Origin of the sequence: Ralstonia sp. 1138 (assembly GCF_040544795.1) — a bacterium.
Taxonomy (GTDB): Bacteria; Pseudomonadota; Gammaproteobacteria; order Burkholderiales; family Burkholderiaceae; genus Ralstonia; species Ralstonia flatus.
On the sequence record NZ_JBEPKQ010000001.1, the window covers coordinates 911,662 to 968,859 of the forward strand.

51 protein-coding genes and 1 pseudogene (1 of these 52 only partly in view) are annotated in these 57,198 nt (G+C 62.1%); 20 read left to right on the top strand and 32 right to left on the bottom strand.

The window, feature by feature from the left end:
- Positions 1–34: 34 nt before the first annotated feature.
- From ABIC76_RS03950 to ABIC76_RS03960, 3 genes are all read right to left on the bottom strand, one after another.
- Positions 35–319 (bottom strand): hypothetical protein, encoded by a 285-nt coding sequence (locus ABIC76_RS03950; RefSeq protein WP_354533050.1) that lies wholly within the window; start codon positions 317–319, stop codon positions 35–37.
- A 400-nt stretch (positions 320–719) separates the two neighbouring features.
- A complete protein-coding gene (locus ABIC76_RS03955; protein ID WP_354533051.1) occupies positions 720–3,344 on the bottom strand; it encodes an AAA family ATPase in 2,625 nt (874 codons plus the stop codon).
- 44 nt (positions 3,345–3,388) lie between these two features.
- On the bottom strand, positions 3,389–5,233 hold the full coding sequence (locus tag ABIC76_RS03960; protein WP_354533052.1) for a DEAD/DEAH box helicase: 1,845 nt from the start codon (positions 5,231–5,233) through the stop codon (positions 3,389–3,391).
- 231 nt (positions 5,234–5,464) lie between these two features.
- Here ABIC76_RS03960 and ABIC76_RS03965 point away from each other — a divergent pair, with 231 nt between their 5' ends.
- From ABIC76_RS03965 to ABIC76_RS03980, 4 genes are read left to right on the top strand one after another with little or no spacing between them, the layout of a single operon-like run.
- Complete coding sequence (locus ABIC76_RS03965; protein ID WP_354533053.1) at positions 5,465–5,863, top strand: hypothetical protein; 399 nt, start codon at positions 5,465–5,467, stop codon at positions 5,861–5,863.
- Between the two features lie 22 nt (positions 5,864–5,885).
- Positions 5,886–6,833 carry a hypothetical protein gene (locus ABIC76_RS03970; RefSeq protein WP_354533054.1) on the top strand — a complete coding sequence of 316 codons (948 nt, stop codon included), beginning with the start codon at positions 5,886–5,888 and terminating at the stop codon, positions 6,831–6,833.
- 45 nt (positions 6,834–6,878) lie between these two features.
- Positions 6,879–7,136: a hypothetical protein gene (locus ABIC76_RS03975; protein WP_354533055.1), complete on the top strand. Its 258-nt coding sequence runs from the start codon at positions 6,879–6,881 to the stop codon at positions 7,134–7,136.
- A 56-nt stretch (positions 7,137–7,192) separates the two neighbouring features.
- Entirely contained in the window at positions 7,193–7,771 is a 579-nt protein-coding gene (locus ABIC76_RS03980) for a hypothetical protein (RefSeq protein WP_354533056.1), read from the top strand.
- Positions 7,772–7,851: 80 nt separating this feature from the next.
- On the opposite strand, the gene ABIC76_RS03985 is transcribed toward ABIC76_RS03980, so the two are convergent.
- From ABIC76_RS03985 to ABIC76_RS04010, 6 genes are all read right to left on the bottom strand, one after another.
- Positions 7,852–8,283 carry a hypothetical protein gene (locus tag ABIC76_RS03985; protein ID WP_354533057.1) on the bottom strand — a complete coding sequence of 144 codons (432 nt, stop codon included), beginning with the start codon at positions 8,281–8,283 and terminating at the stop codon, positions 7,852–7,854.
- A 26-nt stretch (positions 8,284–8,309) separates the two neighbouring features.
- Positions 8,310–9,086, bottom strand: a complete 777-nt coding sequence (locus ABIC76_RS03990; RefSeq protein ID WP_354533058.1) for a LamB/YcsF family protein — start codon at positions 9,084–9,086, stop codon at positions 8,310–8,312.
- Positions 9,087–9,128: 42 nt separating this feature from the next.
- Positions 9,129–10,106, bottom strand: coding sequence for a 5-oxoprolinase subunit C family protein (locus ABIC76_RS03995; protein ID WP_354533059.1), 978 nt, complete (start codon positions 10,104–10,106; stop codon positions 9,129–9,131).
- Positions 10,103–10,804 carry a 5-oxoprolinase subunit PxpB gene (gene pxpB, locus ABIC76_RS04000; protein WP_354533060.1) on the bottom strand — a complete coding sequence of 234 codons (702 nt, stop codon included), beginning with the start codon at positions 10,802–10,804 and terminating at the stop codon, positions 10,103–10,105. The genes ABIC76_RS03995 and pxpB overlap by 4 nt, the downstream gene beginning before the upstream one ends.
- A gap of 55 nt (positions 10,805–10,859) precedes the next feature.
- Positions 10,860–11,219 (bottom strand): hypothetical protein, encoded by a 360-nt coding sequence (locus ABIC76_RS04005; RefSeq protein WP_354533061.1) that lies wholly within the window; start codon positions 11,217–11,219, stop codon positions 10,860–10,862.
- Positions 11,220–11,304: 85 nt separating this feature from the next.
- Positions 11,305–12,681, bottom strand: coding sequence for an MFS transporter (locus ABIC76_RS04010; RefSeq protein ID WP_354533062.1), 1,377 nt, complete (start codon positions 12,679–12,681; stop codon positions 11,305–11,307).
- Between the two features lie 369 nt (positions 12,682–13,050).
- Between ABIC76_RS04010 and ABIC76_RS04015 the strand changes: the two genes are divergently transcribed.
- Positions 13,051–13,959, top strand: coding sequence for a LysR family transcriptional regulator (locus ABIC76_RS04015; protein ID WP_354533063.1), 909 nt, complete (start codon positions 13,051–13,053; stop codon positions 13,957–13,959).
- Between the two features lie 124 nt (positions 13,960–14,083).
- On the opposite strand, the gene ABIC76_RS04020 is transcribed toward ABIC76_RS04015, so the two are convergent.
- Genes ABIC76_RS04020 through ABIC76_RS04040 form a run of 5 tightly spaced genes read right to left on the bottom strand, consistent with a single transcriptional unit; the run spans position 14,084 to position 18,152 of the window.
- Positions 14,084–14,890 (bottom strand): alpha/beta fold hydrolase, encoded by an 807-nt coding sequence (locus tag ABIC76_RS04020; RefSeq protein WP_354533064.1) that lies wholly within the window; start codon positions 14,888–14,890, stop codon positions 14,084–14,086.
- Positions 14,891–14,913: 23 nt separating this feature from the next.
- The gene (locus ABIC76_RS04025; protein ID WP_354533065.1) at positions 14,914–16,131 is read right to left on the bottom strand and encodes a pyridoxal phosphate-dependent aminotransferase; all 1,218 of its coding nucleotides are present in this window, start codon (positions 16,129–16,131) and stop codon (positions 14,914–14,916) included.
- Positions 16,128–16,772 (bottom strand): RraA family protein, encoded by a 645-nt coding sequence (locus tag ABIC76_RS04030; RefSeq protein WP_354533066.1) that lies wholly within the window; start codon positions 16,770–16,772, stop codon positions 16,128–16,130. Before ABIC76_RS04030 ends, ABIC76_RS04025 begins: the two co-directional genes overlap by 4 nt.
- A 3-nt stretch (positions 16,773–16,775) precedes the next feature.
- Positions 16,776–17,456 carry an RraA family protein gene (locus tag ABIC76_RS04035; RefSeq protein WP_354533067.1) on the bottom strand — a complete coding sequence of 227 codons (681 nt, stop codon included), beginning with the start codon at positions 17,454–17,456 and terminating at the stop codon, positions 16,776–16,778.
- 36 nt (positions 17,457–17,492) lie between these two features.
- Complete coding sequence (locus ABIC76_RS04040; RefSeq protein WP_354533068.1) at positions 17,493–18,152, bottom strand: RraA family protein; 660 nt, start codon at positions 18,150–18,152, stop codon at positions 17,493–17,495.
- 139 nt (positions 18,153–18,291) lie between these two features.
- Between ABIC76_RS04040 and ABIC76_RS04045 the strand changes: the two genes are divergently transcribed.
- Positions 18,292–19,236, top strand: coding sequence for a LysR substrate-binding domain-containing protein (locus tag ABIC76_RS04045; protein WP_354533069.1), 945 nt, complete (start codon positions 18,292–18,294; stop codon positions 19,234–19,236).
- 209 nt (positions 19,237–19,445) lie between these two features.
- Complete coding sequence (locus ABIC76_RS04050) at positions 19,446–20,294, top strand: DUF2242 domain-containing protein (RefSeq protein ID WP_354533070.1); 849 nt, start codon at positions 19,446–19,448, stop codon at positions 20,292–20,294.
- A 70-nt stretch (positions 20,295–20,364) separates the two neighbouring features.
- Here ABIC76_RS04050 and ABIC76_RS04055 read toward each other — a convergent pair whose 3' ends face one another.
- On the bottom strand, positions 20,365–21,279 hold the full coding sequence (locus ABIC76_RS04055; RefSeq protein WP_354533071.1) for a LysR family transcriptional regulator: 915 nt from the start codon (positions 21,277–21,279) through the stop codon (positions 20,365–20,367).
- Between the two features lie 146 nt (positions 21,280–21,425).
- On the opposite strand from ABIC76_RS04055, the gene ABIC76_RS04060 reads away from it, so the two are divergent.
- Together ABIC76_RS04060 and ABIC76_RS04065 are read left to right on the top strand one after the other, a co-directional pair.
- Complete coding sequence (locus ABIC76_RS04060) at positions 21,426–21,824, top strand: RidA family protein (protein ID WP_354533072.1); 399 nt, start codon at positions 21,426–21,428, stop codon at positions 21,822–21,824.
- Between the two features lie 170 nt (positions 21,825–21,994).
- Entirely contained in the window at positions 21,995–22,474 is a 480-nt protein-coding gene (locus ABIC76_RS04065; RefSeq protein WP_354533073.1) for a VOC family protein, read from the top strand.
- A 29-nt stretch (positions 22,475–22,503) separates the two neighbouring features.
- On the opposite strand, the gene ABIC76_RS04070 is transcribed toward ABIC76_RS04065, so the two are convergent.
- The 8 genes from ABIC76_RS04070 to ABIC76_RS04105 form a co-directional block, all read right to left on the bottom strand.
- Positions 22,504–22,977, bottom strand: coding sequence for a DUF4019 domain-containing protein (locus ABIC76_RS04070; RefSeq protein WP_354533074.1), 474 nt, complete (start codon positions 22,975–22,977; stop codon positions 22,504–22,506).
- A gap of 37 nt (positions 22,978–23,014) precedes the next feature.
- Complete coding sequence (locus tag ABIC76_RS04075; protein WP_354533075.1) at positions 23,015–23,404, bottom strand: outer membrane protein assembly factor BamE; 390 nt, start codon at positions 23,402–23,404, stop codon at positions 23,015–23,017.
- Between the two features lie 53 nt (positions 23,405–23,457).
- Positions 23,458–28,770, bottom strand: coding sequence for a YadA-like family protein (locus tag ABIC76_RS04080; RefSeq protein WP_354533076.1), 5,313 nt, complete (start codon positions 28,768–28,770; stop codon positions 23,458–23,460).
- A gap of 888 nt (positions 28,771–29,658) precedes the next feature.
- A complete protein-coding gene (locus ABIC76_RS04085; RefSeq protein WP_354533077.1) occupies positions 29,659–30,969 on the bottom strand; it encodes a chloride channel protein in 1,311 nt (436 codons plus the stop codon).
- A 261-nt stretch (positions 30,970–31,230) separates the two neighbouring features.
- The gene (gene nosR, locus ABIC76_RS04090) at positions 31,231–32,619 is read right to left on the bottom strand and encodes a response regulator c-di-GMP phosphodiesterase, NosR family (RefSeq protein ID WP_102065783.1); all 1,389 of its coding nucleotides are present in this window, start codon (positions 32,617–32,619) and stop codon (positions 31,231–31,233) included.
- 41 nt (positions 32,620–32,660) lie between these two features.
- Positions 32,661–33,272, bottom strand: a complete 612-nt coding sequence (locus ABIC76_RS04095) for a chemotaxis protein CheC (protein WP_102065782.1) — start codon at positions 33,270–33,272, stop codon at positions 32,661–32,663.
- On the bottom strand, positions 33,265–33,633 hold the full coding sequence (locus tag ABIC76_RS04100; RefSeq protein ID WP_102065781.1) for a response regulator: 369 nt from the start codon (positions 33,631–33,633) through the stop codon (positions 33,265–33,267). The genes ABIC76_RS04095 and ABIC76_RS04100 overlap by 8 nt, the downstream gene beginning before the upstream one ends.
- Positions 33,634–33,665: 32 nt before the next feature.
- Positions 33,666–35,051 (bottom strand): ATP-binding protein, encoded by a 1,386-nt coding sequence (locus tag ABIC76_RS04105; protein WP_102066134.1) that lies wholly within the window; start codon positions 35,049–35,051, stop codon positions 33,666–33,668.
- 240 nt (positions 35,052–35,291) lie between these two features.
- On the opposite strand from ABIC76_RS04105, the gene ABIC76_RS04110 reads away from it, so the two are divergent.
- Positions 35,292–36,530 (top strand): sensor domain-containing phosphodiesterase, encoded by a 1,239-nt coding sequence (locus ABIC76_RS04110; RefSeq protein WP_354533078.1) that lies wholly within the window; start codon positions 35,292–35,294, stop codon positions 36,528–36,530.
- Positions 36,531–36,761: 231 nt separating this feature from the next.
- Positions 36,762–37,058: a hypothetical protein gene (locus tag ABIC76_RS04115; RefSeq protein ID WP_102065779.1), complete on the top strand. Its 297-nt coding sequence runs from the start codon at positions 36,762–36,764 to the stop codon at positions 37,056–37,058.
- Positions 37,059–37,144: 86 nt separating this feature from the next.
- On the opposite strand, the gene ABIC76_RS04120 is transcribed toward ABIC76_RS04115, so the two are convergent.
- The 3 genes from ABIC76_RS04120 to ABIC76_RS04130 form a co-directional block, all read right to left on the bottom strand.
- A complete protein-coding gene (locus tag ABIC76_RS04120; RefSeq protein WP_102065778.1) occupies positions 37,145–37,570 on the bottom strand; it encodes a hypothetical protein in 426 nt (141 codons plus the stop codon).
- A gap of 60 nt (positions 37,571–37,630) precedes the next feature.
- Positions 37,631–37,945 carry a hypothetical protein gene (locus ABIC76_RS04125; protein ID WP_102065777.1) on the bottom strand — a complete coding sequence of 105 codons (315 nt, stop codon included), beginning with the start codon at positions 37,943–37,945 and terminating at the stop codon, positions 37,631–37,633.
- 224 nt (positions 37,946–38,169) lie between these two features.
- A complete protein-coding gene (locus tag ABIC76_RS04130) occupies positions 38,170–41,112 on the bottom strand; it encodes an HD domain-containing phosphohydrolase (RefSeq protein WP_102065776.1) in 2,943 nt (980 codons plus the stop codon).
- A 204-nt stretch (positions 41,113–41,316) separates the two neighbouring features.
- Between ABIC76_RS04130 and ABIC76_RS04135 the strand changes: the two genes are divergently transcribed.
- Positions 41,317–41,886 carry a cysteine hydrolase family protein gene (locus ABIC76_RS04135; RefSeq protein WP_102065775.1) on the top strand — a complete coding sequence of 190 codons (570 nt, stop codon included), beginning with the start codon at positions 41,317–41,319 and terminating at the stop codon, positions 41,884–41,886.
- Between the two features lie 23 nt (positions 41,887–41,909).
- On the opposite strand, the gene ABIC76_RS04140 is transcribed toward ABIC76_RS04135, so the two are convergent.
- The 3 genes and pseudogenes from ABIC76_RS04140 to ABIC76_RS25570 all read right to left on the bottom strand — a co-directional run.
- Positions 41,910–43,256 carry a GGDEF domain-containing protein gene (locus ABIC76_RS04140; protein WP_102065774.1) on the bottom strand — a complete coding sequence of 449 codons (1,347 nt, stop codon included), beginning with the start codon at positions 43,254–43,256 and terminating at the stop codon, positions 41,910–41,912.
- Positions 43,257–43,505: 249 nt separating this feature from the next.
- Complete coding sequence (locus tag ABIC76_RS04145; protein ID WP_257878137.1) at positions 43,506–44,294, bottom strand: HD-GYP domain-containing protein; 789 nt, start codon at positions 44,292–44,294, stop codon at positions 43,506–43,508.
- 20 nt (positions 44,295–44,314) lie between these two features.
- Positions 44,315–44,410, bottom strand: a pseudogene (locus tag ABIC76_RS25570) (helix-turn-helix domain-containing protein); the annotation flags it as partial.
- A gap of 213 nt (positions 44,411–44,623) precedes the next feature.
- On the opposite strand from ABIC76_RS25570, the gene ABIC76_RS04155 reads away from it, so the two are divergent.
- From ABIC76_RS04155 to ABIC76_RS04170, 4 genes are all read left to right on the top strand, one after another.
- On the top strand, positions 44,624–45,820 hold the full coding sequence (locus ABIC76_RS04155) for a fatty acid desaturase (protein WP_102065772.1): 1,197 nt from the start codon (positions 44,624–44,626) through the stop codon (positions 45,818–45,820).
- Position 45,821: 1 nt separating this feature from the next.
- Complete coding sequence (locus ABIC76_RS04160) at positions 45,822–46,280, top strand: DUF2000 domain-containing protein (protein WP_102065771.1); 459 nt, start codon at positions 45,822–45,824, stop codon at positions 46,278–46,280.
- A 64-nt stretch (positions 46,281–46,344) separates the two neighbouring features.
- Positions 46,345–46,977 carry an AzlC family ABC transporter permease gene (locus ABIC76_RS04165; RefSeq protein WP_257878136.1) on the top strand — a complete coding sequence of 211 codons (633 nt, stop codon included), beginning with the start codon at positions 46,345–46,347 and terminating at the stop codon, positions 46,975–46,977.
- Between the two features lie 14 nt (positions 46,978–46,991).
- Positions 46,992–47,306, top strand: coding sequence for an AzlD domain-containing protein (locus ABIC76_RS04170; protein ID WP_102065769.1), 315 nt, complete (start codon positions 46,992–46,994; stop codon positions 47,304–47,306).
- A gap of 55 nt (positions 47,307–47,361) precedes the next feature.
- On the opposite strand, the gene prpR is transcribed toward ABIC76_RS04170, so the two are convergent.
- Complete coding sequence (gene prpR, locus ABIC76_RS04175) at positions 47,362–49,320, bottom strand: propionate catabolism operon regulatory protein PrpR (RefSeq protein ID WP_102065768.1); 1,959 nt, start codon at positions 49,318–49,320, stop codon at positions 47,362–47,364.
- A gap of 195 nt (positions 49,321–49,515) precedes the next feature.
- On the opposite strand from prpR, the gene prpB reads away from it, so the two are divergent.
- The 4 genes from prpB to prpF all read left to right on the top strand — a co-directional run bounded on the left by prpB (position 49,516) and on the right by prpF (position 55,667).
- The gene (gene prpB / locus ABIC76_RS04180; protein ID WP_027679535.1) at positions 49,516–50,412 is read left to right on the top strand and encodes a methylisocitrate lyase; all 897 of its coding nucleotides are present in this window, start codon (positions 49,516–49,518) and stop codon (positions 50,410–50,412) included.
- Between the two features lie 46 nt (positions 50,413–50,458).
- A complete protein-coding gene (gene prpC, locus ABIC76_RS04185; protein ID WP_027679536.1) occupies positions 50,459–51,628 on the top strand; it encodes a bifunctional 2-methylcitrate synthase/citrate synthase in 1,170 nt (389 codons plus the stop codon).
- 260 nt (positions 51,629–51,888) lie between these two features.
- Positions 51,889–54,486, top strand: a complete 2,598-nt coding sequence (gene acnD, locus ABIC76_RS04190; protein ID WP_102065767.1) for a Fe/S-dependent 2-methylisocitrate dehydratase AcnD — start codon at positions 51,889–51,891, stop codon at positions 54,484–54,486.
- Complete coding sequence (gene prpF, locus ABIC76_RS04195) at positions 54,483–55,667, top strand: 2-methylaconitate cis-trans isomerase PrpF (protein ID WP_102065766.1); 1,185 nt, start codon at positions 54,483–54,485, stop codon at positions 55,665–55,667. Before acnD ends, prpF begins: the two co-directional genes overlap by 4 nt.
- An 82-nt stretch (positions 55,668–55,749) precedes the next feature.
- Here the strand turns inward: prpF and ABIC76_RS04200 are convergent, their stop codons facing one another.
- Both ABIC76_RS04200 and ABIC76_RS04205 read right to left on the bottom strand, forming a co-directional pair.
- A complete protein-coding gene (locus tag ABIC76_RS04200; protein ID WP_102065765.1) occupies positions 55,750–56,058 on the bottom strand; it encodes a putative quinol monooxygenase in 309 nt (102 codons plus the stop codon).
- A 165-nt stretch (positions 56,059–56,223) separates the two neighbouring features.
- Positions 56,224–57,198, bottom strand: the 3' portion of a protein-coding gene (locus ABIC76_RS04205; protein WP_354533079.1) for a collagen-like triple helix repeat-containing protein. The gene runs 171 nt beyond the window's last position; 975 of the gene's 1,146 nt are visible here — the last part of the coding sequence; the start codon falls outside the window, past its right edge; its stop codon occupies positions 56,224–56,226.

The following is a 57,198-nucleotide window of genomic DNA, read 5'->3' on the forward strand; positions in this document are numbered from 1 at the left end:
CGCCCGTCTCGGGGTCGCGTTACTGCTGTTTTAGTTATTTCTTACGGTTTGCGCGCTGAAGCACGCTCAAAACATCCCACCGGAACAAGTCCACCGTCACACCATCCAGGGCGCTCAGCATGAACGCCCCGATCGCGTCCATAAAGCCGGCCTGAAATTCGAGGGCCTTGTCCTTGAGGAAGAACTGCTGGTGAAAGCGCAACGTCTGTGGCTGGAAGTTGCGGTGCATCTTCATGTCCATCCGCGCCTTGTGCAGATATTCCTTGGCCGCCAAGGCGCCCTGTGCGTACAGGAGGTTCTCCGTGACATTGACGGTCATCGGGCACCTCCGGACGGTGGCCGTTGCGCGATGCTGGTGAACTGATGGTTTGCGGGGCGATGCCCGCGTGGGATGGGTACGGCTTGGGTCGGTTGATCCATTGTCTTGCCCTCTGGTTTGAGTGAGGAGCCACCCACCGGTGAGGGTGGGCGGGCACACGACAAGGTCTGCAATACCGACGATCCATCAAGACGGCAGGGCCTAAGCCCTCCCTGCCGAGGCCCGCCCGTAGGGGCGAACGACAGCAGCGGTAGAAACTTGATGTTTCTTCCGGACGGATCGATCGAGATTGCAGTCTCGGCTGCGGTTGTTGCCGCAGCGCGGGGAGTTTAGCCGGTATGGAACAGGCCAAGCAAGGCGGCATGCCTAGTGCAACCTGAAAGCGCACTGAACTGGATTACTAAGTCGCAGCTCGAGCCCCAAAGTCTTTGATCCATTGTGCCAACATATCTGCATCTTTCTCGAGCACTTCCAAGCTCGGGCTCTGCGCAGGTAATTCGCTCGATTGTGAATGCTCAAATACGGAATATCGAGTCATCAAATCATCAATCATTGAGCAGTCTGCTGCCTCAATCTTCGAAAGCGCGCCGATTCTTCCTTGCGTCGTGATACTCCGGCGGAACCGCACCAGCACGTCATTCAGAAGGACGGTTTCGACGCAGCGCTCCACCAATATACGAAAATCGCTACAAAAACTCTTAACTCGCTCCTCATAACCCTCTACGTCAGCGGCGTCATGTAATTTACGCAACTGCTTTAGAGTCTCCTCACGAAGCCGGTTCAGAGCTTTTTCAGGCTTAGCCTCGCGAATACTAACGTCGGCCACGAGCCCGACAGCGTCACCTAGACGCCTTAGTGACGTTGTATGCAATTCAACTGGCGCGTCTTTCTTCTCCAGTAAAGCCTGTTCGCGCAATTTCTTCACAGCCGACTCGACTAAAGCGAGCAACGACAGCCTGTGCGTAAAAATAATTACCTGGCGCTCTTCGGCAAGTCTAACCAAACGCTCGACAACATGCTCTTCGAAGTCCTGATCAAGAGACGATATTGGATCGTCAAAAACGAATGGCGTAGGCTGACCTGATCCTGATATATCGGCAAGAAATGCTGCGAGCGAAATAATACGCCTCTCGCCTTCGCTAAGAATCAGATCGGCCTTCACCTCATCTCCCGCGTTCTTGAGACAAAGTGAAAAAGTTACCTTTCCTTTCCCCTGCTGCCTACTCCTAGGCTCGACTGGCAATCTATCCCCATTTAAATCTTTCAGTTCTTTAAAAAATCGCTCTTGATATCCGCTCTTTAGCTCTTGCTCAGAAAGCTCGTTATTTTTCTTCGTCAGAATTGCCGTGGACGTCAACGAAATTGCCCTATCAATAGCAGCGACTGCGTTGAGCCTACCAATCTCTTCGCGAATGGACTCTAATTCTCGATTTATCCATTGCGAACCCAGCAATTCATTTACACGCGCCGCTAGCTGCTTCCTCTTTCCATCCTCCTGCATCTCCAAAAGAGCTTTCTTTTCTGCAGCAAGCATTGCAGATACCGTTCCGATAGGCTTATCCACAATCGACCAATCAATAGAAGGCAAGCCTTCTTTCACGACCACAACCCCCGCTTCCTCGCGACAAAATTCAAGGGACTTAAACCAGTCTATTGCCGTCGCCTCATCTATCTTGATAGAACTAGCACTGGCGATCCATGCCGTTTGATCAGGAAGTGCCGGCAATTTTTTCGACAAATCCTTCAATAAATTTTCAGCTTTCTCGGCGTCCTTTTCCAAACTGCTTTTCACAAACTCCTCAAAGTGCTGCATGCGCTTCTTTGCGTCTGGCTCCAATATTTGCTGACACAGTACACATTTAGCTTGATCGTCGGTCTGAGGGTAGTCTCTCCCCTTGTAAGCGTGCGCCGTGGAAAATTCACGTGCTTTCTCCCAAAGCTGTCGCCACAGATCTTGGCCTACTCCCTCCAAAGGAGCGTCTGCAAAAACCTTGGAAGCGTCCTCCGTTGCCAACTTACGCTTGTGCAACGCGTCAGCCCGAGCGGCAACAAGTTTTCCCAGCGCTTCGTCGCCCAGCGAGGTTTTCCACCCCTCGACCATCTCCCGGACACTGTTCAGTGCACGCGTTTCACGTTCGATCGCTCTAAGACGTCCTGGGATGTCTTTCTCAGCAAGAGCGGCCTCTCCTGCGATACGTTCGCTGTCCATCTCGGGCGTATATTTGCAGGCAACCTCGACTTCTTCCTGTTTAATTCCCGCCTTTAAACCATTTAACCACTTTACCGCGGAGGTACTTTCTAACCCCTGGGGAGGTTTTGGAAGTTTTGATAAAAGCTTATTTTTCCTTTCACTCAACTCCGATGAAACCTCATCGCATATCTTTATGAGCGAGGACACAAACCTCATTCTCGAAGGCTCGTACGTCGCCTCATTTTTTTGGCCGAAATATAACGACGCTACGCTTGAGTCAAACAAGTGAACATGACGTAACTTAGGAACAGCCCCACTCGATGGACTCCACTCAACGCTCTCTTCGGACTCACCAATACGCAAATGAACCCGCGCTGACAGCTTTGATTGTTGCTTACGGAAGACATTACCCAATAAATCTTCCTTTGCGCGCGAGCCGCAGATTTGCTTTATGAGTCTGGAATAACCAGTTTTTCCTGATCCATTGGTACCGTAAACCACAGTTAAACCGGTTACGCCAAAATCTAGAGTTGCGCCTTCCTTGATCGCATTGACACCAGTCACATCGCTAAGCTTGCGTAAATGGATTTTTGGTTGAGCCGCCGCCTGCGCCAATGAACCCGGTGCCACAACTTCAAACTTCGTGCCCTCTGTCCTTGCGGCCTCAGCCAAGCACAGGTCTGCTAAAGCGTGTATGGCGGCAGAATCAGGTCGCACTTTTGTGCTGATCATTCTGGAGGCCGCGGTCTGCAACCATTTATGCCTTTCGGATAGCCATTTCTCAAAGGAATTTTGTATGTTCACAGATGCGATGCTTTTTTCTTGACCCTTCATTTCAGCCTCCCCAAATATTGGTCTCGTACGCTACTGTCGTCGCCCTACGCCACCAACGCACCCCCACAAGCCTCCTCCACCCTGACAGCGAACTCAGAATCCCGATCCGCCGTCATCACCAACTCATTCATCGCTCGCGTCATCCCCACGTACAACACGCGCGCTTGTTCATTGGCGTCATGCTTCGCAAGCGGCAATTGCCCCAACCCGGGAATCGCCACAAACGGAAACTCCAACCCCTTGCTGCCATGTAGCGTGAGCACGTTCACGCTGTCCTTGTCGTGCTTGCTCAAGCCTTTGCTCACAGGAATGTTGGCCGCCTGCAGGTGGCTAATCACATCGGCGCGCTGCGTCTTGAGGTAGGTGAGCACGGCCATGTCGCGCCAACGCGTGCCCGCCTCATTTGCCGCGCGCAGACGGTCAGCCACGTAGTCCAGTTCTGCCTTGAATGTCGGCAAGCGAATGAACTCCGGCGCGTTGCCGTGGCGCCCCGCTGTTTCCGGGGGGATAAGCGGTGCGCCGTCTTCTTCGGCGTCTTCAGCGGTCAGCAAGTCATTCGCAAAGGCGTGGGCCACCCCCAGCACTTCGGCGCTATTGCGGTAGTTGAGCTTGAGGATGGTGGTGCGCCCACGCGCCTGAATGCCGACGCTGGAAAAGCTGAACTTGAGCTTGCGAGACTTTTGATAGATGTCTTGCGCGCTGTCGTACATGACCAGCACGGAATTGGTCTCCGGGTCGACCATCTGCACAACCAGCCGTAGCCATGCAGGGTCGAAGTCATGACCCTCGTCGAGCAATAACGCGCTGTATTGCCCTGCCGGCACTTGACCGCGATTCACGCCCTCGATCACGTTCTGAACGAGCACGGCATAGTCTTCGTCGCGCCACAGGGCGGCCGGCTTGTCGAGCTGGTACGTCGTTGCCATGTCCACGCACCAACTGTGGAAGGTACGCACATGCACCTTTTGTGACAGCCCCTTGTGCTCCATCCATCCCGTCAGCTTCTGCGCAAGCGCACGGTTGAAACACAGCACAAGCACAGGCTTGCCAGACGCTTGCGCAAGGTACTCCGCGCGATAGCCGAGGATCATTGTCTTGCCGGAGCCAGCCACGCCATGAATAACGCGATGCCCATCCCCCAAGCTGCGGGCAAGTTGCTCTTGCTGCAAATCCATGACGCGGATGAGATCGGGAATGGCGGGGCGAGCAGCCCGCGTGGCCGGTTCGTCATCAGCCTCGAACAGGCTGCCTTGCCGGCTGACGATGCGCACATCGGGGAAGAGGTGCCAGCGGATACGGTCGATCTGCGGCAGTTCAAGCAGGCAGCGGAACGGCTGCGTGAACATGTTCCACAACCGCTGCTGGAAGGCTTCAGGGTCAACGGATTCGGTCATCTCGTCTTTGCAGATGACTAGGCGACCGGGCATCACGTCTTGCATGCCGGACGTCTCGAACTCTTGCCGCGAGATATTGGGCAACACCAACCCGTGGCCGTAGGGCATACAGAGCTTGCCTGCGTACTTGCTGGTAGCAGGCTCAACCAACAGAGGGTCACGCTTGAGCATGTCCACCGTGGCCGTCATGAACTCGCGCGATTTGAGCAGCGGGTTCACGTCCTTGACCAACTTGCCGTCAAAATCGGCTTCTACGAGTTGAGGGTCGAGCCGAATAATGCTGCCGATTTTCCAGTCCTTGACCTCCAGCGCCAGCAAACCCCGGTGCGGATTCAAGATCAGGAAGTCCGGCCGCCTGCGCTTAATGCCGACCGTCACGTCGTACCAGCACAGATAATCGTTCTCAAGAAACGCCTCGAGCCGTCGAGCAAAACGCTTCTCGCCCGAGGTCATGCGCCCCAGGCAGCTATTGAGACTGGGGATGAGTGTTGCCATACCGCCCCTTTAGATATTTTTGATTAGGCGCTTTTTTATAATCCGTTTTGGTTATTAGCGCTTTGCTTTTATTGGCGAACAGCATAACCCACGGATTGCCGCTTGGCAGCCCCAAATCAACAGGTTTATTCCGATTGAGATTACCCCTCTGGAGGGAGGCGAGATGTCGCATCTGTGCAGTAGGATGCCCAAACCACGCAGAACAACATAACGCGGCCGGCAGTTCATATATTGCGCAGCAATATCACCGACCCATTACCTACCGCCACCCGTATGCCCCTGCGAATACTGGCGTTTTCGGCTGCAGCGGTGATGAGCTTGACGGTTTGCGGCTGCACAGTTGTACAGGTATCCGGCCCGGCGCAAACAGCGGTGTCGTATCACGCGGGCACGGTGCGCATTGAGTCTGGCGACGCGCGCGGAACGCTGGTTGTAAAAACAGAGGGCATTGGCGTCATTCCGCTGCAGGACGGTGTGGCGATCGGCCTGGCAAAAGAGGAGCGGGTGGTCATTGCGGGCGACGCGCCTTGCAAGGTCGTGCTGGTTGTCCGAAACCCATCCGACCTGCAGAAAGCGAAAGAACTACTAGAAACCATCTCCGCGGGCAAAAACATCTGCACCGTGGATTGATAGGCAACCGAGGGAGGGGGTCATGTACGCAAAAACCGCAACGGCGGCAGCCATCGCCTATGCGCTGTCCGGATGCACCGCACTGCCGCAATCGGCACTGATTTACTCATCACGCAGCACGGTGGGGATTTCATTGACGTCAAACCCGGCGAGTTCTTCGGGCATTACGGTCAGTGCGGGTGTCGATATCGTGGATGCGGCGTACGTACCGGTTGCGGTTACGCCAAAAGTCCCCGCGGGGAGTCCGGTCGTTCCGACGGTAACAACCATCCAGGCAAGTAACGGTTCACTCGATGGCAAGAAGGATCAAAACACGGCCACAAGCGACAACAACGCGCGGAAGATCGATGACTACGTCAAAGCGTTGAACGAGGTGCAAACACTCTCCAGCCAACTGAGCGCCTTGAAGGAAAAAGATCGCCTCACCACTGCATATCGCAACGCGTCAGACATCAGTACGAAGCTGTCAGAGAAGAAAACCCCAGCGGCCGATGCAAACGAATTGGTGAATGCCAACGCTGCAACAGATAACGCCAAGAAGGCGCTCGACTCCTTTACTCAAAGCCATTCCGAGTTGACTGGCGACGTTCCAACCGTCACCGCCCAGCTAGAAAGAGCGCAAGCCGACGCTAGCCAGAAACGTGCTGCGGCGGCTGAAGCGGCCGGTCTTATCCAACAAACCAAGACGGATGCTTTCTCGGTCTACGGTCGGTTTGACGGCAACGTGTCCGGTGGTGCGGCCGCAACCGTAACCGATGGAAAGAGTGCGCCCACCACGTCGGTCGCCTTGCTCGCTGGCAAGGTTTTCTCAACGGGCGTGGCTTCACAAAACCTGACCGAAGCCGCCAAGGTCAGTGCCTCCAAGGACGCCATTGCGCAGTGCATATCTACCGTAAATGCCGCAGTGGCAAACATGACTACGGGGCAGGAGGACTACAGGAAGAAGTTGCTGGATGCCTGCGCGCACTGATCGGCCACCTATCAACTAGGCCAATTGCCCATGCTCGAAGCCCAAATGAAACGGTTGCCCCAGACGTCCAAGATGACACGCGAGCAATACACGGCGTATCGATGGCGCCGCGTGTGGATGCTGGTGGCGTGGATCGTCTTGGCGTTCGTGTTCTACATGATCTGGCAACACACTGGCACTGTCGGCCGATGCATCTTGGCCGTGATGGGGTATTTCTTCGCACCGGACATTTCCATGATCGAAGACGTTTTTACGTCGTATGAGAAATACGTCGCACCGTACGAGAAATACGAGAAGAAATAAGCCATCAACAGCGGCCCACACACGCCACCCCAATCCCCAACGCCATGCCCGAGCACATGAATGTCGCCATCGTGCTGGAGCGCGCGACATCGCCCGCTGATCGGCTGACGACCATTTCCGCACTGGCAGCGGCCTTTGCCCGGTTCTTTGGTGAGCCGCAGGAGGTATTTCGCATCAACTACGTGACGGGGATGTCGGAATGCGAAGCGTGGTCCGCAGCCCCGCGCCTGCTTGAAGAGCAGACCGGCAAGCACGAACTGCTCTTCGTGTATGGCGACCGTGTGGCGCCGCTTGATGGCACGCGCAGCAGCATCCATACGGAAAGCAATGCCCTGCGGGTCAGCTTTTTGGTGTCGCTGCCTGTGCCGCTGAATATGCCGCTCGCGCAACTGGAGCCTCACCTGCTGGACGCGGCCGAAGCCATCAGCCGTGCGGCAGACACATTCGCCATTGCCGCGGGCTGGGAGCTTGAGCTGGACGTGGATTTGGAGCCGCAAGACGTGGTGCGCGGCAGCTTCACAGGCTTTCCGCTGTGCCGGTGGCTGGCCGGGCCGACTCGGTTGTTGTCTAGAGGGCCAGTGGGTTTTGCGGGGGTGAGCCGGTTGGAGGGGATGACGTTGCTGCGGCGTGTTTGAGGAACGACATACGCTCCAGCCATTGCTTGCATACGACTGTCTGGATGCCGACCGATTGGCTAGCCGGAAGCAGTAGACAACTACGCCATGCCGACGGTGTCCTCGATTTCGACGAGCGGATCACCGTACCCGACAATGCATCCGTCTTTTGCGATGCGGCGGAGAAGACTGCCCTGGCAAGGCGCATGCACCGCGCTGACCACCGAAGCAACGCTGATATAGCCCAGGTGCTGGCCTACGGCTACAAGGTCACCTTCCACCGCAGGCGGCACTTCGCTCAGCGGGTGGCACCACGTATAGACGCCTACGGCCTGCGCACGCACGACTGATGTCTGCCGAGCGACATGCGCGTCAACAACGAGTGCTGCAACCGTGCCGTTGTGGGGGTGTGCGGTTGCCGACGGTCTGGAGAAGACGATGTGAAGTCCTTCTGCCCCGCGCCGATATTCGAACTCTCCGATCGGTGCAGCGTCCAGACGCTGGATCAGAGCCTTGATGTCTTCGATGTGCATTGCAATGTCGTTAAGTGAGAGGCCGCTTAGCTGAACGACTTGACGCTGATACCCGCTTGCTCGAGCGTGCGACGAACCTTGGCGGCCATCTCGATCGCGCCAGGGGTGTCGCTGTGCACGCAGATCGTGTCGATCTGCACTGGCAGCATGCGTCCGGAGATGGTTTCAATGCCGCCAGCCTGCACCATTCGCAGCATCCGGCTCGCAACTTGATCCGTGTCATGCAGCACGGCGCCGGGTGTCTTGCGATGCACGAGGTGCCCTTCTTCGTCATAGGCGCGATCGGCAAACACCTCCCGGCGCACCTGGAGCCCAAGCTCACCGCTGATCTGCTCCATCACCGAACCTGCAAACGTCATGCAGATCAATTCAGGATTGACAGCCTTGATCGCGCGGGCGATGGCGGTTGCGATCTCCACATCGGTTTGCGTCAGGTTTCCCAAGGCGCCATGGGCTTTTACGTAGGTGATGCGATGGCCGGCATACCTCGCAAGTGCCTCGGCGGCGCCGATCTGATACGCAACCAGACGCTCGATCTCGCCCGGCGTATAGGGAAGGACCCTGCGCCCGAAGCCCCAGAGGTCTGGGAAGCCGGGGTGCGCGCCAATTGCCACGCCGCGCTCTTTCGCCAGCCTGTAGGTTTTCACCATGATCTCTGGATCGCCGGCGTGCATGCCACATGCGACGTTGGCCGAGGTGACGATGTCGAGGATTGCCTCATCGTCTCCCATGCGATATGCGCCGTAGCCCTCCCCCATATCGGAGTTGAGATCGACTTCAAGGATGTTGCCGCGTGCGTTCATGGGTGAGTTCTCTTTGATTTGCAGTGTTTGGATTGGGCGGAGTCAACCACGCTGCGCCATGAGCGCGAGGCTGCCGCGAAGCTTGGCGTGTTCTTCCATCTGTGCCCGCAGCGCAGACAGTGCGGAGTCGATATCGGTCATGGCAAACCGGATTCGGCACCCAATGGGCGCTTGCGCCAGTCGCCATAGGTCGGCCTCGATGATGGTCGCGATCTTTGGGTAGCCGCCGCAGGTGTTTGCATCGGCAAGTTGCACGATCGGTTGCCCGGATGGAGGAACCTGCACCGTTCCAGGAACAATGCCGTGCGAAAGCAACTCCACCGGCGCTGCAACTGACAGGCATGGGCCAGCTAGCCGATAGCCGACCCGGTTGGCCTCAGGTGTGACTTCATAGTCGGCGTGTTGGAATGCGTGTCGCGCTTCGGCGGTAAAGAGCCCGTACTCGGCGGCAGGCAACGTCCGCACCGTCACGTATCCCGACGCCAGCTCCCGCCACAACGCGGGAACATCGCGGGGAACAATGCCAAGGCCGGTATTGCGATGGTCGCGTCTTTGCACGACGTTTGACTTTAGTGTGTCCCCTCGTCGCAAGCCTCGCCCTTCCAGGCCACCGAAGCCGGCTTTCAGATCGGTTGACCTGGACCCAAGCACGGGCTCGACATCGATGCCCCCGCGCAGCGCGACGTAAGCCCGCGCCCCACGCTTTGGCCGTTCGATCGAAAGGGACTGCCCTGCCCGAGCGCTGCGCCCCCACCACGGGGCGACGCGTTCATCATCCAGCCGGACCGCACAATCGGCACCCGTCACGGCAAATTCCGTATCCGCTTCGAACCGTGCGCGGAAGGGAAACAGGCAGATCTCAATGGCGGCGGCGCTGGCTTCGTTGCCCACCAGTGCGTTGGCAAGTGACATGGCCACCGTGTCCATTGCTCCGTTACGGCTGACGCCCAATGCCATGGTCCCCGGACGCCCCAAATCCTGGATGAGGTTGGGTGCTCCGTTTGTAAGAATCTCAATCACGGCTCGATTCCTTTCACCAGAAACCGGACGCGGTCGCCGGGTGACAACAAGCACGCGGGCTTTCGATGCGGGTTGAACATTTCGATCTGCGTCGCCCCCACGATGTGCCAACCCGAGGGCGCCGTACACGGCATCACACCCGCCTGATTGCCACCCACAATGACGGCCCCCGCCGCTACTTTCATGCGCGGCACCGTTCGCCTTGGGACGGTCAACTCCGGTGGCAAGCCGGTCATGTAGGCGAAGCCCGGCATCGATCCCACGCACGCAACGGTATAGAGAGCGGCACTGTGGCGGTCCACATACTCCTCAACCGACAGCGATGCGCCGTTAGCAAGGGCGGTCAAGTCCTCTCCTGTCGCACCGCCATAGACAACCGGTATCTCAATGTCGCGGCCCGTGCTGGCAAGCGGCTCGGTTGTCTCCCACAACTGCCTGAGCCATTGCTCGGCTTGGGCCGGATGCAACGCGAGCGGATTGAAGATAAACAGCAGGTTGTTGACGCCGGGCACAAGCTCGCAGGCAGGATCGTTTCCAAGCTCGGTGCGCATGCGATGGACAAGAGCGATCAAGCGCTGCTGGATCGCGGCATCGAACGCGCCCGTCGACGGATCGAACAGAATCGCCCCCGACCCCGCGGCATGCACGCGTGCGTGTCGCGTCGATGCGGGAGTGCCATTTGCCGTATCAAGCGCCAAGTCGCCCCGGGAGGCCCAATGTGGGACGCTTTCTCTCACGCGAACCCTGGCCATTTCAATCATTCTTCGCTAGGCAGGCGTAGACAGCATGGTGACGATTGCGCGTGTGCGGACGAACCTGTGCAGCCCATCGACCCTCTTCAACGGCACGTGCCCATTCGGGGCTGGTGAGTACGCTCGGGTCATCTATTTCATAGACAGCTGTGTAGATGGGAGCGGGGGCCTCCTTGTCCATCACGCCGGAGCCGATGGCCATCGAGAATGGTTCGCCCTTGAAGCGCTGAATACTGCGTACGCCGGGCACCGCGAGCAGCGAGGGCGTGTGCTCTGTGTCGTAGACCTCGTTAAACAGCGCCTCGTACTCCGGGGCGACGTCCATGGAAGAAATCAGGATGTAGTCGGTTTGAATGGGCATGCTTGCCGTACCTCATGTGGTGGTGTCTCGCTCTCGGACGCTGTGGCTTGCGCGATAGGCACATCCGAGAAATGCGTCGTCTTATTCAGTACCGTGCCGGCTCCTGGCTCAGTGCTGCGGCAGCAAGCGGCTCAGGGCGAAACTCTGCGCCGTGCGAACTACTTGCAAGCGCAATGTCTTCCTCGTAGTCGGGGTCACGGCACAGTACTAGGCCAATGCCCGTCACGACGGCGGTGAGCACGATGTAAGCAGCCAGTGCTTGCCAGTTCCCGTAGGTTCCGAGCAGGTACGTGAAGAGCCATGGCGCGATGGCAGCGCCGATGACGCCGCCAAGCGTGTATGCGAGCGAGCTGCCGGCGTAGCGAAGGCGGGGACTGAACTGCTCCGACACGAGCGCCGCCTGCGGCCCATACATCAATGAATTGGTGAAGAGGCCGCCAATCACTGCGAGCACGATCCCTGTGTACCCCATGCTTTCCATCAAGGGGAAGAAGATGAACGGCCACGCAACAGCACACAGCGCGCCCACCGCATAGATGGAGCGTCGTCTGACCCGATCGGACAGATAGCCGAATGCCGGAATCATGAACGTCTGGAACAAGGAGCCGATCACGACGGCAACCATGGCTTCGCTGGGCTTGAGACCATGAACGCGCGTCGCATAGGTAAGTACGAAAACGGTGGACATCGCGTACATGACATCGGGGCACATCCGAATCATCGTGGCCGCAAGGAGCCGTTTCGGCTCGTACTTCAATACGTCGAGCATGGGCGACTGAGAGACCTTGCCCTGCTGCTTGATGGCTTCGAAGACGGGCGTTTCTTCCACCTTGATTCGAATCCAGATGCCCACACCAACAAGCACGGCCGACATCAGAAAAGCAACGCGCCAACCCCAAGTGAGAAACGCCTCGCGAGACATCAATGCCGCAAGAAGGGCCAGCACACCGTTGGCCATCAGGTTGCCAAGCGGCGGCCCCATCTGTGCAGCGGAGCCCGCGAAGCCGCGACGGCGTGGATCGCTGTGCTCGCTCGAGATGAGGACGGCGCCAGCCCATTCACCGCCGACGCCAACCCCTTGCGCCATGCGCAGCAGAACAAGGATGACTGGGGCGGCGATACCAATCGACGCGTACGACGGAATCAATCCGACAAGGACGGTGGCAATGCCGATCAGCAAAAGCGTCCAGACAAGAATGTTCTTACGCCCAATGACATCGCCAAGCCTACCAAACAGGATGCCCCCAAGCGGTCTGGCGACATAACCCACCGCATAGGTTCCGAACGCCAGCAAGGTGCTGGACAGCGGATCACCAGATGGGAAGAAGACGCTTCCGAAAATGAGGGCTGATGCCGACGAGTAAATAGCGAAGTCGTACCACTCCAGGCTTGTGCCTGACAGCGATACGATGAAGGCGCGCGCACTCTGTTTTTTTGTGCGTCCAGTTTGTTCCGTGTTCATGACTCTCCTCCGGTTCGGTGTCATTGATGCTACGCAGCGCGTCGTGTCGGCTCAAACGGGTTTTCTTTGGGCAACCTGATAGATTTTTCTTTTGCAAAGAGCCATTCGTATGCACCGTTCTGCAGCGTGCCGGCTTCAGCCTGGGGCGTGCACCCCTGCAACTGCGCCATGGAAGCGGCGACTCCAGGGGTGAACTCCGATGCGGTGATCTGCCGGTGCAATCGGAAAGTGAGTGACGCTGCAAAGAGGCCCCGCGCCAGCGGGTTAGGGAAAATCCGGGGTCTTCGATTTGCCTAGGCTTGGTCTGCACAGGTTGTCCAAGCCGCGTGCGCCGCGCACACTAGACGCTTTATCAAAGCAGAGTTGGCGATGAACACGCGCTTTCTTCAGAGCTTCATCCTTGTCGTGAAACTCGGGAGTTTCCGTGCGGCCGCGGAGCGGCTGCATATCACTCAAGCGGCAATTTCGAACCGAATTGCTTCGCTCGAAGAGGAGATCGGGGCGCGTGTGTTTGACCGCGATGCCCGAGACCTCCGACTCACGCCCGCGGGCTTACGGCTGATTGGCTATGGCGAGCGCATGCTCGAACTGCAGGAATACATCATGCAGCTGGGCCGTACAGATCAGCCAATACTTGGCAATGTCCGCATCGGCGCGATCGACAGCGTCGTCCACACATGGCTCGTTGGTTTCATCGAGCATCTGCGAACTTCAAACCCTGCCATCGAAGTGCAACTTAGTTCCGAGTCAACCGAGCGGTTGCACAAGAGCTTGCGCGACGAAGAGATTGATATCGCCCTCCAGACGGATCAACTGGTGGGCGATGGCATTGTGAGCATCACGTGTCTGCCGATGGCCTTGGGTTGGGTCGGGCGTCCGGAAGTGGGTGCACCCGCTCCGGATATCCGTGTGTTGCTGTCCCAACCCGTTGTGACAATGAGTCGAGGTTCGCAACCGTATCTTGTGCTGAAGGATGTCTACCGTCGGGTGGGGCTGCCAATGGGGACGGTCCACTGCGTCAATTCGATCGCCGCCATCGCCAGATTTGTGAAGTGCGGGTTCGGCAACGCGTTTGTGCCACTGCCGCCGATGAGAGACGAGGTCGAGCGAGGCGAGCTGAGAGTCCTCCCTACGGATTTGCCGTTGCCACCGCAGGGGCTCGTGGTGAGCTATCTCGAAAGCCGGGCATCTGACGCAATCCGCCTAGTGGCCGAACTGGCCTGTCAGGAGGCGGATCGGTTCATGCGCTCGATGCCGCCACCCTTCGCGCCAACCTGACGGGAATCAAGAAGTCTGCGCTGCGTCGCTAGCGGGTCAGGTCGTGTGACGATGAAACGCCCGCCGGGTTTATCCGTGATCTCGCACCCTCGCCTGGCTTCGGCGGAAGCCCGACCAACGCCCGTTACTCAGCGCGCGCCTGAAACTCGGCGATCGCGCGCCACATCAACACCGGATTCGAATACATAGGAAAGTGCCCGCACTCTGGAATCTCGGCGAGGACGACGCCCTGCTCCCGGATATGCCGCAGGTAGGAAAGCGAGGCATTCTGTGCGCCATACATGAACATCCGGGGGAACGGCAAGCCAAGAAATTTCTGCATCAAGTCGCCTTTGTCAGACAAATGCACCATCGACCGGAAGATGCCGCCTACCGCCCCCGCCCGGACTTTGTGCCGCAGGCTCGCGGCGTAGAGCGCGCTTGCGTAGGCGGGGGCATGTCGGGTGCGCTCAATGAAATCGTCGAAGAACCGCTCGGCATCTTGTCGCGGGTAATCGACGATCTGCCGACTCAGGAAACAATCTTCGGGGGCGATATTGCCCTCGATGTTGGTGAAGCTAAGCACCTGCTCGGGGTGTCTGTGCGCAAGCATCAGGGCCGTCAGCCCTCCCATCGAATGCCCCACGAGGTGGAACCGCTCAAAACCGACCCGGGCGAGCACAGCGAGTGCTGTCTCCACCAGAAACGGGATGCTGATCTTTGACAGATCACCGCAATGCGATTCACCGCAGCCCGGCGCGTCATAGGCAAGGAATGGGTGGCCGGCAAATTCCGCATGGCGGACGGTATCGGCGTAATCCTCCTTGGTGGAGCCGAAACCGTGCAAGAAGACGATCGGGGCCTTGTCGCCATTGCGATGGATGGCACTGATGTCAACCGCCGTATTGACGACGGTGAGAGAGAACTGCGATTTGAGGAATTCCTGAGACATCGGAATCATGCTCCTGGAGTGGCTTACGCAACGAGCGAGCGACAAAAATCCTGAATGGCCGAGCATGCCTTCTGCAGCGATGCATCATCGAGTGCGTAGGCAATCCGAATGTACGGCCCGAGCCCGAAGGCGCTTCCGTGAACGACGGCAACGCCGGCTTCGTCAAGCAATGCGTTGACGACGGCTTCATCGGTGTCCAGATATGTCTGCGCTGGGGTGGTCTTGCCAATCAGGCCTTGGCATGACGCGAACGCGTAGAAAGCCCCTTGCGGCACAGCACAGCGCAAACCAGGTGCTTGATTGAGCAACTCCACAACCGTGTCACGGCGGCGCTGAAACGCGATTCTGGACTGCGCAATGAAATCCTGTGGCCCGGTCAACGCTGCCAGTGCGGCATGCTGCGAAATGGAACACGCGCCAGACGTCTGCTGCCCTTGCAGTTTCTCCATGGCTTCGATCAGCCATGCTGGCCCGGTGCCGAACCCGATACGCCAGCCGGTCATTGCATAGGCCTTGGATACGCCGTTCATGGTCAAGACACGTTCGCGCAGCCGAGGCTCGACCTGGGCGATGGTGTGGAAAGGCAGATCGTCGAAGATCAGGTGCTCGTAGATGTCGTCGGACAAAACGAGTACGTCAGGATGATCAAGCAGGACACCCGCCAGCGCGAGAAGCTCATCGCGCGTGTACACCGCCCCGGTCGGGTTGGAAGGCGAGTTGAGGATCAGCCAACGCGTTTTGCGCGTTAGTGCCTGGGCCAGCGCCTGCGGGGTCAGCTTGAAGTCGGTCTCGGCGCCACACTCCACGACGACTGGGCGGGCACCGCATAGCTGGACGATTTCCGGGTAGCTCACCCAATACGGTGCCGGAACGATGACTTCGTCGCCCTCGTTGAGCGTAGCGGCCAGGGCGTTGAAAATTACTTGCTTGCCGCCGCTGCACACGAGCGTGTTGCGCCAGTCGACATCGAGGTCATTTTCACGTTGGAACTTGGCGGCAATCGCCTCGCGCAGCACGCGCAGGCCCGCCACCTGTGTGTACCGGGTGTGCCCTGCACGGATGGCAGCAATGCCGGCTTCGCGCACGTGCTCGGGCGTATCGAAATCCGGCTCCCCGGCGCTCAGCGAAATGACGTTGGCACCACTGGCCCGCCGCGCGGCAACGCGGTCCATCACGCGGTAGGTAGCGGACGGCCGTGCGGCGGCAAGAAAGCGGTTCAATCCGTAGGCGGCGTCTGTCATTGCGCATCCCTCCAGCTGGTGAGGCCCATCAGCTCCAGCGTGCTGGAGCCGTTTTGCAGTGCGTCCATCATCTTTGCTTCCTTGTCGGCACGGGCTTGGCCGTGGGCAAGCGTCTGCTCGACAAGGGCTGCGGGAATGACCAATACCCCGTCGTCGTCTGCTACCACCAAATCGCCCTTTGCAACCGGGGTACCGGTCAAGCTGATCGGCTGGCCAATCGACGGCGCACTCGCCTTGATCGTGCCGCGCATGCAAATGCCGCGCGTGAACACGGGGAAGCGGCGCGCCGTCATTGCGGCGATATCGCGCACGCCTCCGTCAATGACGAGGCCCGCCACGCCTGCGGCTTCGGCCGCGACCGTCAGTACCTCACCCCAATAGCCGGCAACAAAGCCACCGGTCGAGATGACGAGTACGCTGCCGCGCGGCACTTTCTCCATGGCGATGTGGATGGACAGGTTGTCGCCAGGCGAACACTCCAGCGGATAAGCAGGCCCAGCAACGGAAGCACCGGGCCATACCGTATGAATGGCAGGGTCCACGGCGGCGGTGGACAAACCGGAGGCTTCGAACAGCGTGGAGGTGCCGAGCTTGCAGGCTTGTTCCAGTTGTACCGCGTCGTAGGTTGGGATCGTAGTCATGGCTCAGGCCTTCGTTTGCAGGGTGTGATAGCCCAGGGCCGCGCGGGCTTCGCCTAGTGCCTTGCCGAGTGCGATCTGCTCGCGGATGCGCGATTCAACTTCCTCGATCTGGCGCGCGATCTGCGCCACTTCGCGCGCGCGGTGCCGTGGCACGAAGACCACTCCATTCGCATCCGCGACCACAATGTCGCGCGAGGCGACGCGCACTGCACCGATGCCGACGGTCGTATTCACCGACTCGACCTGTACGCGGTCCTTGCCAGTGCGCATGAAGCGGCCTGCCGTGAAGAGTGCGTAGTTGTCTCCCAACGCCTTGCTCACGTCGCGGCAGACGCCATCGATGACGGTGCCGGCGATGCCACGCAGCCCGGCGTACTGGGTCATGATGTCGCCCCAGACCGTGCAATCAGTGCGGCCGTCGTTGTCGAGCACCACTACATCGCCCTCGGCCACGTCGTCGATGAAGTCTCCGACCGTGCCAGCCGGTACGCTGGCCGGCACGTACTTGACGGTGAATGCCGGGCCGACCACGACTTTGGTGTAGTTGGCCAGCGGCATGATGCCCACGGCCTGGCCATGCAGCCCCAGCTTATCCAGGGCATCCGAGACGGCGGGGGTGTCGAGGCCGGCGAACAAGGCAACCAGTTCCTGGTCCTCGGCGCTGGCTTTACGTGGATTCGTCATGTGCAGGGCTCCGATTGAAGATTGTCTGGGGTCGGTTCATCGAACGGCGATGGCTTCGAATTCTTTGTCGTGCATCACCTCAGCGACGGAGCGGCCCGCGCGCACGGCTGCAACCATGCCGTCCTGACGGCGGGCGATGCGCTCACCAAGGTCGAGCACCTCTTCAATGCGATCAGCTGGCACGAATACCGTGCCGCAACGGTCGGCGATGACGAAGTCGTTCTCGTGCACGGTGACGCCTGCCATCAGAACCGGCTTGCCAGAGTCGATCTGGATCACGCGATTGCGGGCGCTGATCATCGTGATTCCACGGCCGTAGACCGGGTAGCCGATCGATTCACTGCCTTCGATGTCGCGACTGAGACCATCAATGACCGACCCTCGAACCTGCTTGGCGGTGGCTGCGTTGGCCAGGATGTCGCCCCAGCACGAAATGCCCTCCGCACCGCCAGCAATGACCAGAACGCGATCATCCGTTGTCACCGCATCAATCACCGGCGATATCAGGTGCACCGTAGGCTTGGCGTCGGCCTTGGGGCCCAGCTGAATGGTGCTGGCCCGGCCGACGATCTTTGGGCAGTCCCAGAGCGGGCGCAGGCCGACCGTCGCGCCTCGCAGGCCAAGGAAATCGAGCGCATCGGACACCGTGTTTGTGTCGAGCGATGCAAGGCGTTCTAGGACAGAGGTCTGGTTCATTTCACGGGTCTCGGTTTGCAAGTGAGACCATCGTCGTATCTGCAGACTGATATGTAAATTTTCCGTTTCGTATCTGTCTGATACGATTTTCGGAATAGAGAAATAACCCCCACATTCCTGACTTGGTAACGGACTCGACATGAACAACGCGATTGATTTCAGGCTGATACGCCAACTGTGGATGTTCCTCACCGTGGCCGAAGAGCAGCACTTTGGCCGGGCAGCGAAACGCCTGAACATGTCGCAGCCGCCTCTGACCGAGCAGATCAAGGTGCTGGAGCAGTCCCTCAAGCTCCAACTGTTTCATCGCTCTCGGCGGGGCACACAGCTGAGCCCTGCAGGCGCGGCCATCCTACCCGCCGTTCGTCAGTTCGCCGCCCAGGTCGAGCGTCTTGAACGCGTGGTACGTGAGGTTGCAGCCGGCCAGTCCGGCGTGTTGCACGTGGGAGCGATTACTTCGGCCATGCTGGAAACGGTCCCTCCCTTGCTATCCGAACTCAAACGCGTGCATCCGAACCTGACGGTATTTGTGCGGGAAATCGACAGCGGTGACGCTATTCCCGCATTGGAAGCCGGAGAACTTGATCTGGCCTTCGTCCGTTTGGATGGCGAAGTCGGCAGTGGCATTGCCACGATGCCGCTTGCGGAAGATCGCTTGGCCGTGGCGTTGCCACGGGAACATACGCTCGCCGCTTTGCCGAGGGTGCGGCTGCGGTCGCTTGCCGATGAACAGCTTGTGATGTCTTCGCGGCAAGTCAGCCCGGTCTACTTCGACATGCTGACCTCCGTTTGCCGTTCGCACGGCTTAACGCCCCGGGTGATGCATGAGGTGCGTTCAGTGACATCGCAGATTGCTTATGTTGGATGCGGCCAGGGCGTCGCGCTGGTTCCTGCTTCAATGCGAAAGCTGGCGCCGGAGAATGTCGTTATCCGACCGTTGAAGGAAAAGGTAATGGTCGTCACGGCCGCCGCCGTCTGGAATACGAACCGGCATCATCCGATGGTGGACGAGGCTGTCGCGTGGCTAACCCGGCGGAACGCGCTGCGCCGCCCAGTCAGGCCGAGCCCAACGAGACCCGCTTAGATTTCTAGAGAATCTCTACTTTGGTAGGCCGGTGGGAGGTCACTGGCGCGCGGAAGCGACAGCAGGCCCGCCACGTCACCCGACAAACTTATAATGTCGCCCGGCCACCCACGCCGCCATTGCCCGCCGCGCACAAAACTTGCGCCGTACCTGCGGTGGCGCGCCACCGGGCCGCTCCACCATCCGGCCGAGCCCTTTTGCCCTACGCCATGCCCTATCGCTTCCGTCCGTTGTCTGTTTTGTGTGCTGCTGTCAGCGTCGCTGCCGCTCTGGCGGCGTGCAGTTCTGCGCCCACGCCGCTCTATCAGCAGGAGCAGTTCGATGCGGCGGCAAGCCCGTATGCGCGCACCTTCCACGCCAAATCTGACGCAACGTGCGAGGCGGCGCGCCGCGCGCTGCTGAGCCAGGGCTATGTGTCGACTTCGCCGCGCCCGGACACGATCGACGGCAGCAAGAATTTCCAGCCGAGCAACGATTCGCACGTGGTGATCTCGTTCCACGTGGTGTGCGCAGAGGCCAATGCAGACGGCACCTCCAGCACGGCCTATGTAAACGCGGTGCAAGACCGCTACGCGCTCAAGAAGACGAGCACGTCGGCCAGCGTGGGGTTGAGCATCCTGGGCTCGGTGTCGCTGCCCATCGGCTCGGGGGACGATTCGATGGTCAAGGTGGCCAGCGAGACGATTCCGGCCGGGGTGTTTTACGAGCGCTACTTCAACCTGGTCGACCACTTTCTGAAGATCGACCCGGCGCGCAAGGACCACAAGGTCGCCAAGGCGGCGGAGAAGGAACACGTGGCCCCGCTGCCCGAGCCGGCGCCCACACCGCAGGGCGAGCCGATGAAGATGACGACGCCCGTGGTGCCCACGCCAGCCGCACCGCCTGTGCCGGTGGCGGCGCCCGCTTCCGCCCCTGCGCCTGCGCCGGCACCGAAGGCGCCTGCTGAGGCTGCACCGGCATCGGCGCCTGCGGTGACCACGCCGCCGGCACCCGCAGCGGCGCCGAACCCGGCACCTGCGTCTGAACCCGCCAGTTCGACAACGGGTGGGGCAAGCTGAAGGGCTCCATCAAAAAACAAAGCCGCCTTTGGGGCGGCTTTTTTGTTGGGCGTCGTACATCGGCATTCACTCAACCCGCCAACGGCGCATGACGCGCCATCAACGCATCTACCCAGCCCATGAACGCCCGCAGCTTGGCGCTGACATGCCGGTTGGGCGGAAACACCAGATACATCGGCATGGGGGTGAGGTGCCAATCGGCAAACAGCGGCACCAGTTCACCGCGCGCCACGTGCGGCTCGCCCATGTAGTGCGGCAACCAGACCACGCCCATGCCGGCCACGCCGGCCGCCAGGTAGGCATTGCCGTCATCCAGCGCAACCACATAGCGCGCCCTCACGTTGAAGGTTTCATCGTCACGCTGCAGCGTGAGCGGCCGGAGCTTGCCGCTGAGCGTGCTCAGAAAACCCACCACGCGGTGGCGCGGGTCTTCCAGCTCGCTGGGGTGCAGGGGCGTGCCGGCCTGCTCCAGATAGCTGGGTGCCGCATACACGCCAAGCCGCAACGCGCCCACGCGGCGGGCCTGTAGGGAAGAGTCGGCAAGCTCGCCGCCGCGTAGTACGCAATCGACGTTGTCGCCAATCACGTCGACCATGCGGTCGCTCGCGCCAATATGAAGCTGGATATCGGGATACCGCGCGTGGAATTCGGGCAGGGCGGGGGCGAGGATCAACCGCGCGAAAGGCGTCGGCACATCCACGCGCAGGCGCCCGCGCGGGGCGGCGGATGCGGTGGACAGGCTGGTGTCGGCGTCCTCAAGGTCGGCCAGCAGGCGCACGGCGCGCTCGTAGTAGGTGGCGCCATCTGCGGTGACGTTGACCTGCCGCGTGGTGCGGTTCAGCAGCTTCACGCGTAAGCGGGCCTCCAACTGCTGGACGAGCTGGGTGACGGTGGTCTTGCTGATCTCCAGCGTCTGCGCGGCCTTGGTAAAGCTGCCGGCCTCCACCACGCGAACGAAGGCCTGCAGTGCATCGAATCGGTCCACGTCGGCTCCTGCTTCAGGAAGATTGTTTGGCAATGGCAAACAGTGATTGTAGGCACGGGCGGTTTATTCCCGGGGTGCGAATGCATACAGTGCCGTGGCTGCGCAGCCCATTAGCCCAATTTTCTTACCCTGCAAGGAACCGATTCATGTCTGCACGCGATGTTGTGTTTCCGGCCGCGCGCCAAGCGCTGTATGAGCAAAACCGCTATTCACCGGCCATCCGCTCCAACGGCTTCTTGTTTGTATCGGGCCAGGTGGGCAGCCGGCCGGATGGCTCGCCCGAGCCCGATCTGCAGAAGCAGGTGGCGCTGGCCTTCGAAAACCTGAATGCGATCCTCTCTGCCGCCGGCTGCACGTTCCAGGACGTGGTGGACGTGACGGTCTTTATCGTCAACCCCGAAACGCAGTTCGAGCCCATCTGGAAGGTGGTGGGAGAGCATTGGGGCGAGGCACCCTACCCCACGCTCACCGGCATTGGCGTGACGTGGCTCTACGGCTTTCAGTTCGAGATCAAGGTGATCGCCAAGCTGCCTGAGCCGGCATGACGGGGGCGTCAAACCTACGAGAATCAGTACCCGGCGCCCGCGTAGGAATGTGAGAGAGTGCAAGCCACGGCAATCGCAACGGCAATGGCATCCACGTCACATCACGGGCGCGCGCAATTTGTGGAATGCCTCGATCGCACATGCCGGCGCCCGCCCCTGAGGAGACATGCATGGTCAGCAAGAACACGATCTGTCTGTGGTACGACCGCGACGCGCTGGATGCGGCCAACTTTTACGCCGAGACCTTCCCAGACAGCAAAGTCACCGCCGTGCACCGCGCGCCGGGCGACTACCCCGCCGGCCAGGAGGGCGACGTGCTGACGGTGGAATTTACCGTGGCGGGCATTCCGTGCCTGGGGCTGAACGGCGGGCCGCAGTTCAAGCACAGCGAGGCCTTCTCGTTTCAGATTGCGACCGACGATCAGGCCGAGACCGATCGGCTGTGGAACGCCATCGTCAGCAATGGCGGCGAGGAAAGCATGTGCGGCTGGTGCAAGGACAAATGGGGCCTGTCGTGGCAGATCACGCCACGCGCGCTCACGGCGGCCTTTACCGACCCAGACCGCGCGGCAGCCAAGCGCGCCTTCGACGCGATGATGACGATGCGCAAGATCGACATCGCGGCGATTGAGGCGGCGCGGCGGGGCTAAGTTTTGACCAGACAGCGTGGGCCGCGTGGTCACTTCTGTGCCTGCGCGGCCCCCTCCTGGTTCTGACGCGGGTCATAGCCGGTGAAGTACCAATGCCCGTCCGCTCCCAGCTGGAAGCTCACCTTCTCGTAAATGACGCGGCCATCCGTCAGCCGCGTTGCATAGTCCACGTTCGCATACAGGCCGTCGGGAACATCCTTGACCTTCGTATAGGTGAGCCGCGTGACCGATGCCCAGCCGCGCTGGCTGACAGTCCCCACAGACTTGCGCGCTTGCACGAGCCCAGCGGCAAAGCGATCGGCCGTGTAGATGCCACGCACGAAAGGTGCGGTCTGCTGCCAGAGCGTGGTGTAGTCGCCCGCGTCAATGCGCTTGAGTGCGAGCGTAGCGTTGCCGAGCAACTCGTCGGCTGAGTCACCCGCTTCCGCGCCGTGGGCGAGCACGGAAGCGGTGGCAAGGGCGCAGGCCGCAATCATCTTCAATGCGCCGTTAAAACGATTCATCAACGTCTCTCCGTCTGATCTTGGTGTGGCTCGTGACTTACTGGGCGGGCTTTGCGGGTGCAAAGGTCTCGCACTGCGGGTCGGCCCAGCGCGTCTTGGTCACGCGGTTGTCGTCGTCAAACTGGATCTGGTACTGGCACGTGACGGGCTTGTCTGCGCTGCGGAAGTGGAACAGGTAGTTCCACACGCGCACGCGGAACACGCTTTCATGAAAATGCGGCACGCCGATCAGCTCATAGACCTGGCCCTTGGTCATGCCGGGCTCGACCATGCGCAGGTGGTCAACGTTGGGGAACGAGCCCTCGGGGGTCATCGCCGTGTCCGGTTTGGGGAACGCGGTGTCGGTGGGGCCGGGGCCCGCGCATGCCGCAAGGGCGAAGACGCACGAAAGCATGGCAATGCAGGCGGGGATTGAGCGCTTGTTCATATCAGGAATCCGAAAGAGGTCACGTTGCGGTGGTTGCTGTGTTGGGGCGGGCCTCACCACTGATACCCGGCACCGACCACGGCGCCATACGTGCCGCGCGTGTTGGTGGAGACAGCGGCCTTGTAGATCCAGCGGTTGTTTTCCGACACCGTCGAGATACCGAGCGCCTGACCCGACTGGCCGTTGTACACACTGCCTGCCACTGCCACCATGCTCTTGCCGGGGCCGGTCGGTTGCGGCAGACCGGCCATTGCCATCGCCATGGCGGTGCCGCCGTCGGCATCGCGCCGGTACGAATCGATGCTGTTGCGCAGGCCCGCGACCTGGTTGTCGGTGTAGTTGTTCGCTTGCGTGATGGCGTTGTTCAGCTGTGACACGTTGACGGCATCGGTGGGGGCTGTGCCGGCCGCTACGTTGATCACCTGCCGCGACAAGGTGGACGAGCCCACCGAGACGACATCCGTACGGCCGCCGTCGTTGCTGCCCGCGCCAATGGCGGTGGACCCGCTGCCGGTTGCCACTGCGCCCGTACCCACGGCAGTGGAGTTGTTGGCGGTTGCCTGCGAGCTGTTGCCCAGCGCCGTGCTGTTGGAGCCCGACGCCACGGCGCCCGTGCCACCCACTGAAGAGTTGGGGCCCGGCGTGGCGGGGGGCGTGTTGTTGGTGCTGCCGTTGGGCGAGGTGGACGTGAAGGTTCCGCCGTTGTTGTTGATGTACGTCGTCAGCTGCTGCTGAACCGCCTGCAACTGCGACACGTTGACCGCATCCGACCCCAGGCGGCCGGCCGCCACGCCGGTGATCTGGCGATTGCCCACGTTCAACTCACCCGACGAGGTTTGCGGCGCCGTCAACCCGAAGGCCATGTAGTTGGTCAACGCGCCCACCGAGGTAAGCGAGCCGGCGCCCAGCGCAACGCTGTTGGCAAACGTGGCGTTGGCGCCCGAACCCAGGGCCATGGCATCCACCGCGTTGCTCTTCGCACCCGAGCCAATGGCGATGCCGCCCGCCAATGCCGCATTGGCGTTGGCACCTTGCGCGATCGACTGCGCACCATCGGCCGTCGATCCGCTGCCCAGTGCAATCGCATCGGCTTGGCCCGAGGTGGCGGCCTGCCCGATGGCAACGCCGCCCGGCGCAGTCTGCTGGACGATCGCGCCGTTGCCGATGCCGACGCCGTTGTCACCGTTCACCACCGTCGTAGGCCCGACCGCCACCGACTGCGAACCGACCGCGAGCGAATCGGCCGCCGTGGAGTTGGCATGGAAGTACAGCGTGGGCGTGACCGCGAACGATTGCAGCGCGCCGGTCAGCTGGCGGATTGTGGCTGCATCGTGCTGGCCGGTGCCGTCGGCCACGTTGGTCAGTTGGCGGTACGTGTTGCCGGCAGCGCTGCCGAACGACACGGCACCCAGCAGCGTTCCGTCGGATGTGTTGAACGGCACGGCATGGCTGCCTGCCGGGATCGAACCGGTGCCAGAGGCAACGGCGCGATCCGAGATGGCACCCGAGCCGATCGCCACGCCGCCCGCTACCGATACCGAGGACAGCGAACCGAGCGCGAGCGCATTGGCCGTCAGCGCCTGCGCACCGTTGCCGGCGGCAAGACTGGTGGCGCCGGCGGCAACCGCCAGCGGCCCGATCGCCACGCTGTCGGTGCCAGTGGCCTGGCTGTCGGCCGCCGTGGAATTGGCGTGGAAGTATTTGATGCCGCCGCCGTTCTGGATGCTGGTGATGGTGTTGCCGAGGTTCGTAACGTTCTGGTTGGTCGCGAAGAGCTGCGAGCCATTCACCGCATCTGTGCTGGTGGCATTCAACGCCCCGGGTGCAACGTTGGTGATGACGTTGGGCCCCGTGCCACCGTGGTTGGCGCTGAAGGCGCCCGTGCCGCCGTTGGCGGTCGGGTCCCACAGCAGCGCGTCGTTCTTGGTCTGCGTCAGTTCGGTTTGCACCGATTGCAGCTGGCTCACGTTCACGGCATCCGTTGCGGCCGAACCAGCGGCGACGTTGGTGATGCGGCGTTCGTTGCCGGCCGAGCCCACCGAGACCTCGCCCACCGGCGACGTGCCGGCCAGCGGTGCCGTGCCGGGGTTGTAGGCAGCGGCGCCCAGGTTGGCCGTGGTGGTGGAATTGGCGCCGAGCGCGACGGAGTTGGCTGCGGTGGCCCGCGCGCCGTTACCCATGGCGACGCTGTTCGCGCCGCTGGCAACCGCTTGCGGCCCCACGGCCACGCTTTCCGTGCCGGTGGCCTGGCTATCGGCCGCCGTGGAATTGGCGTGGAAGTACTTGATGCCCCCGCCGTTCTGGATGTTGTTGACCGTGGTGAAGATGCCGTCCACCGCCTGGTTAGTCGCGAAGAGTTGCGAGCCGTTGACCGCGTCGGTGCTCGAATTGCTGAGGCGGCCTGCGGCGACGTTGGTGATCTGGCGTTCTGCGCCGAGCGCGCCGACGCTCACGACGCTGGTTGGGTTGGTACCCGCAAAGTTGCGCGTGGCACCGGCGACGACTGCACTCGCTGTGGGGTTGGATGCGGCGGTAACGGAGCCGGAGCCGAGTGCCACGTCGCCGGCATTGGTTGCCCGTGCGGTTGCGCCCAGTGCCAGCGCGTTGGCGGCTTGTGCCTGGGCGCCGTTACCCGTCGCCACGCTGTTCGCCCCAGTGGCGATCGCGAGCGGCCCCACGGCCACGCTGTCCGTGCCGGTGGCTTGGCTATCCGCGGCTGTGGAGTTGGCGTGGAAGTACTTGATGCCCGCGCCGCTCTGGATGTTGTTGACGGTGGTGGAGATGCCGTCCACCGCCTGGTTGGTCGCAAACAACTGCGAGCCGTTGACCGCGTCGGTGCTCGAATTGCTCAGGCGGCCTGCAGCGACGTTGGTGATCTGGCGTTCTGCGCCCAGCGCACCGACGCTCACCACGCTGGTCGGGTTCGTGCCTGCGAAGTTGCGCGTGGCACCGGCGACGACGGCGCTGGCCGTTGGGTTGGATGCGGCGGTGACGGAGCCGGAACCAAGCGCCACATCGCCGGCATTCGTTGCGCGTGCAGTTGCGCCCAGTGCCAGCGCGTTCGCCGCCTGGGCTTGCGCGCCGTTGCCGGTTGCCACGCTGTTCGCCCCGCTGGCGACCGCCAGTGGCCCGACGGCGACGCTGTCCGTGCCGGTGGCTTGGCTATCGGCCGCCGTGGAGTTGGCGTGGAAGTACTTGATACCGGCGCCGTTCTGGATGTTGTTGACGGTGGTGGAAACACCATCGACGGCCTGGTTGGTCGCGAAGAGTTGCGAGCCGTTGACGGCATCGGTGCTCGAGTTGCTGAGCTGGCCAGCGGCGACGTTCGTGATCTGGCGCTCTGCACCGACTGCACCGACGCTCACAACGCTGGTTGGGTTGGTACCCGCAAAGTTGCGCGTGACACCGGCGACGACGGCGCTGGCCGTTGGGTTGGATGCGGCGGTGACGGAGCCGGAACCAAGCGCCACATCGCCGGCATTGGTTGCACGTGCAGTGGCGCCCAGTGCCAGCGCGTTCGCGGCCTGGGCTTGCGCGCCGTTGCCGGTGGCGACGCTGTTCGTGCCGCTGGCGACCGCGAGCGGACCGACGGCCACGCTATCTGTGCCGGTGGCTTGGCTATCGGCCGCCGTGGAGTTGGCGTGGAAGTACTTGATGCCCGCGCCGTTCTGGATGTTGTTGACGGTGGTGGAGACGCCATTCACCGCTTGGTTGGTCGCAAACAACTGCGAGCCGTTGACCGCATCGGTCGAGCTGCTGCTCAGCCGTCCGGCTGCGACGTTCTGGATCTGCCGTGGGGCGGCGGCCGAGCCGACACTGACGACGTCGCCTGCTGCCGGCGTGCCACCTGCGAACGTGTAGGTTGTCCCTGCGATCGTGGCGTTCGGCGTCTGCACGGCTGCCGATACTGTCGAGGCATTGCCGAGGACGACTGCGCCGTCGAGGCCGCCGGCTACCGTCACGCCGTTGCCGACCACGAACGCGTTGTTCGCATTGATGGTGTTGTTGTTACCGAGCGAATACGAACCCGAGCCCGTGATGGTGCTCGGATCGCCGATGGCGCCAGAGTTGGCACCGCTGACGACGTTGTTTGTGCCGATGCTCACGCTGTTGGTGCCCGTAGCCCGCGCGCCCAGACCCATCGCAACGGCGTTCGTGCCGGAGGCCACCGCATTGTTTCCGAGGGCCGTGGCCGATACGCCGGACGCTGTTGCGCCACTGCCCATGGCCGTTGCACCACTTTGCGAAGCCACCGACGCATTGCCCACCGCCACGCCAAAACCGCCCGCGGCCGTCGACTGAACGCCGATGGCGATTGATCCAGTGGCGGATGCCTTGGCGTTCAAGCCAACGGAGGTGGTGCCGTTGGCAGTTACACCAATGCCCGCGTTCGTGCCGATCGCAACGTTGTCGTTGCCGGATACCAAGTTACCCGCGGAAGCGGCCAGCGTGCCGTCGTACGTGACCGTGCCGTCGTACGTGACCGTGCCATCGCCCGTGCCGAACGCGACGTTGCGCGTGCCGGTGACGCCGGACCCGGCGCCACGCATCGCGCTTGCGATACCGCCGCCCACTGCTGTGTTCTGCGCGCCGCTCACGAGCGTGCCGGTAGCGATACCGACGGCGACCGAGCCGGTGTTGCCCGTGGTCGAGCCCGCGCCGGCGCCCTGACCCGCGGCAACGGTGCCGTCGCCGATGGCAAGCGCCTGTCCGCCGAGCGCAAGCGCTGTGTTGCCGCTGGCTTTTGCGCCGTTACCGACAGCGGTGGCGGCGGCATTCGTAGCCTGGGCGTTTGCGCCAAGCGCGACGGCGTTGTCTGCGGTTGCCTTTGCCAACGACCCGACTGCGGTCGACAAGTTGCCGCTGGCAACGCTTTGGACGCCGACACCGATGCCCGCCGTGCCGCTGGCAGTGACGTCAGTGCCGATGGCGATCGTCGAATCGGCAGTTGCACCGGTACCCGGAGCGGTGCGTGCACCCACGTTGATGGAATTGGTACCGGAGGCAATCGATTGGAAGCCGACTGCCACGCCGTTAAGCCCCGTGCTGTTGGCGCCATAACCGACGGCCGTGGCCCCGCCTTGCGTGGCTGTGGACATATAGCCGACACACGTCATGCTGCCGCTGTAAGCGTTGTACGGGGCCGTAGAGCAGTTCGCCTGCGCCAGCGCTTCTTCCGGCACTGCCGCGCCAAAGACAGCCACCGCCGCCGCGATGAGCGTCATCGCACCGCTGGCGGAGTTCAGGCCGGAGGCGCGCCCGCTATGCCGGACCGAACCGCCCTTCCCTTTGGCCTTATCCAGCTCCGACGCCGCCACCCAGGCGCCGAGCGCCTCATTCCAGATCGTTTTGTAGGACTTGTTCATTTGGATTCCACCGTGCTCGCCAAGAGCGCAAGAAAAGGAGAAAACCGGGTCAGCCATCGCGCGGCACACACCAAAAAGACGAACGCGCCCGAGGCGCCCGCAAAAGCTGCGGGTTCCCGATTGATTGGAACTGCCAGAAATTCGAAAGCCGACCACCACGCGGCTTTAAAAAGGACGCAGCGACTCGCCGCCCCGATCAGGAGCGTCTTCAATACGGCAGAAGTTGAATGCTGGTCCGCTGAGCCGAATGTTCAGTGGTCAACGGCTTGGCCCGTCAGGGCGCGGGAAATCAGGGCGGATCGAAAGGCCACTTGATCGCGACTTGAATTGTGCGGGCGGGGCATGGATCGACACGTGGCGCGTGCCTTGTATTTGCCCAATCGTTTGCCCTGACCGTGTAGCTCGTCGTACTCATAGCTACCGTACCCCCGGTAGATGCGGCTTTTTTATTGACGAAGGAGCGCCAACTCAAGCACATACCCGTGTTGATGTGCAGGGGCTGAGCGGGCGCGGAGGGAAGACTCTAAATTCTGAACAAAAGTAGACGACTTTGTGAATTGTGTCTAGATAATTAGGACTACAAATCTCGGTGTTTTTACAATTGGCAAGGTCAAGTATGCGTGTTTTGGTAAACCAAATGATTTAGATATGCTGATCACCGAGAATTATTAATAAAAGGAAATATTCAAGCGGGGTATCGATGAATAAAGCCACACGCTCATAGGGGCCAATATCATCGATGACATTTCCAAGAACGTTTTTTGCGCAAAGAATAAAAAAGCGGCACGCCTCGGTATAGGGCGTGCCGCTTTTTAATTGCGCACGAATTGGGTGACCTGGAGGACCGCTCCGCGAGCTGTGTGTGCTCGTGCCGTGGGACGAACGTCTTCACTGCGCCGCGGGGCGCGGCACCGCCGCACGAAACCGATGCGCGAGCGTGTGATAGAACGACGGCGTCAACGTCTTGGAGACCTGGCTGGACAACAACGCCACCGCCATGAGCGGCAAGACCATCTCGTGGCCGTCGATCATCTCCATCACGATCACAAACGATGTGATGGGCGACTGCGTCACCGCCGCCAGGTAGCCGACCATGCAGAGCGCGGCCAGGCTGGGTAGCGGGATCGCCGATGTCACGAGCGACATGACGTTGCCGAGCCCCGCCCCGATCGCCAGCGACGGCGCAAAAATGCCGCCCGGGATTCCGGACAGGTACGACGCAATGAGCGCCCCGAACTTGAGCACCGCATAGAACGGGGAAAGGGCTTGATGGGTTTCGAGCAGGCCGCGTGCTTCTGCATAACCGCTGCCGAACGTCGTGCCGCCTGACACCAGGCCGATCAGCGCGATGGCGACACCGCACAGGAAGGCAAACAACACCGGTTGCGCTTGGCGGATGTCGACCAGCCGTGCAGGCATCCAGCGCGGGATGTTGAGCAGCAGCCAGCAGAACGCGCCGCCTGCCACACCGCAGATGGCGCTTGCGCCAATCACCACAGGCACCAGCGCGAGATGAAATTGCCCGATGGCCTGGATGCGCCCGAAATACAGGTAGTTGCCTTGCAGGCCCAGCGCGACCACGCCGGAAAAAATGATGGCGGTGATGAGCGTGCCGCTGTTGCGCGCCACGAAGCTGCGCGTCAGTTCTTCAATGGCAAAAACCACACCGGCCAGCGGCGTGTTAAAGGCGGCCGCCAGGCCTGCAGCTGCGCCGGCGAGCGTGAGCTGTCGCTCGATGTGCTTGCTGCTTCGACGATAGCCCCGCCGCATGGCGTACATGAGCGATGCGCCGATCTGCACCGTGGGGCCCTCCCGGCCGATCGTGAAGCCGCAGAGGATGCCGAGGAACGAGACGACGATCTTGCCCAGCATGATGCGCACGGAAAGCAGCGCACTGGATAGTCGCCCGTCCTCCAGTGTTGCGATGACCTGCGGAATGCCGCTGCCCTCGGCACCGCGAAAGAACCGGCGCGTGAGCCAGATGGCAAGTGCTGCGCCGACCGGCGTGATGACGATCGGCAGCCAGAACGCGTGCGACACCATGTTGCGAAACAGCTCGAAACCCACATCGATGAGCTTCGCGTAGGCCACGGACACCAGCCCCACCAGAACGGCGCCGAACCAGAAGATGCCGTAGTTAGCCCAGAGTCTCCTGGCCCGACGCACTGATTTATCTGCGATGTGGAGAGGAGAAAACATGGGGAGGTGGGGGACGGGTTCGGGGAAGCGGAGATTATAGGACCCGGCGTGTGCCAGGCACGCCGGTCATTGGCAGCAGGGCGCCATATGCGCCGGCTCTACAGGATTCCACTGCGTTCCGCCTTCTGTATGGCCCCGGGACGACCCGTTCCGGAAACACCCTCTGCAGGCGCCGGAGAAAGTGGCTGCAGCCACAACAAAGATCTTCATGGGCGCCGTGACGTCCGCAACGAACCCGCGAGGCGGCCCGTTCGGATTGTCCTACCGGACTTGCTCCTGCTCGGCGTAGATGAGAATGGTGAACGGCAAGTCCTCGTGCGATTCGAAGCGCTTGATTTGCATGACTTGATGGGCGTTTACGACGCTGTCCTTCGTCAGGAGGAGCACCCCGCGTCGGGTGAACACATCGTCGGCCAAGCGCATGCCCTCCCGCAGCTCGCCTGACGTGATCTGGCGGACGGGCATCGCCTCTCCTTGTTGCTTGAGGACGGCCACGAAGCGAACCGCCACATCGGGGTCGTAGCGCAGGGCGGATTGCGCTTTGATCATCTCCATCGCTTGGTCGCCGGACACGCGCTGCTTAATGATCTCTCCGGCGAGCAACCCCTCGAAATCCCGTGCAACGGCCAGGATACGCGCTCCAATGGGAATACCGTGGCCGGCCAAGCGGTCAGGTGTTCCCCGCCCGTTAAATCGCTCGTACTGGTGGCGCACGATGAGCGCGACATGTTCGAGCTGGGGCACTGGGGTCAGCAGCATTTGGGCGCGAAGCGGGTGCTGATAGAACTGCTGGGCTTGTTCGGCGGACAGTCGATCCAGCGACGTGTTGAGCAGCGCGTCGGGCAACGACAACTTGCCAATACCGTGCAGCAATCCGGCGTGAAAGATGTCTTGCACCTGAAGGCCAGTAAGGCCAGCCTCCATAGCGATACGGCGCGCAAGATTCGCCACACGGAGCGATTGGCGCGCCATTGCGCCGCACCGCAGTTCAATCATGCTGGCGCACACCTGGACCATGTTGGTGAAGTTGGTTTTGAGATCGCGCTGCGCCCCTTCCAGAAACATCACCGTCTGTCTGATCTCTTCGGTACGCGACTGAACCTGCGCCTCCAATCCTGTATTCAGCCGCTGCAAGGCATTGTTCTGCTGGCGCGTGAGATCGGTGAGGCGTTGCGCCTCTTTGGCGAGGGTCCGCTGCTCGATGGCATGCCTGACGGTCAGGAGAAGGTCCTGATCGTCCCACGGCTTGTTCAGGTAGCGATAGACGCCGCCTTCGTTGATGGCGCGCACCGCTGAATCGATCTCCGAATACCCGGTGAGCAGGATGCGCATGACATCGGGATAGCGCTCACGGGCGTGAGCGAGGAACTCGGCGCCGCTCATGCCCGGCATGCGCATGTCAGAGATGATGAGGTCGACCGGATACACGCCCAGCATGTCGAGGCCGGCAGCGCCGCTGTCCGCCGTTATGACGCGATAGCCCGTGGGCCGCAACAGACGTCGTAGCGATGACAGTACCCCCGGTTCGTCGTCAACGAGCAGGATCAGAGGCGTGGCAGCGGGAGCCCCGATCGGTGCCGACGCGGTTTCCGTCTGCACCGCAGCTTCAGGCACGATGGTTTGCACGGCGTCGTCTTCGTGGGTAAGCATGGCGCGATCTCTCAGTTCGGGCAGGGGTTCCCAGGCGTCTGTCAGAGCGCCTGCAGGAACTGCTCCAGGGCGTCCTTCATTTTTCGAATGGCGGTTTCGGGCAGCAGCATGACGAGCTGGGCGACAAATCCGCCTCGCTCCAGAGTGAACCGGACTTCCAACAGCAGCGCCACATCCCAGCGCCCGAGCTGTTCGTCGGACAATGCATGCGCGAGTGCGGACGGCGGCACGAAACTCGGGCGAGAGAACGACAGGTTTCTGCCGAGTTGTTCAAAGACACTGCGCACGCACGCACCTACCAACAGGTTCGCGATGTCCGACAACGCCTCGCTACCCACGTTGACGTCTGCGTCGTCATAGCCCATCAGCTCTTCGAGCTCCTCCCGGCCGTCCTTGCCGAACAGCACGATTGCCTCACCCGAGATGTCCGACTGGAATGCTTGACGAACGGGTGGCGGCGTATCGCCTGCCACATCGCCCCCCAGCAGATCTGCCCGCAATTGGGCGGCGTCTACCAACTTGATGCCTGGCACAGAGAGGGTCACAAACTCGCCAAGCAACGCCGCAAGCGCTGCACCGGCTTTCCCCATGCCGATGTTGGCGATTTCCTGCAGCGCATCGCGCTGCTCTTCGTTGAGAGCCAAGTCACTCATAGAGGCCATACCCCCGCAGGATAGGAACGATCCGTTCAGCCGAAACTGGCTTCGGTACAAAGCCGATGGCTCCCAAGTCTTTGACGCGCTCGATGGCGCCGGCCTGAATGTCGGCCGATACGACGATCACGAAGGCATCCTCTGCTGCCTTCCGGATGTGTTCCAACACCTGGAAGCCGTCCATGTCCGGCATGGTCAGATCGAGGAACACGACGGTGCCCTTGCCCGCACGAAAAAGCTCAAGGGCCTGTGCTCCATTGGAGGCTTGGGTGACCTCAACATCCCAGTCTTCCGGGAGGGCGTTAATCAACAATTTGCGAGCCAACGACGAGTCGTCGGCGACGATGACGGGTAGCGCCATAGTGAGTGCCCCTTCAGGGTAATGACTTGAAATCAGGCCGCTGCCAAGACGCCAGCGCGCTGGTCCGCTGCAGGCGCTGCATCTTCGTGACCCAGCGGCAACACCACGCGAAACGTCGTCCCCTCGCCTACGGTGCTTCGCACATCGATTCGGCCGCCGTGCGACTTGACGATGCCGTACGTGAGCGACAGGCCCAGGCCGGTGCCCTTCCCGACCGGCTTGGTCGTAAAGAACGGATCGAAGATTCGTTTCAGGTTTTCGGGAGGGATCCCGCAACCGGCGTCGGCCACCTCCAGCCAGATCGAGGAGGCGTCGTCCGTATCGCATCCGGTGCGCACGGTGATGGTTCCGCGCTGACCACGCTCCTCCTGCTTACTGGCATAGGCCTGAGCCGCATTGACGACGAGATTGAGCACCACCTGATTGATCTGCGACGGAATGCACGTGACCTGTGGCAGGGCGCTGTACTGGCGCACCAGGTCGGCGTGGTACTTGATTTCATTGTGGACAATGTTCAGCGTCGACTCGATACAGCGGTGGATGTCCACCTGCTCCCACTGGTGGGTGCTGTCCACACGAGAGAAGTCCCGCAGGTCCACCACGATGTCGCGCACACGCGTCAAACCTTCCCGTGATTCGACGACCAGTGCTGGGGCGTCTTCGGCCAGGTAGTCGATATCCGCAGCATGTGCCAGCGAGGCCAGCCGTGTATCAAGGGCTGGCGCGGCCTCGGTGATCAATTGCTCCATGCCGCGGGCGTACTCGAGCAAGGTGCCCATGTAGCGCTGCAGGGTATTGAGATTCGATAACACGAAACCCACTGGATTGTTGATCTCGTGTGCAATACCAGCGGCCAATTGCCCAATGGCGGCGAGTTTTTCGGATTGAAGCAGTTGCTGATGCGCTTGAGCGAGTTCTTCATTGAGCGCCGATAACTGTGCATTGCGAACAGTCAGCTCTTGCAATGCGTCAGTGGCGATTTTCTCGCGCTTTCTCAACTCTCCGTAGGCAAGGCAAACGTCCGTAGCGTCGAGCAGTGTGACGCCGACTGCAATGACCACGCCTTTCTCATCCTCGATGGGAATGAAGCTGCAATTTTGTTGCATCCATTCCATCGTGTCGGTAATCGGACGGGTATGCCTGAAGCGAAACAGGTAGGGTCGATGTTCCCACGACGTATATGCCGAAACGCCCAGCACAAAGACGCTGTCGATTTTCTTGCGCAGCCATTTTTCTGGGAGTTCGGGAAAAAGCTCGAACATGTCGCGCCCGAGCACGTCATCGCTCGACCGCCCGCTGTGGTACTGCATGAAGCGGTTCCAGGACAGGATGCGCATTTCTCGGTCCACCGAGAAAACACCGCAGCTCACCAGCTGCGCGATGGCTTCCGATAATTGGGATTGCGTAATGTTGGCCATGCTCTCGCCCGGATACATCCGTGTATCTGCCAAGTCACGTGAAAAAACGGACCGTTCAGTTACTTATCGACGTAGATTTGCCCAGGCAGATAGTGGAAATCCCTATAAGAGAAAATGGAAGGTCAGGGGCAATCACATTTTTCCCAGGGATTTTGCGGGAGAAAAAATTGCGAGTAATACTGCCCATCAAGAGCCAAGCGTTTCAAATGCTCGCGACGCCATTTCCGCCAGGAGGAGAAAGTGGAGGAGTTTCTCGCCGGAAGCCTTATACAGCCCCATGTCGAGGCCGAAGAAGTCATCACACAGATTGTGCGGACCGTCCGGACGCATTTGAGAATGCCTTACGCGTTTGTGTCGGAGTTCGTGGGTTCGCAACGCGTTTTCCGCTATGTGGACAGCAGCGTAGACCCGCCCCCGTTTCGCCCTGGGGATGCCGATCCCGTCGCGGAGAGTCTATGCATACGCGTTGCGAAGGGCCGCTTGCCAACGTTAATCCACGATGCAACCCGACTCCCGGATTGTGATTTATCGACCACTCGCTCCATCAGGGTCGGCGCGCATATCAGCGTGCCCATCGAGCGCGCGGACGGTTCCGTATTCGGGATGTTCTGCTGCTTCAGCGACCGGTCCGACCATTCATTGAATTCGCGGGATCTGGAGCTGATGACAGCCTTCTCGCGCGTGATCGGCCTGCAGATCGATACCCACCTGGAAACGACGCGCGGGGCGGAGGAGAAGCGCGCCCGCGTACGTAGCGTGGTCGATAGTGACAAGTTGACCGTGGTGTTCCAACCCATAAGGTCGCTTCTCGATCTGCGACTGGTTGGGCTTGAGGTCCTCTCCCGGTTTCCGGGTGGGCAAGATCGCCCTCCCTATCTCTGGTTTGCAGACGCATGGGAAGCGGGCATCGGCGAAGAGCTGGAGATGCTGGCGATCCGAAAAGGGCTGCAGGCCCTCAACGCTTATCCCCATGCGTATTTGGCCGTCAACGCTTCGCCAAAGACGATTCTCAGCGGCAAGCTCGACGCTGTATTCCGGAACATCCCCGCCGAACGCGTCGTGCTGGAAATCACCGAGCACGCGCTGGTCGAGGACTATACGGATCTCCAGTCTGCTTTACGGCCGCTACGACAGAACGCGATCCGCGTCGCGATCGACGACGCAGGCTCAGGCTACGCCACCATGCGGCACATCATTGAACTGAAACCGGACATCATCAAGCTCGACGCCCGCTTGACTACCGATCTCGAATACAACCCGACCAAGCGAGCCTTGATCAAAGCGATGGTGACGTTTGCCAGCGAAATTCGATGTGGCCTTGTTGCCGAGGGCATCGAGCATGAAGAACAAAAGGCGCTGCTCGTCGAGTTGGGCGTGCGTACGGGACAGGGGTACCTGCTGGGACGGCCGGGCTCGCTTGCGACACTGGGCGTCAAGGAGACCGTTGGCGCCCTCGGCACCCCGGTTACGCAGCGCTGACTGCATCAATACGCGTGTCTGCGCGTCTCTGCGTTCCACTGCAGGCCGCGCATTGGCGGGCTTCAGAAAGTCCGGCCGATGCCCCCCAGAGCGCGCGTGGCACCCACCCCTTGTCAACGGGCGTGACGACCACACCTCCGGCGCAGTGTACTGACGGGGCCCGGTCTGCCGCCGATCGGCGGCACACCGTTTGCTCTGGCCCGGTTTCGATCTCACATTGAAGCAGCCAGTATGACCCTGACGAACAACGTGCTTTTGTGGAGTTGCGCCGCCTTTCTCTTCTTCGGCATGTGGTGGGTGTTGTATCGCGTCGCGCGAGAGGCTATCCGGCAGATCCGTTCTCGCACCCTGACATGGCGGGAAAGCGCGCCATTTGCACTGCTGCTGGCCTTATCGTCTGGAGGGTGTCTGTCGTTTCTGCAGTGGGCCGTCAGCGGGGGCCGCGCGGGCGGCGGCCTGGGAGCACTGTTGCTGTCAGCGGCAGCTCTGCTGCTGGCATCGCTCATGTGTCCATTGCGCGAACCATGATTGCGCGCCCCTTTTGATCGACAGTCGTACGAGAAATCAAAAAAAAGCCAAGCGGGGACACGCTTGGCCTCGGAGAGACGAGAGGATCATCCCGCCCCGGAATGCCGCACAGCGTGAACTGAACGGCCCGAGGCGGATGGTGGGCGCGATTCGCCGTCGGGGGAATCGCCCGCATGGGCTAGCCCGACTTCCTGTGGCAAAAATTCAAAGTGGTCTGCGTCAGACGTGTAAGCGCTATCTACGGGGTCGATGAACTGCACCTCGCCCATCAGCACAGCAACGGTGGGCTGCACAAACTCCATCCGGATCGCTTCCACGAAATACAGGGCGGTGGCCATGCACCGATGCAATTCGGTGCTCGGTTGGCCGAGTGCATCCCAATACGCGTAGTACGCGCTTCTCACCTTTTCGGCCCGATCGCCGGTCAGCAACACGCTGCCCCTGCCGTACAGGCCTTCTGCGACGGCGCGGAGGGTGTTGAGCGCCCATAGGGGTGCTGGCGGAGACGACACGCGTACCTCTGAATAGAAGGGTGGACAAACGGCAGTATAGAAACCGCGTAGCCCAGCGTGTTAACGACCACTCACAACCGGCGCATCGGGCGGCACATTGCCGCCCAGATTGATGGCGGAATCGGGTTCGTCCTGCTCGAGTTTGTGGGCCGGCTCAAGCAAGAGGCCGCTCATCAGCCGTGCGCGGGCCAGGACGAATTGCTGCGCTTCGGCCTCCGTGAGCGCACGGCAAACATACGATTCGCCTTGCGGTGCCTGGGCGGATGGGAGGCAGTCTGCCCGACGTAGCGTCCAACGCACTCGAAAGTACGTGCTCTCCAGGGATTCGGAGGTGCATTCGAGCAGCTGACCATCAATACGAAAACGGGTTTTCATGGCGGCACGGGTCAATGAAGTCAAATAGAGCAATTCGTGCGCCTAACCGGCGCAGTCCGAAATGCCCCATCCGCTTAAACGCGGTCCCGTCCATAAAGTCCCACTGAGCTGGCTTCGCCCCGTTGCGTCTGGCTGCGCGGGTGAGATAGCCGGCTCGTGATGGGAAGCATACGCCTGGAACGACGACGGCGTGAGTGTCGCCCGCGCACTCCCGTAGCACCCTCTCATGCTGCACTCTGGCGGTCCACCGCAGCACCGCTCATGTACTGCGCAACGTTGACCACATCGATCTGCTCGGGCTGCATGAAGCGTTCGGCATAGCGCAGATACACGCCGCTGCTCAGGAACAGATCGAACAGTTCCGGGTCGATGTGCTGCTGGTCTCTGGCCATCGCCATGATCCGCACCGACTCTGACAACGTCTTCGCCTTCTTGTAAGGCCGGTCTGCGGCGGTCAGTGCCTCGAACACATCGGCAATGGCCATCATGCGTGCAAGCGGGCTCATCTGCTCGCGGCGCAGCCGCCTCGGATATCCGGTGCCGTCCATCTTCTCGTGGTGGTTGCCTGCGATTTCCGGCACATCCCGCAGGGCCTTCGGGAAGGGCATGCGCGACAGCATGATCTGCGTCTGAACGATGTGGTCTTCGATCTTGAAGCGCTCTTCTTCCGACAGCGTGCCGCGGCTGACCATCAGGTTGTGCAGCTCGCCGCGGTCATACAGATGCGCGGGCGTCTTCAGCTTGAAGCCCCACGGGTTGTCCGGCGCAATGGTGTCGTGCGCGGTGCGTTCAATCACGTGCTCGGGTTTGTCGGCCAGTAGCGGCTCTTCTGCAGGCAAGAGCGCCGCAGGGTGGCGCGCCTTGCGTGCGAGTTCTTCCTGCGAAATGCCCAGGCGGTCGTCCAGCGTGCGCGTCCATGTGCGGGTAGCGATGCGAAGCAATCGCTCTTTCTGCGGTGCGTCCATGAATTCGCCGCCCTGGTTGCACGTGGCGACGAACGAGAAATCGTCATCCAGCGCGGCCAGTTCCGTGTCGCGCCGGTGCTGCGCAATGTCTGGGTTCTCGCCGACTGCGATTGCGCGCAAGCAGGCAATCTCGGCATCGCGCTTGAGCACCTCGAAACGCATCCGCACTTCGTGAATGCGGTCATACAGCGTTTCGAGTTTGGTCGCCTTGTCGATCACGTATTCGGGCGTGGTGACCTTGCCGCAGTCGTGCAGCCACGCGGCCACATGCAGGGCGTGCCACTGTGCTTCGGTCATCTGGAAGGCCTTGTAGGGGCCATCGGTGGCATCGCAGGCGGCATGCGCCAGCATCTTGGCAAGCTCGGGGACGCGCCCGCAGTGCCCACCGGTATGCGGGCTCTTGGCGTCGATTGCGCCGGCCATGACCTGGATGAACGCATCGAACAGCTTGCGCTGCGCCTCGGACAGTTCGCGCACTTCCAATGCGCCCGCACACAAGTTGGCGAGCATGCCGACGAACGCCAGCTGAGCCGGTTCAATGGGCGTGTCGCGCAATACCAGGATCACGCCTTGCAGTTCATGCGCACGCGTGACGAGCGGCACTGCGGCTGCGTGGCACGGCGCATCCGCCGCCAAGGGTGTGAGCCCAGCCGCCCGGATGTCCTCGAGCGTGAGCACGCCGGCCCGCGGCGTCATCGCACCGGCTGTAAAGCGGATCAACGGCAGCGCCTGATCCTGACCGGCCGGCGCGATCATCGACGCCACGTCGTTGCCGGCACGGTCGAGCGCCACGCGTGCATTCAGCGCATCGTCGTTGGCGAGGTACAGCACGCCCGCGCGACCACCAGCTGCGTTGAGCACCTTGCGCAGCAGTACCGGCAGGAGCTGCTCCAGCCGCGCTTCGGCGGAGACCGCCTGCACGATGGTCAGGAAGCGCTGAATCGTCTGCCGCATGTGTTCAGACGTTTCGCCCAGGGCGCTCACCTCGCTGATGCTCGATCGCACGGCAATCGGCTGCTGGAAATCGAAGTGCCGGATGGCGTCCATGCCGTCGGCCAATGCCTCCATGGGGCGCGCAATACGGCGGGCCGACCACCAGATCAACGGCAACGAAAAAAGGATGACCAGGCCCGTCGCGCCGATGCCCAGCCATGCCTGGCGGCGCGCATCCTTCAGCAGTTCGTCTTGCGGTACCGCAGAGATCAGGAACAGTGGCGTGCCGCCGGTGGGCGTGAGCTGGTCGGTGCTGGTGTACCAGGCCTCTCCGCCGGCGGAGATAAGCGCGTGGTCCGTGGAAGATGCACCCGGGGTGCGCAGGTTGGCGGCCAGTTGCGTGAGGACGGGCAAGCCGTAGTCGGCAGGCGCTGCGAGCAGGCCCGACAGGATGGTGTCTGGCGCGGAGGCAGAGGCAGGGGGCGGACGGTCAATGGCGATGACCTGTCCGTTTGCATCCAGCAGCGCAAGCAGACCACGCTCGACGGTCTCCTTGCGCGCGAGCATGCGCCCGAGCAGGTCGAGCCGAACGTCCCCGCCCACCACGGCGCGACGCGAAGCGGTCGGCACGGCCAGCGTGGCGCCGGCCTGCCGGTCGGAAAAGAACATGTAGGGCTCGGTGCGGATCAACCCGCCCTTTGAGATGGCGGAGACGTACCAGGGCCGCTGCCGGGGGTCGAAGCGCTCGGCAAAGTCGGAGGCGTCGACAGTCTTCACCACGGTCAAACCGGCATCCAGGAACGTCAGCTTCCCTCGGGCAGCGTTGCCGTCGCGCTCCACCGTGCGCACCACGTAAGCGGCCTGGATTGGGGCCTTGAAGACGTCGCGGTCGGCCGCTTCGCGCAGCGGCCGGACGTAGAAGAAGCTGCCATCGTCATAGCCGACGTACAACGATTGCAGCACCGGCGAAGTGTCCAGCGCATCACGTACAAGTGCCAGGCGCTCGAGCCGTTCGTCGTTCGACGCCGCATCCGCCAGCGAGCTGTGACTGACGAGCTTGACCGCCATCTGGGCTGGGGCGAACAGGTCCTGGACCTCGTCCAGCGTTTCGCGGCTGATGCGGTGGGTGGCTTCTGTGGCGGCCCGCTCCCGCTCCGCCTTGCTCATGAGGAAGTGGATGCCGCAGATGAGCGCGCCAAGCACCAGCACCAGCGCCCCGAACAGCACCCACAGATGGACATGAAGCGGATAACGCCTGCGCATTTGCATGGGCCCCTCCCTCGACGGGGTACTGCACGGCGGTTGCGGTGCTGTGCAGCACAAGGCAAGGCTGACATGGGCACCGCGCAAACTGTCCAGTCCAGTTTCGGTGCCGTCCGGGGGATCGTCAAGGCGGGGCCATCGGCCCGTTGAAATCCACACAGGCACGCGTGATAGAGTCGACCGCCATCCCTTCCCTCACCGCGTAGCCCTATGTCGACATTCGCGCTGGTTCCCAAGCAAACGGCGTTGTTGGTCATGCACTACCAGACCGACATCATGGCGTTGTTTCCGTCGGTCGCGCCCACGCTGCTCGCCAACACCCGCACGCTGTGCGACGCGGCGCGAGCAAAGGGCATCAGCGTCTATTTTGCGAAGTTCCACTTCAGCCCCGGCTATCCGGAAGTCAGCCCGTTGAACAAGAACGGGCAAGGCGTCAAGCAACTGGGGCTGTTTGTTGAAGACCGCATATCACCGGAACTGGGCCGGCAGCCCGATGAGTCGATCATCATCGCGCACCGCGCCAGCGTGTTCTACGGCACCGATCTGCAGGTGCGGTTATCCGCCAAGGGCATCGATACGTTGATCATGGTCGGGGTTGCATCGACGGGCGTGATGCTGTCGTCCATTGCACATGCGAGCGATGCGGATTACCGCCTGATCACCGTGAAGGACTGCTGCTACGACCCCGACCCGGTCGTGCACGACCATCTGTTTGCCACGGCGTTCGAGTCGCGCACGACGGTGCTGTCGCTCGCCGATGCGCTATCGATGCTGGAGTAAATGGCGAAGGGTGGTCGGCGCGCTCAGGCGCTGACCACCTTGTTCTTGCCGGCGCGCTTGGCCTGATACATGCCACGGTCCGCGCGATGGATGGCGGCCATGGGCGGTTCGTCCTTGCCGACTTCCGCCACGCCGGCAGAGAACGTGATGAACAGCCGCGTATCGCCCGCCGCAAAGAAGCGCTGCGTGAGCGCACGCTGCAGGCGGACGATGGTCTGCACGCCCTCTTCCAGCGACGTGTCGGGCATCAGGATCACAAATTCCTCGCCGCCAAAGCGCGCGAGCGTATCTTGCGGGCGCATCGATTCGCGCGCGACCTGGGCCAGGTGCGACAGGGCATCGTCGCCAAAGCTGTGCCCGTGCGTGTCGTTGATCGACTTGAAGTCGTCGATGTCCAGAAACGCGATGGAGAGCGCGCTGTTCTGGCGCGCCGCGCGGGCAACTTCGCGCTCCAGCGCTTCTTCCAGCCCCTTGCGGTTGAGCGCGCCGGTCAGCAGATCGTGACGCGCCGATGCCGATGCCATGTCGAGCGCCTTGCGCAGTTGCGCCACTTCGGCGGCCGCCTCTTCGGCCTTGACCTTCATTGCCGACAGCACATCGCGATTGCGCGCCGACTCCAGCGACATCCAGCGGGTGGCCGACAGCGCATCTTGAATGGCCGGTGCGATGTCGGCGATGCTGTTGGCCGATTCGATCTTCTTGGCGCAGGCCTCCATCTGGCGGTGATGCTCGCCCGACGTTTCGGCGGCGGCGGACAGGCGCTCCATGAAAGCCGCCAGCAGCCGCTTCATCTCCTCCTGGGCTTCGAGCGACTTGCTCTTCAGGGAGCTTTGCTTCTGGATGACCTCCATGAGGCGGCGCCGCAGGTCATCCAGTCGGCGCAGGCTCACGGGCGCTTCGCTGGCTTTCATCAGGGCTTCGATCTGGCCGCGCAGCCAGCGGTCGTCCAAGGACAGCTCGGCGATGTTTTCGAACACCAGTTGCAGCAGGCTCAGCAACGCCCGGCGGATCTCGCTCTGATCTTCCGCCGCGAGCGACAAGCGGTGGTTGAACGTCGACAGCTTGGCGTTCAGGTTGGCAAGGCTTTCGAATTCGGACCGGCAGGCCCGGATCAGCGCCCAGGCGGCGGGGCCGATGCTGGCATCGTCTTCGCCGAGCACCGGCAGGCAGCCTTCGACCGTGCGCGCGAGCTGCTCGCACAACTCCCGCACAAGCGCCATCCGCTCTGCATCCTGGACGTCTGCGTCGGGCTTGCTGCCGGCGATTTCGTAATAGATCGAGGCAAAGTTGTCTGGCGTGGGCGCCAACCTGCGTGAGGCCAGCAGCTTGAGGGCGTGCCGGGCGGTCTCCGAGGGATTGTTTTCTGTCATTCCGAACTACAGGTTGGCGAGCGGGGTTGGAGCGCGATTTTCCACGGTTCCGGGCCGACCGAAAAGCCGTCCGAAGGGTTATGTGGGCATTGCGCTGCAGGGTGGACGCCCGCCAAATTGGGTGTCGCGGCAAGCATCAGCGCGAAGAGCGTGACCCCGTTTGAAATGACCGTTGGAAACGGCGTCTCGGCGGTTTTCGGGGGTTCGGCGCATGCCGCGCCCATTCATGCGGCGCGTCGCACGCCGTCATCAAAGCGCCTGGATATGCCGGAAGAATCCGGGAGATTGGCCCCGCGCGCCATAAAACCGGATGACACCCGACACGTCGCCGTACTGCTGTACCAGGTCTTCAGTCGCGGCACGAATGCGCCGCACCCCGGACACGTTCTTCAGGAAGCAATCCACCAGCGCAGGATCGAAGTAGCGGCCGCTCTGGTCTGCCAGCGCCTCGAGTGCGTCGTCTTCCGGCATGCCTTCGCGGTAAACGCGCGGCTCGAGCATGGCGTCGAACGCATCGGCAACGGCGACGATGCGCGCCGCCAGCGGGACACCTTCCCCCGCAAGGCCGGCCGGATAGCCGCTGCCGTCAAAATGCTCGTGATGATGGCGCGCAACGCTCGCGGCCATTTGCAGCAGCGGATCGGCCGTCCCGGCAAGCAGGTCGGCGCCGATGTTCGAGTGCCGCTGCATGATCTCGTGCTCCGCGTCGGTCAACGAAGCGGGCTTGAGCAGGACGTCATCGGGAATGCCGAGCTTGCCGATGTCATGCACGGGCGCGACCAGGTAAATGCGCTCCTGCTCGGCGTCGTCCAGCCCCAAAACGTTTGCCAGATAGGCCGCGACGGCCGCAGTCCGGACGAGGTGACCAAGCGCAGAGGGATAACGCGATGCGCCAGCAAGCGTCAGGCTGGCGAGCATGATGTGGGGGCGGTTTTGTTGTGCCATGGTGTTGACCTTCTTGGTCGCGCGCCCATCGGCACGCGGTGAGGCTCGATGGAGGACTGCACGATAGTCATCGCGCCGGTCGACCGCAACCACCCACGGCGCTCATGTTTGATCTATCCCATCTGCAAGCGCCGCCACAACGTCGTCTTGCTGATGCCCAAGGCTGCGCAGACGGCATCCCGATCGCCGCCGTGGGCAACATGACTCGCGTCACCCTGACGCCGATATCGACGGCAGCAATCCGGCTGCTCGCTGATTGCTGCGTGGCGGGAAGCCGTGGCTACGAAATAATCGAGCCACACAAAACAAAAAACGCCGCAAAACATGCAATAAAATGAGTTGAATTTTGCAAACAAAAATCCGCACGCCCGGCAACGCACTATTATCACCCCTCAAATTAGGCCATTAATATAGGGGACAAGATGTTTCAAGAAGGCGTTCGCGAGTCAATGAGCGGGCTTCCGATTCCATTTCAACCAATTCTCACCTGGCTTACCGGCAAACCGCTCAATAAATCAGAAAAGATATACGCCACCCCAAAGACAGTGGATATTGCAATGACGCCGCTGATTGGCGCTCTTGCCGTCCAGCTTCTAGCCTTGCTTGCAGCATCGGATAGTCCGCTTGCATGGCTTCTTATCCTTCCGCTTTGGATTGTTTCAGTCGGAGTCTTGCGTAAATTGCAGGTCACTCACTTACACCACGCCATTCACAATCGCCTTTTTGGCAGCGCCACACTCAATAAGGTCTATTCCAGGTTAATTCCTGCGATCATTTTTGTGCAAAACGGTAGAGAGTACAAGAAAGAACATCTTGCACATCATAACGCCGACATTTTCACCACAAAACAAGACGCAGATGCCGCATTCCTGGCGCAGCTTGGATTTATACCGGGTCGGACGAGAAAGGAGTTATGGCAGACGCTTTGGATCACCATCCTTAGCCCCGCTTTCCATGCACTGTTCCTTCAAGCACGCTTGAGATCGATCCTGATCCGGGGGAAGAATCACGGGCGCACTCTTGCATGGTTCATGGTTGGCATGCATCTTTTGTTCGTCGCTGTGCTCGGGCTGAAGGTGTATCTGATTGCGGTGTTCATTCCCCTCACGGTCCTGTACCACATCAGCGCCCTGCTCCAGTTTCTAACCGAACACGCGTGGGATGTAACCGCATCCGCTCCGGCCGATTGGGACGCTTATGCAGCCCGTTGTTGGGGGCGATTTTGCGGAGAGCGTTATCCCGAGCGTTCTGGCGACGGCCTGATTAGAACCACGCTCCACATAATTCGAGTGGCGACTTGGAGCGCGCGAATGTTAGTGATTCATGCGCCTGTCCGGCTAGGGTGTCTTGTCTCAGACTTACCCGCCCACGATTGGCATCACCTGGCACATCTTGCGGGCCAAAACTCTCGAGACTGGACTCGCAGCCTTTACCTGCGTCAAGCCGCAATTGCCTGCGGCGACCGGCCCGGCTTTGCCAAGAGGGAATTGTGGGGAATCTCAACCATGATCGAACATCAGTTCGGCTGCCTTGAATGCGCACAACGCGGCCCATCAAGCTCGGCAGGCAGAGCACCGGCTGCCGCCGCTGATCAACAACTTCTCGTCGCAGCTGAATGACATGGCATACGCAGACAACGCAAGTAAGACCGTGATCGTCGTCAACTCGGAGTTCCCGCCCCCCACGATCATCAATGCCGTTGCACACTCCGTGCTGGGCCTCATTGGATCAAACGATCGGGATGCTTGGAACCTGTTGGCATATCCCAGCCCAGCCTTCCCGTCGGAAAGCCGCATCAGCGAGTTTCCTGTCATCGTGCTGCGAGCGAAACGCTCGTCCGCCCTCGAGAAGTTGATTGGCGCGCTGCGCGATAGAGGCGTCCCACACAACGTCTTCATTGACTCCATGATCGGCACCAGCGCCGAGAATCAGCAGACAGCAACCCTGGCTGCCACTCCTGAGCAAAACAAGCTGATCTGCGTTGCGCTGTTTGGCCGTGAAGAAGCGATTCGCCCGCTCATCAAGTCGTTCTCCCTGTACAGGGAATCGGAGCCCCCGCGTGTTGCCCCCACGGAATGAAAGACGTTCGCCCACGAAGGAATCCGCCCGGACAGTTCTTCTGCGACTGACGATCCCAGTGGGGATGGGTTATTTGCCCACGGGATTCGCTTTTGGCGTACTCGCGATACAAGCGGGTTTGTCACCTGCCGTCGTGGTCGCAATGAGCGTCTTCATCTTTGCCGGTGCACTGCAGTTTGCGGCGGTGCCGTTGCTGGGCGTCGCCACGGGGCTCGGCACATTTGCCATGACAACGCTATTGATCAACCTGCGCCATGTGCTCTACGCCGTCCCGCTGATTGAGCACCTGCCTGCGCAGCGCTGGCGCCAAGCGTACGTCGTTGCAGCGCTGACGGACGAAAACTACTCCGTTCTCACAACCCTTCCTGCGAATAGGAGGCAGCAGTTCGCCATGGCAGTGACGTTGATCCATCACGGCTACTGGATCGCAGGAACCGTACTCGGGGTGCTGCTCGGACAACAGGTCGCGGATTGGATTCCCAACCTGGACTTTGCGCTGCCGTCGCTGTTCACCATTCTCGCCATCGAACAGTACCTATCGCAAAGGAGCCTGGCCCCGGCACTGGTAGGCGTGCTGGCTTACCTTGTATCGACGCAACTGGCGACGGACTATCTGTTGATCATGGCGCTCGGATTCGGACTGATGATGTTGCTGGCGCGCGCATTTGTCCGCGGTAACGCCTTGGAAGTGCCCTGAAGGAGTAAGTCAGAATGAGCAGCATTGAACAATGGATCGGTGTCGGCATCATGAGCGTGCTGACGATCCTTCTCAGGGCATCTCCTTTGATGATCAACCGTGCGGCGCTACGCAGCCGCGTGGTCACGCAACTCAATAAGGAGTTGCCGCTCTGCGTGATGGTCGTTCTTGTTGCGAACGCCCTTGGACGTAGCGGAATGCCCAGCCAAATCGGCCAGGAGTTGATCGCTCTCTGTGGTGTTGGCTTGACCTATCTGATGTGGCGAAACGCGATGCTTAGCGTTGTAGCCGGGATCGCCGGGCTGACGTTGCTGCGTTTCCTGCTTTGACACTCCGCAAGCGACACGTTGATCGACGTGTCGCGACGTTGCCGGTGAGCGAGACTTACCGAGCCGATGCCGCCTCCTGCAAGCGCCGCCACAACGTCGTCTTGCTGATGCCCAAGGCTGCGCAGACGGCATCCCGATCGCCGCCGTGGGCTGCCAGCGCTGCGCGGATCTCTTCCGCCTCAACGCCTCGGCTGCGCTCGCGCAGCGTCTGGGCCGCCGGTTTGCCGGCCGTGGCGTACACAAACACTTCGGGTGCAATCAGCCGCAGCACATCTTGCGTGATGGCGTCGGTGTCATCGGTGTAAGCCAGCTCCACGGCTATCCGTTCAACCACGCTCTGCAGTTCGCGCACGTTGCCGGCCCAGGTGTAACGCCGCAGCGGCTCGGCAATGCCGGCCAGCACGCGGGCGGCGTCTTCGGTGTCGGCAATGCGCAGCAGCAGGCGCGGTTCGCGGCGCGCCGCCTGCACGAGCAATTCAGCGGCGAGGGGCATCACGTCGTCAGGTCGTTCGCGCAGCGGGGGCAGCGCAATGCTGAGGATGTTGAGGCGGTAGTACAGATCTGCGCGGAAAGTGCCGGCTTCCACCGCATCCGTCAGCGCGCGGTGCGTGGCGGCCACCACGCGGATATCAACGCGCGTGGGCTCGGTGGAGCCCAGCCGCACCACCTCGCGCTCCTGCAACACGCGCAGCAGGCGGCTTTGCAGCGGCAGCGGCATCTCGCCGATTTCATCGAGGAACAGCGTGCCGCGGTGCGCCGCTTCAATCAGCCCGGTCTTGCCGCCCTTGCGCGCACCGGTGAAAGCGCCCTCTTCGTAGCCGAACAGTTCGCTTTCCAGCAGCGCTTCGGGAAATGCGCCGCAATTGATGGCGACAAACGGAAAATCGCGCCGCGCGCTTAGCTGATGCATGCCCTGCGCGACCATCTCCTTGCCCGTGCCGGATTCGCCCAGCACGAGCACCGTGGCGTCGGACTTGGCATAGCGGCGGACCAGCGTTCGCACACGCTCCATCGGCAGCGATTCGCCCACCAGGTCTTCCAGACGGTAGCGCGCGCTGAACTGCTGCGGGCGCTGGCGTGAGCGCAGCGTGCGGTCCAGCCGCTCCACCGCGCGGGATTCCTGGAAGGTGAAGACCGTGCCTTCAGCGGCGCCCGCGCCAGCGCTCGCCAGTGGGCCGCGGTGGATGACGTAGTTCACGCCCTGCACGGTGCCCAGCGTGTCGCCATCGCTATCGGGCAGCAGGCCCAGCAGGTTGGGGGCGATGCTGAGCAGCGGTTGCCCGATGGCCTGCTTGGCCTCGATACCCAACGCCGTAGCCAGCCGCTGGTTGATGGCTTCTACGCGGCCCTGCGCATCCAGGGCGACCACACCGTCGCGCAGATGCTGCAGCAGGTTGTCCAGCCGCTGGCGGCGCAGCGTTTCGCGGCGCGTGGCCTGTACGACTTCCAGCGCGGTATCGAATGCGGCACGCACCGAGTCGCGCGAATACAGGAACACGGCATTCATGCCGGCCTGCGTCGCCAGGTCCGTCACCAGGCCGGGGCCGACCACCACGCCCACGCCGCGGTCGCGCAGGTCCAGCACGCAACTCTCTGCGCCCTGGCGCGAGGTGTACGAGGCAAACACCACGTCCATGCCATAGGCGGCGACAAAGCGGCGCACCTCCTCGGGCGTATCGCCATGGGTGACGAGCGCTACCGATTCCGCATCGCGGCGGGCGCGAGCCAGTGCATGCATCACGTCAAAACCCGTCGGGTTGATGACGACCACCGGCAGGGACAGACGCGGCTTCAGATAAGCGCCATTGGACCCGCCCGCCACCACCACGTCGGGACGCTCGGGGCCGGCCGCGTCGATCTCGCGCACGATGTCTTCAAAGCCGCGCGTGATAACGCGCAGCTCGGCGCGGTCGTTGTACTCGGCGGCAATGTCGAGGAAGAGATCGCTCAGGCGGCTGATGCCGCAGGCCCAGATGCGAGGGCGGTCGGTCAGGTCGGTTGCAGTGGGGCTCATGGTGCGGCGCGGCAGGGCAAAAACAGCAGTCCGGACATTATGCGCCGCGCGTTTCCACATTGAAATCGCAATTTCATTTTTGAAATGAAGTGCGCGCGGGCGGCAACGTCACACCCATACAAATCAACGGGTTACGTCGGGCTGCAAGGGTGGCCCGCTTCCTGCTCTCCTAGGCCGTTCTTTCTGGAGCCACACATGAGCACAACGCAACGACACCCCACCAGCGCCGGCGCCAAATTCCGTGCTGCGGTGGCTGAATCCCAACCGCTGCAAGTGGTGGGCGCCATCACTGCCTACGCCGCCAAGATGGCCGAGCAGACCGGCTTCAAGGCCGTGTACCTGTCGGGCGGCGGCGTGGCGGCCAACTCGCTGGGCATTCCGGACCTGGGCATCAGCACGATGGAAGACGTGCTGATCGACGCCCGCCGCATCACCGACGCCGTGCAGATCCCGCTGATGGTCGATATCGACACGGGCTGGGGCGGCGCCTTCAACATCGCACGCACCATCCGCTCGTTCATCAAGGCCGGTGTGGCCGCCGTGCACCTGGAAGATCAGGTCGGCCAAAAGCGTTGCGGCCATCGCCCGGGCAAGGAAGTGGTTTCCACCGATGAAATGGTCGACCGCGTGAAGGCCGCCGTGGACGCCCGCACCGATGACGACTTCGTCATCATGGCCCGCACCGATGCCGCCGCTTCCGAAGGCATCGACGCCGCCATCGAGCGCGCCGTCGCGTACGTGGAAGCGGGCGCCGACATGATCTTTCCGGAAGCCATGAAGACGCTGGACGACTACCGCCGCTTCAAGGCCGCCGTGAAGGTGCCCATCCTGGCCAACCTGACCGAATTCGGCAGCACGCCGCTCTTTACCACCGACGAACTGCGCAGCGCCAACGTCGACATCGCGCTGTATTGCTGCGGCGCCTACCGTGCAATGAACGCCGCCGCGCTCAACTTCTATCAAACGGTGATGCGTGACGGCACGCAGAAGGCGGCCGTGGAAACCATGCAGTCGCGCGCCGATCTGTATCAATATCTCGGCTACCACGCGTACGAAGACAAGCTCGACGCGCTGTTTGCCGCACAGAAATAACGCCTCCGCATCCAAACCAATTCAACGCATCCAAGGAGACCACACCATGAGCGAAGCCGATAACAGCACGCCGAACGCAGGCGCCTTCAAGCCGAAGAAGTCCGTGGCCTTGTCGGGCGTGACGGCTGGCAACACCGCGCTGTGTACCGTTGGCCGCACGGGCAATGACCTGCACTACCGCGGCTACGACATCCTCGACCTGGCCGGCGCGTGCGAGTTTGAAGAAGTCGCCCACCTGCTGGTGCACGGCAAGCTGCCGAACAAGGCCGAGCTGGCTGCCTACAAGGCCAAGCTGAAGGCGCTGCGCGGCCTGCCCGCCAACGTGAAGGCCGCCCTGGAATGGGTGCCCGCCTCCGCCCACCCGATGGACGTGATGCGCACCGGCGTGTCGGTGCTGGGCACCGTGCTGCCCGAAAAGGACGACCACGCCACCCCCGGCGCACGCGACATCGCCGACCGCCTGATGGCCTCGCTCGGCTCGATGCTGCTGTACTGGTACCACTACAGCCACAACGGCAAGCGCATCGAAGTGGAAACGGACGACGACTCCATCGGCGGCCACTTCCTGCACCTGCTGCACGGCGTGGAGCCGCCCAAATCGTGGGTCGATGCCATGCACGTCTCGCTCAACCTGTATGCCGAGCACGAGTTCAACGCATCGACGTTTACCGGCCGCGTGATTGCCGGCACGGGCTCGGACATCTACTCCGCCATCACCGGCGCGATCGGCGCACTGCGCGGCCCGAAGCACGGCGGCGCCAATGAAGTCGCCTTCGAGATCCAGAAGCGCTACGACACCCCGGACGAGGCCGAAGCCGACATCCGCCGCCGCGTGGAAGCCAAGGAAGTCGTGATCGGTTTCGGCCACCCGGTGTACACCGTGTCCGACCCGCGCAACAAGGTCATCAAGGAAGTGGCGCGCAAGCTGTCGAAAGAAGCCAGCAACACCAAGATGTTCGACATTGCCGAGCGCCTGGAAACCGTGATGTGGGACATCAAGAAGATGTTCCCCAACCTGGACTGGTTCAGCGCCGTGTCGTACCACATGATGGGCGTACCGACCGCGATGTTCACCCCGCTGTTCGTGATCGCACGGACGTCCGGCTGGGCAGCGCACATCATCGAGCAACGCATCGACAACAAGATCATCCGCCCGAGCGCCAACTACACCGGCCCGGATGACCTGAAGTTCGTACCCATCGGAAAGCGCCCGTAAGAGAAACGCCACCGCACGCACTCAGACGGTTTGGCCTTTGACGTTCCTGCCCTATGCGGCGCCTTGAATTTCTGTTGCAAGGAGGAAAAAAGAAGGGGAACTGTCTGAGCGCAGCGAGTTTTCCCCTTCTCCTCCTTGCGACATAAATTCAAGGAGGGGGTCGCCGCATCGGGCGCGCCTTTCTTTGCTTACTTTCTTTGGCAAGACAAAGAAAGTGAGTCAGCCCCGGCAGGGGATGAAACAAGGGATGTACCACTACCATGAACACCACCCACCGCAAACCGCTCCCCGGCACAAAGCTCGATTACTTCGACGCCAGAGAAGCCGTGGAAGCCATCCAGCCGGGCGCCTACGACAAGCTCCCCTACACCTCCCGCGTCCTCGCCGAGAATTTGGTACGCCGCTGCGACCCGACCACCCTCACCGACTCGCTCAAGCAACTCATCCAACGCAAGCGCGACCTGGATTTCCCCTGGTTCCCGGCGCGCGTGGTCTGCCACGACATCCTGGGCCAGACCGCGCTGGTCGACCTCGCCGGCCTGCGCGACGCCATTGCCGACCAGGGCGGCGACCCCGCCAAGGTCAACCCGGTCGTGCCGGTGCAGCTGATCGTCGACCACTCGCTGGCCGTGGAATGCGGCGGCTTCGACCCCGACGCTTTCGCCAAGAACCGCGCCATTGAAGACCGCCGCAACGAAGACCGCTTCCACTTCATCGACTGGACCAAGCTCGCGTTCAAGAACGTCGACGTGATCCCGGCGGGCAACGGCATCATGCACCAGATCAACCTGGAGAAGATGTCGCCCGTTGTCCAGGCGCACGACGGCGTGGCCTATCCCGACACCTGCGTCGGCACCGACAGCCACACGCCGCATGTCGACGCACTGGGCGTGATCGCCATCGGCGTGGGCGGGCTGGAAGCCGAAAACGTGATGCTCGGCCGCGCCTCGTGGATGCGTCTGCCGGACATCGTCGGCGTGGAGCTGACCGGCCAGCGCCAGCCCGGCATCACTGCCACCGACATCGTGCTGGCACTGACCGAATTCCTGCGCAAGCAGAAGGTGGTGGGGGCCTACCTCGAGTTTTACGGCGAAGGTGCATCCAAGCTGACGCTGGGCGACCGCGCCACCATTTCCAACATGGCCCCCGAGTACGGCGCCACCGCGGCAATGTTCTCGATTGACGACAACACGCTCGACTACCTGCGCCTGACCGGCCGCAGCGACGAGCAGGTCAAGCTTGTCGAGACGTATGCCAAGACCGCGGGCCTGTGGTCCGACACGCTCAAGAACGCCGAATACGAACGCGTGCTGCGCTTCGACCTGTCCAGCGTGGTGCGCAACATGGCCGGCCCGTCCAACCCGCACGCACGTGTGGCAACGACCGACCTGGCCGCCAAGGGCATCGCCGCCAAGTGGGAAGAAACGCCGGGCCAGATGCCGGATGGCGCGGTCATCATCGCGGCCATCACGAGTTGCACCAACACCAGCAACCCGCGCAACGTGATTGCCGCGGCGCTGCTGGCGCGCAATGCCAACCGCCTCGGCCTGACCCGCAAGCCGTGGGTGAAAAGTTCGCTCGCGCCAGGCTCCAAGGCCGTTGAGCTGTATCTGGAAGAAGCCGGCCTCAAGCACGAACTGGAAAAGCTCGGCTTCGGCATCGTCGCGTTTGCCTGCACCACCTGCAACGGCATGAGCGGCGCGCTGGACCCGAAGATCCAGCAAGAGATCATCGATCGCGACCTGTACGCCACGGCCGTGCTGTCGGGCAACCGCAACTTTGACGGCCGCATTCACCCGTATGCCAAGCAGGCGTTCCTCGCATCGCCGCCGCTGGTGGTGGCCTATGCGATTGCCGGCACCGTGCGTTTCGATATCGAGCGCGACAGCTTCGGCACCGATGCCAACGGCAAGCCGATCCTGCTGAAAGACCTGTGGCCGACCGACGAAGAGATCGACGCCATCGTGCGTGCATCGGTCAAGCCCGAGCAGTTCCGCAAGGTGTACATCCCGATGTTCGAGCAGCGCAGCGCGTCGGTTGCCAACGTGAGCCCGCTGTACGACTGGCGCCCGCAGAGCACCTACATCCGCCGCCCACCCTATTGGGAAGGCGCGCTGGCCGGCGAGCGCACGCTCAAGGGCCTGCGGCCGCTGGCGGTGCTGGGGGACAACATCACGACCGATCACCTCTCGCCGTCCAACGCCATCCTGGCCAGCAGCGCCGCCGGTGAATACCTTGCCAAGATGGGCCTGCCGGAAGAGGACTTCAACTCGTACGCCACGCACCGCGGCGATCACCTGACCGCGCAGCGCGCGACGTTTGCCAACCCGACGCTCATCAACGAGATGGCCGTGGTGGACGGCGTGGTGAAGAAGGGCTCGCTGGCGCGCATCGAGCCTGAGGGCAAGGTCACGCGTATGTGGGAAGCGATCGAGACCTACATGGACCGCAAGCAGCCGCTGATCGTGATTGCCGGCGCCGACTACGGCCAGGGCAGCTCGCGCGACTGGGCCGCCAAGGGCGTGCGCCTGGCCGGCGTGGAAGCCATCGTGGCCGAAGGCTTCGAGCGCATCCACCGCACGAACCTGATCGGCATGGGCGTGCTGCCGCTGGAGTTCAAACCGGGCACCACGCGCCTCACGCTCGGCATTGACGGCACCGAAACCTTTGACGTGATCGGCGAGCGCAAACCGCGTACGGACCTGACGCTCGTCGTCCACCGCAAGAACGGCGAACGCGTGGAAGTGCCCGTCACGTGCCGCCTGGACAGCGACGAGGAAGTGTCGATCTACGAAGCCGGCGGTGTGCTGCAGCGCTTTGCGCAGGACTTTTTGGAATCGAACAAGGAAGCAGCATGAGCCACCCCGCGCAAGTGAAGATTCCCGCCACCTACATGCGTGGCGGCACCAGCAAAGGCGTGTTCTTCCGTCTGCAGGACTTGCCGCTGGCCGCGCAACAGCCCGGCGCGGCGCGTGACGCGTTGCTCATGCGCGTGATCGGCAGCCCCGACCCGTATGGCAAGCAGATCGACGGCATGGGCGGCGCCACGTCGAGCACCAGCAAGACGGTGATCCTCAGCAAGAGCACGCGCCCCGACCATGACGTGGATTACCTGTTCGGACAGGTCTCCATCGACAAGCCGTTTGTCGACTGGTCGGGCAACTGCGGCAACCTCTCCGCCGCGGTCGGCCCTTTCGCCATCAGCAACGGGCTGGTCGATGCGAGCCGGGTGCCGCAAAACGGCGTCGCGACCATCCGCATCTGGCAGGCCAACATCGGCAAGACCATCATTGCGCACGTGCCCATCACCGACGGCGCGGTGCAGGAGACGGGCGACTTTGAGCTGGACGGCGTGACCTTTCCGGCGGCGGAAGTGCAGCTCGAATTCCTCGACCCGGCTGCCGAAGAGGAAGGCGACGGCGGCGGCGCGATGTTCCCCACCGGCAACCTCGTCGACGACCTGGAGGTGCCCGGCGTGGGCACGCTCAAGGCGACGATGATCAACGCGGGCATCCCGACGATCTTCATCAACGCAGAGGCCATCGGCTACACCGGCACCGAGCTGCAGGACGCCATCAACGGCGATGCGAAGGCGCTGGCGATGTTCGAGACCATCCGCGCGCACGGCGCGGTGCGCATGGGGCTGATCAAGAGCATTGAAGAAGCCGCCACGCGGCAGCACACGCCCAAGGTCGCGTTCGTCGCGCCGCCGAAGGACTACGTGGCATCGAGCGGCAAGAAGGTCGGCGCAGGCGATGTGGACTTGCTGGTGCGCGCGTTGTCGATGGGCAAGCTGCACCACGCGATGATGGGCACGGCAGCGGTCGCCATCGGCACGGCGGCGGCCATTCCGGGCACGCTGGTCAACCTGGCAGCGGGCGGTGGAGAACGTGGCGCGGTACGCTTCGGGCATCCGTCCGGCACGCTGCGCGTCGGCGCGGAGGCCAAGCGCGTTGACGGCGAATGGACGGTCACCAAGGCCATCATGAGCCGCAGCGCGCGCGTGTTGATGGAAGGCTGGGTGCGCGTGCCGGGCTGAAACGTCTGACCGCACATGCAAAGCAAAACCGCCGCATCCGGCTGATGGCTGGATGCGGCGGTTTCTTTTTTTCTCCCGGCACTCAGCTTGCGCCGGTGTTCTTCATGCCGAGCACCTCGATCGGCGCAATCTCGGGCGGTGAGGCCAGCAGCTCGGCCGCATTGGCCATGAGCGCCTTGGCAATCGGGCCGTCGAGATGTGCCTGGCGATCCTGCTCGCTGGCAAAGGCATCGAAGATGCCGAAGACATTGGGCGCAATGCGCAGCGCAAACCAGATGGGTGTGGTGGCTTCCTGGTTGGCCATTTGCACACCCGCCGACAGAAAATCGGCGACGGCCTGTTCCTTGCCCGGTTTGGCAATCAGCCGGGCAAACAATGCGAACTGGATCATTGGAGTCTCCTGATACGCGCGCAGCGGGCGGCGCGGTCAGGCCTACTCTATGCCGAAAACCGGCAGGTCGAGTCATACGAACACGCGTACGAGCCGCCCCGCGCGCAGCGGGAACGGCTCGATGACGGGCCAGGCGCACAGGCCGGCCCGCCGTGTTGCCTGCGCTCAGTGGTGCAACGCGCCGCCCACCGTGGTCAGTGCGCCACCTACCGCACCCGTGACAGGCGCAAGCGGCGTCGCAGCGCCAGTGGACGTGAGCGACGTGCCGACGGTGGTGACAAGCGAGCCGACCGGCGCAGTCGCACCGGCCGTCGTGCCCCCGCCGGCTGCACCGCCCAGGGCGCCCGTCACGCTCCCCAGCGGATTGCTGCCACCGCCCACGCTTCCCACGCCGCCGAGCGCGCCGGTAATCGGTGCCAGCGGGTTGGCCGACGTTGCACCGCCCGGCGTGGAGGTCACGCCGCCCAACGCGGCCACCGTGTTGCCCGTGGCCGTGACCACACCGCCCAAACCGGAGACGACCGGCGCGTTGGTCGCCGTCAATGACGTACCGACATTCGCCACGCCGCCGCCCACCGTCTGCAGCAGATTGGTTGCCGGAGCGCCCAGGCCCGTCGCGTTACCCAGCGTCTGCGTGGCGGTCGTCACCTGCGAGGTGAGCGGCACCACGGTCGAACTGAGCTGCTGCGTGACCTGTTCCACCGGCCCGGTCGACAAGGCCGTGCCGAGCGTGCCGCCCGCGCCGGCCACCGCCTGCCCCACCTGCGAAACCGCTCCGCCCACCGGTGACGTGACCGGCGACAGCGGCTGCAGCGGTCCGGTGCCGAGACTGCTGACGAGGCCACCCGTGGCATCGACGGTGTTGCCCACTTGCGTCACTACGTTGCCGGTGCTCGATACCGTGGTGCCGATCGGGTTCGGATTGCTACCGATGCTGCCCAGGCCCGACTGGACGCCGGTGCCTAGAGCCGACACCGTATTGCCTACGTTGTCGACCACGTTGCCCAGCCCCGATGCCCCGGGCAGATTGCTCCCGCCGATGGTCGAACCGAGCCCGCTGACGGCACTGCCCGTAGCCGTCAGCACACCGCCGCCCTTGTTGGCCACGTCGCCGGTGGGCGTGGTGGACGCGGTGGGCGT

What these genes read in the sequence shown, in the direction of transcription:
- ABIC76_RS03950 (WP_354533050.1), bottom strand. Translation starts at nt 319, where the DNA reads ATGACCGTCAATGTCACGGAGAACCTCCTGTACGCACAGGGCGCCTTG.
- ABIC76_RS03955 (WP_354533051.1), bottom strand. Translation starts at nt 3,344, where the DNA reads ATGAAGGGTCAAGAAAAAAGCATCGCATCTGTGAACATACAAAATTCC.
- ABIC76_RS03960 (WP_354533052.1), bottom strand. Translation starts at nt 5,233, where the DNA reads ATGGCAACACTCATCCCCAGTCTCAATAGCTGCCTGGGGCGCATGACC.
- ABIC76_RS03970 (WP_354533054.1), top strand. Translation starts at nt 5,886, where the DNA reads ATGTACGCAAAAACCGCAACGGCGGCAGCCATCGCCTATGCGCTGTCC.
- ABIC76_RS03975 (WP_354533055.1), top strand. Translation starts at nt 6,879, where the DNA reads ATGAAACGGTTGCCCCAGACGTCCAAGATGACACGCGAGCAATACACG.
- ABIC76_RS03980 (WP_354533056.1), top strand. Translation starts at nt 7,193, where the DNA reads ATGAATGTCGCCATCGTGCTGGAGCGCGCGACATCGCCCGCTGATCGG.
- ABIC76_RS03985 (WP_354533057.1), bottom strand. Translation starts at nt 8,283, where the DNA reads ATGCACATCGAAGACATCAAGGCTCTGATCCAGCGTCTGGACGCTGCA.
- ABIC76_RS03990 (WP_354533058.1), bottom strand. Translation starts at nt 9,086, where the DNA reads ATGAACGCACGCGGCAACATCCTTGAAGTCGATCTCAACTCCGATATG.
- ABIC76_RS04005 (WP_354533061.1), bottom strand. Translation starts at nt 11,219, where the DNA reads ATGCCCATTCAAACCGACTACATCCTGATTTCTTCCATGGACGTCGCC.
- ABIC76_RS04010 (WP_354533062.1), bottom strand. Translation starts at nt 12,681, where the DNA reads ATGAACACGGAACAAACTGGACGCACAAAAAAACAGAGTGCGCGCGCC.
- ABIC76_RS04015 (WP_354533063.1), top strand. Translation starts at nt 13,051, where the DNA reads ATGAACACGCGCTTTCTTCAGAGCTTCATCCTTGTCGTGAAACTCGGG.
- ABIC76_RS04020 (WP_354533064.1), bottom strand. Translation starts at nt 14,890, where the DNA reads ATGTCTCAGGAATTCCTCAAATCGCAGTTCTCTCTCACCGTCGTCAAT.
- ABIC76_RS04025 (WP_354533065.1), bottom strand. Translation starts at nt 16,131, where the DNA reads ATGACAGACGCCGCCTACGGATTGAACCGCTTTCTTGCCGCCGCACGG.
- ABIC76_RS04030 (WP_354533066.1), bottom strand. Translation starts at nt 16,772, where the DNA reads ATGACTACGATCCCAACCTACGACGCGGTACAACTGGAACAAGCCTGC.
- ABIC76_RS04035 (WP_354533067.1), bottom strand. Translation starts at nt 17,456, where the DNA reads ATGACGAATCCACGTAAAGCCAGCGCCGAGGACCAGGAACTGGTTGCC.
- ABIC76_RS04040 (WP_354533068.1), bottom strand. Translation starts at nt 18,152, where the DNA reads ATGAACCAGACCTCTGTCCTAGAACGCCTTGCATCGCTCGACACAAAC.
- ABIC76_RS04045 (WP_354533069.1), top strand. Translation starts at nt 18,292, where the DNA reads ATGAACAACGCGATTGATTTCAGGCTGATACGCCAACTGTGGATGTTC.
- ABIC76_RS04050 (WP_354533070.1), top strand. Translation starts at nt 19,446, where the DNA reads ATGCCCTATCGCTTCCGTCCGTTGTCTGTTTTGTGTGCTGCTGTCAGC.
- ABIC76_RS04060 (WP_354533072.1), top strand. Translation starts at nt 21,426, where the DNA reads ATGTCTGCACGCGATGTTGTGTTTCCGGCCGCGCGCCAAGCGCTGTAT.
- ABIC76_RS04065 (WP_354533073.1), top strand. Translation starts at nt 21,995, where the DNA reads ATGGTCAGCAAGAACACGATCTGTCTGTGGTACGACCGCGACGCGCTG.
- ABIC76_RS04070 (WP_354533074.1), bottom strand. Translation starts at nt 22,977, where the DNA reads ATGAATCGTTTTAACGGCGCATTGAAGATGATTGCGGCCTGCGCCCTT.
- ABIC76_RS04075 (WP_354533075.1), bottom strand. Translation starts at nt 23,404, where the DNA reads ATGAACAAGCGCTCAATCCCCGCCTGCATTGCCATGCTTTCGTGCGTC.
- ABIC76_RS04080 (WP_354533076.1), bottom strand. Translation starts at nt 28,770, where the DNA reads ATGAACAAGTCCTACAAAACGATCTGGAATGAGGCGCTCGGCGCCTGG.
- ABIC76_RS04085 (WP_354533077.1), bottom strand. Translation starts at nt 30,969, where the DNA reads ATGTTTTCTCCTCTCCACATCGCAGATAAATCAGTGCGTCGGGCCAGG.
- nosR (WP_102065783.1), bottom strand. Translation starts at nt 32,619, where the DNA reads ATGCTTACCCACGAAGACGACGCCGTGCAAACCATCGTGCCTGAAGCT.
- ABIC76_RS04095 (WP_102065782.1), bottom strand. Translation starts at nt 33,272, where the DNA reads ATGAGTGACTTGGCTCTCAACGAAGAGCAGCGCGATGCGCTGCAGGAA.
- ABIC76_RS04100 (WP_102065781.1), bottom strand. Translation starts at nt 33,633, where the DNA reads ATGGCGCTACCCGTCATCGTCGCCGACGACTCGTCGTTGGCTCGCAAA.
- ABIC76_RS04105 (WP_102066134.1), bottom strand. Translation starts at nt 35,051, where the DNA reads ATGGCCAACATTACGCAATCCCAATTATCGGAAGCCATCGCGCAGCTG.
- ABIC76_RS04115 (WP_102065779.1), top strand. Translation starts at nt 36,762, where the DNA reads ATGACCCTGACGAACAACGTGCTTTTGTGGAGTTGCGCCGCCTTTCTC.
- ABIC76_RS04125 (WP_102065777.1), bottom strand. Translation starts at nt 37,945, where the DNA reads ATGAAAACCCGTTTTCGTATTGATGGTCAGCTGCTCGAATGCACCTCC.
- ABIC76_RS04130 (WP_102065776.1), bottom strand. Translation starts at nt 41,112, where the DNA reads ATGCAAATGCGCAGGCGTTATCCGCTTCATGTCCATCTGTGGGTGCTG.
- ABIC76_RS04135 (WP_102065775.1), top strand. Translation starts at nt 41,317, where the DNA reads ATGTCGACATTCGCGCTGGTTCCCAAGCAAACGGCGTTGTTGGTCATG.
- ABIC76_RS04140 (WP_102065774.1), bottom strand. Translation starts at nt 43,256, where the DNA reads ATGACAGAAAACAATCCCTCGGAGACCGCCCGGCACGCCCTCAAGCTG.
- ABIC76_RS04155 (WP_102065772.1), top strand. Translation starts at nt 44,624, where the DNA reads ATGTTTCAAGAAGGCGTTCGCGAGTCAATGAGCGGGCTTCCGATTCCA.
- ABIC76_RS04160 (WP_102065771.1), top strand. Translation starts at nt 45,822, where the DNA reads ATGGCATACGCAGACAACGCAAGTAAGACCGTGATCGTCGTCAACTCG.
- ABIC76_RS04165 (WP_257878136.1), top strand. Translation starts at nt 46,345, where the DNA reads ATGGGTTATTTGCCCACGGGATTCGCTTTTGGCGTACTCGCGATACAA.
- ABIC76_RS04170 (WP_102065769.1), top strand. Translation starts at nt 46,992, where the DNA reads ATGAGCAGCATTGAACAATGGATCGGTGTCGGCATCATGAGCGTGCTG.
- prpR (WP_102065768.1), bottom strand. Translation starts at nt 49,320, where the DNA reads ATGAGCCCCACTGCAACCGACCTGACCGACCGCCCTCGCATCTGGGCC.
- prpB (WP_027679535.1), top strand. Translation starts at nt 49,516, where the DNA reads ATGAGCACAACGCAACGACACCCCACCAGCGCCGGCGCCAAATTCCGT.
- prpC (WP_027679536.1), top strand. Translation starts at nt 50,459, where the DNA reads ATGAGCGAAGCCGATAACAGCACGCCGAACGCAGGCGCCTTCAAGCCG.
- acnD (WP_102065767.1), top strand. Translation starts at nt 51,889, where the DNA reads ATGAACACCACCCACCGCAAACCGCTCCCCGGCACAAAGCTCGATTAC.
- prpF (WP_102065766.1), top strand. Translation starts at nt 54,483, where the DNA reads ATGAGCCACCCCGCGCAAGTGAAGATTCCCGCCACCTACATGCGTGGC.
- ABIC76_RS04200 (WP_102065765.1), bottom strand. Translation starts at nt 56,058, where the DNA reads ATGATCCAGTTCGCATTGTTTGCCCGGCTGATTGCCAAACCGGGCAAG.